Raw genomic sequence first — 55,857 nt, forward strand, 5'->3', positions numbered from 1 at the left:
TCCCGCTGCCGCCGGCACCGCCGCCCGTGGTGGCCGCAGCGCCCCCGGCCCGACCCGTGACACCGCCCGGGCCGCCGCCGCGCGCCACGGCCAGCCGCACCGACCGCATCATCATCGTGGCGCTCGACCCCGGCCACGGCGGCGAAGACCCCGGCGCCATCGGCCCGAACGGCACGCGCGAGAAAGACATCGTGCTGCAGGTGGCGCACCGCCTGCGCGACCGCATCAACGCAGCCAGCGTCAACGGCAGCCCGATGCGCGCCTTTCTCACGCGCGACGCCGACTTCTTCGTGCCGCTGGGCGTGCGCGTGCAGAAGGCGCGACGCGTGCAGGCCGACCTGTTCGTGAGCATCCACGCCGACGCCTTCACCACGCCCGCCGCGCGCGGCGCCAGCGTGTTCGCGCTGAGCCAGAGCGGCGCCTCCAGCAGCGCCGCGCGCTGGCTGGCCAACAAGGAAAACGACGCCGACAAGGTCGGCGGCGTGAACGTGGGCAACCACGAGGCGCAGGTGCAGCGCGCACTGCTCGACATGAGCACCACCGCGCAGATCAACGACAGCCTGAAGCTCGGCGGCGCGATGCTGGGCGAAATCAAGGGCATCGGCGCGCGGTTGCACAAGGCGCAGGTCGAGCAGGCCGGCTTCGCGGTGCTGAAGGCGCCCGACATTCCGAGCGTGCTGGTCGAGACCGCCTTCATCAGCAACCCCGAGGAAGAAGCCAACCTGCGCCGCGCCGACTACCAGGAGAACCTGGCCGACGCGCTGATGCGCGGCATCCAGCGCTACTTCGCGCAGAACCCGCCGCTCGCGCGCAGCCGGCAGCTCTAGGCTAGAAGCCCGCCACGCGGGCGCCCCACGCGGCCAGATAAAGGCCGACGCCGAAGATGCCGTGCGTGACCAAGCTCTGGAACCGCGCCATCGCAGGGCGCGGCGTGCGGCGCGCCGCAAAGCCCGCGCCCATCGCAGGCTGCATCACGCAGAACGGCACGAGCACCGTGCCGACGCCGACGATCAACGCAGGCACCAGCGTCGGCTGGCGCGCCCATTCCAATCCCCAGCCCGCGAGCAGCACCGCCGCGAACGCGATGCCGAGCAGGTAGTGCGCGGTCCAGCCGATGACGCCCTCGCCCGCCACGCGCGGCGACTTGCCGATGGGGTCGTGAAAGAAGCGCCCACGCGTCAGGTGCACGAGCCAGCGGCCCACGAGCGCGTAGTCCAGCGAGGGAATGCCGAACAGGCGCTGGCGCAGCACGGCCCACAGGTCCATCACCACGGTCGCGCCGGCGCCGATCCACAGCGTGCGCAGCGCGCATTCGACCGCCTCAGACATGGCCACGCTCCCGCACCGGCGCGCGCGCCGCAATCATCCAGCAGGCCGCGACAAAGCGCACGTCGTCGCCCTGCACATAGGGCGCGAAGGCGGCATGCAGCGTCTCGACGACCTGCGCGCGCGTTGCGGCATCCACTTCCTGCAGGACCAGGCCGACCGGCCCGAGCCGCGTGAAGTAGTCGGCCAGCGCCGTCGCGGGGAACGCGCATTCGACCTCGAAGGGCTGGATGTCGACCTCGCCCCATCCGCTCGCCTCGAGGATGCCCGCGACCCGCGCGCGGTCGGCGAACGCGAACTGGCCCGGTGCGTTCGGCTGGCGCGGCGGCAGGCCGGGCAGCAGCGGCGCGGCGGCACGTTCGGCCGTGGTCATGAACGGGTTGTCGGCCCCGCCGCGCCAGGCGATGCAGCGCAGGGCCGCGCCGTCGGCCGCCGCGTGCCGCAGGTTCGCGAAGGCCCGCACCGGGTCGTCGAAGAACATCACGCCCAGGCGCGAGATCACCGTGTCGAACGCGGCCGGCTCGAAGGCGTGGCCCTGCACATCGGCGCAGACGAAGCGGGCCGATGGGAGCGCCTCGCGCGCGGCGCGGGCCTTCGCCGCCTCGATCATCGGCGCAGAGATGTCGACGCCGAGGCACTGGCCGGTCGGGCCGAGCTGCCGCGCCACGGCGAGCGTCGTGCGGCCGGTGCCGCAGCCCACGTCGAGCACGCGGCGGGCGCCCGCGGCGCGCACCGCGTCGCTCAGCCGCGCTTCGAGCGGCTGGAACATCGCGTCGAGCACGGCCTGCGTCCGGACCCAGGCGCTGCCGGCGTGGCCGTTCCACAAGGCGGCCTGTTCGGCATTGGCGGGAGATGTGTCGTCCATGATCGTTTTCCTTCAGGTGCCTTCAAGCGGCGAGAGCTAGACTGTGCCAATTCAAGTCGACTTGAAGTCAAGAGGGGGCCGGCACATGGACATTTCGGAAGTCGCGCAACGCGCCGGCGTTCCCGCCTCGACGCTGCGCTTCTATGAAGAAAAAGGACTGATCGCCTCGACCGGCCGGCACGGCCTGCGCCGCGTGTTCGCGCCCGAGGTGCTGGAGCGGCTCGCGCTCATCGCGCTGGGGCGCGCCGCCGGTTTCTCGCTGGAGGAAATCGGCCACATGTTCTCGCCCGAAGGCAAGCCGCGCATCGACCGGCAACTGCTCGCGGACAAGGCGCAGGACCTGGACCGCACGATCCGCCAGCTCACGGCGATGCGCGACGGCCTGCGGCATGCGGCGGTCTGCCCCGCGCCCAGCCACATGGAATGCCCTACCTTCCGCCGCATCCTGCGGGCCGCGTCGTCGGGTGCGCTGGAAGCCCCGAAGAAGAAGGCGCCGAAGCCGCGAACTCCCTAGCCACACGTGCTTTCAGGCGTTGCGTTCCGCAACACGCGCCCCTGCGCACAGGCAAGCGCGGCAGGCTCCTACACCGCGAAATGCATACTTTTGACCATGATGGGCCATCACTCTCGAAAGGTGGACCTCATGTTGAAGACACGTCTCTGGATCGCCGCTGCAGCTGCCACTTCGGTCATGACGCTGGCAGGTTGTGCGAGCGGTCCGAACCAGAACCTCGGCACCGGCATTGGCGCACTCGGCGGCGCGGCGGTGGGCCATGCGATCGGCGGCAACACGGGCAGCACGCTCGGCGGCGCAGCCATCGGCGGCATCATCGGCAACCAGGTGGGCCGCAACGTCGACGAGCGCAACTACTACAACCAGCAACGCTACCCGCGCGGCAGTGGCTACTACCCGGACAACGGGCCGCGCTACTGATTGATCCTTCCAACCCTCAACGAAAAAACGCGCCCTCGGGCGCGTTTTTTCTTGGGGCGAGCCGGGAGCCGCTCAGGCCTGCGATGCCGCCGCCCGCGCCTTCTCGGCCTTCGAGGCGCGCCACGCGCCGAAGATGGCCAGCAGGCCCGGCACGAAGATCAGCGCCCAGATGATCTTGTCCAGGTGCTGACGCACGAACGGCAGGTTGCCGAAGAAGTAGCCCGCGGTGGCAATGCCCAGCACCCAGATGAGCGCACCGCCCACGTTGTAGGCCGTGAACTTCGCGCGGTTCATCTCGGCCACGCCGGCCACGAAGGGCGCGAAGGTGCGAATGAACGGCATGAAGCGCGCCAGCACGATGGTGATGCCGCCGTAGCGTTCGTAGAAGCTGTGGGCCTGGTCGAAGGCCTTGCGGTTGAAGAAGCGCGAGTTCTCCCACTGGAACACCTTGGGCCCGAAGTAGCGCCCGATCGAGTAGTTGCACTGGTCGCCCAGGATGGCCGCCGCGATCAGGATGCCGCAGGCCAGTGGAAAACTCATGAGCCCCACGCCGCACAGCGCGCCGACGATGAACAGCAGCGAGTCGCCCGGCAGGAACGGCATGACCACCGCGCCGGTCTCGACGAACACGATCAGGAACAGCAGCGCATAGACCCAGGGGCCGTAGGCGACCACGAAGGCCTCGAGGTGTTTGTCGACGTGAAGGATGAAGTCGACGAGAAAGCTGATGATTTCCATGGGCGCGGATTATCCTTGTTGGCATGCCGCACCCTTTCCGAATCACCCCATGATCCAGATCCGCGAAGCCCTCGATGCCGACTGGCCTGCCCTCTGGGCCGTTCTCGAACCGACGTTCCGCCGCGGCGACACCTACACCTACCCGCCCGATGTGACGGAGGAACAGGCCCGCCATTCGTGGATGAAGGTGCCCACCCTGACCTTCGTGGCCTGCAACGACGAAGGCGCCGTGCTGGGCACCTATGTGATCCGGCCCAACCAGCCGGGCCAGGGCGCGCACGTGAGCAACTGCGGGTATGTGGTGTCCGAGGCGGCGCGCGGCCTGGGCGTGGCCTCGGCGCTGTGCGAACACTCGCAGCAGCAAGCCCTGCGCATGGGCTTCCTGGCGATGCAGTTCAACTTCGTCGTCTCCACCAACGAGCGCGCGGTGCGGCTGTGGCAGCACATGGGCTTCGCCATCGTCGGCACCTTGCCGGGCGCATTCAGGCATCCGCAGCAGGGCTTCGTGGACGCCTTCGTCATGTACAAGCAGCTGCAGCCTTTCCCCGGCGCGGCATGAAGAAGATCGAGCCCCGGCTCCTGCAGGCCTTCGTGTCCGTGGCCCGCGAAGGCTCGGTGTCGCGCGGCGCGCAGCGCCTGTTCCTCACGCAGCCGGCCGTGAGCCTGCAGCTCAAGGAACTGGGCGCGCTGGTCGAGCTGGAGCTGTTCCAGCGCACGCCCACCGGCCTGCTGCTCACGCGCGACGGCGCGGCGCTGCTCAACCATGCCGAACATGCACTCGAGAGCCTGAACGATTTCGCGGTGGCCGCCGAGCGGCTCAAGGGCGGCGTGCGCGGCTCGCTGCGCATCGGCACCATCCTCGACCCCGACTTCACGCGGCTCAGCCCCTTCCTCACCGAACTGGTGGCACTGGCGCCCGAGCTCGAGACCGAGTTGCACCAGGGCACGAGCGGCGACGTGCTCGCCCAACTGCTCAACAAGGAACTCGACATCGGCTTCTACCTCGGCGACCCCGAGGCGACCGACCTGCCGCAGGCCAGCGCCGCCTCACGGCGCCACGACGGCGAGCTGTTCCATTCGCAGGTGCTGGCGCGCTTCAACTACCAGGTGATCGGCCCGAGCGGCTGGGCGCCGCAGGTGCTGGGCCGCGACTGGCCCGAGCTGGCCTACCTGCCGTGGGTGCTGGCACCGCCGACCTCGTCGCATTCGCGGTTGCTGGCGCCGGTGCTGCAGGCCCACAAGCTGGTGCTGAAGAAGGCCGCGCAGGCCGACCAGGAGATGTCGATGCTGGCGCTGGTGCGCGCCGGCGTGGGCATTTCGCTGGCGCGCGATGCGCTGGCGCTGCAGGCCAGCCAGCGCGACGGCCTGGTCATTGCCGACCGCGTGAGCATCGGCTGCGACCTGCGCTTTGTCTGCCTGGCCGGCGCGCTCAAGCGGCCGGAGGTGGACTGCGCATGGCAGGCCCTGTCGCGCGTCTGGCGACAGGCCTTCTGAACGACTAGGCGCGTGCCCGGCCGTCGCGCACGGCCGCCGGCGCTGCCGCAGCCCCGCTCTTCTTCGCCACGCGCCAGCCCTTGGGCATGAGCGCCAGCATCAGTGCGGCCAGCAGCGCCGCGCTGCCCAGCGTGTACAGCCCCGCGGCCGAGCCGCCGTGGTTCTGCTCCACATAGGTCCGCAGGTTGGGCGCCACAAAGCCGCCGAGGTTGCCGATGGAATTGACCAGCGCGATGCCCGTGGCAATGCCCAGGCCCGACAGCCGCTCCGACAGGAAGGCATAGAAGATCGGCGTGCCCGACAGGTAGGTCGACGCGCCGATGGACAGCGCCGCGATCGCAAAGATCGGCGAGCCATGCGCCGACAGGCACACGCACACGCCGAAGATCGTGTACAGCGTGGCCACGGTGACGCGGCGGCGGTCGTGGTGCCGGTCGGACCAGCGCGTGACGAAGTACACGACGAACAGCGCCAGCAGCCACGGAATGCTGGTGACGAAGCCGACCAGGAGGCCGATCTTCTGGCCCAGGATCTGCCCCACCTGGGTCGGGAGATAGAAGATGAGGCCGTAGGCGGCGATCTGCACGATGAAGAAGTTCAGCGCAAAGAACATGACCCGCGGATTGCACAGCGTCTGCCACACGGTCTGCGGGCTGTCGGCCGACTTCTCCGCCGCTTCCTGGTCGAGCACGGCCTGCAGTGCGTTCTGCTGCGCGGTCGTGAGCCAGGGCGCGTTGTGCGGCCGGTCGACGATGACGAAGAAGGCCACGATGCCCACCACCACGGCCATCAGGCCCTCGATGAGGAACATCCACTCCCAGCCCTTGAGGCCGCCGATGCCGTTCATGTCGAGCAGCGCACCGGAGATCGGCCCGCCGATGACGAGCGCGCCCGCAAAGCCGAACAGCAAAATGCCGTTGGCCTGTGCGCGGACCTTGGCCGGGAACCAGTAGGTCAGCGTGAGCAGCACGCCGGGGTAGAAGCCCGCTTCCGCGATGCCGAGCAGGAAGCGCAGCACGTAGAAGGAGGTCTCGGTGGTGGCAAACATCATGGCCGAGGCCACGAGCCCCCAGGTGACCATGATCCGGCACAGCCAGATGCGCGGGCCGACGCGCGACAGGATCACGTTGCTCGGCACTTCGAAGATCGCGTAGCTCACGAAGAAGATGCCGGCGCCGAGCGCGAAGGCGCTGTTGCTCAGGCCGGTGTCGATCTGCAGCGCCTGCTTGGCGAAGCCGACGTTCACGCGGTCGAGGATCGACATGATGTACATGACGATCAGCATGGGCAGCAGGCGCCAGCGCGCCTTGTGGATGGCGCCTGTGACCAGCTCGCCGTAGGGACTCGTGGTTGTCATTGTTGTTGTCTCCTGAATAGGTATGTCTGTCTGAAAGGCGCCGAGGCTAGCCCCTTGCGACCGCGCCGTGGACGGGGTTCGTCACCGAACCCAATCCGTCGATCTCGACCGAGACCACGTCGCCGCGCTTCAAGAAGCGTGGCGGCTTGAGGCCCAGGCCGACACCGGCGGGCGTGCCGGTGAGGATCAGGTCGCCGGGTTCGAGCGTGATGGCGCGCGAGAGGTAGGCGATAAGGAAGGCGACCGAGAAGATCATTTCGCTGGTGTTGGACGACTGCACGGCCTCGCCGTTGACGAGGCAGCGGATGCCCAGCGATTGCACGTCGGCCACTTCGTCGCGCGTGACGACGGTGGGCGCGAGCGGGCAGAAGCCGTCGAGCGACTTGCCGCGCACCCATTGGGCCTCGCCCAGTTGCACGTCGCGCGCGCTCACGTCGTTGGCGGCGACGTAGCCGAACACATGCGACAGCGCATCCGCTTCGCTCACGCCCTGTGCGCGCTTGCCGATGACGACGCCGAGCTCGGCTTCCCAGTCGACCTTCTCGGTGAAGCCTTCGGGCCAGGTGATCGCGTCGCCATCAGCGGCCAGCGTGTTGCTGAACTTGGCGAACACGACGGGCTTTTCGGGGATCGCCAGGCCGGTCTCGATGCAATGGTCGCGGTAGTTGGCGCCGATGCAGATGATGTTTCTCGGTGCGAACGGCAGCGTGGGCTTGACGTCGGCGAGGGGGATCGGCTGACCGTCATCTCGCCAGGCCTTGCCTTCGACGATGTCCTGCATGCGGGCCGCATCGACGGGCTGCAGTGCGCCGTCCTTGATGTAGCCCACGCGGGGGCCTTGGGGCGTTTGAACGCTCATCCACTTCATGTCTGACTCCTTCTTTTGAATTGAAAAATTCTGGTTTGCGGGTGTTTGTTCAGGGCGTGTGCACAGGACATCGGGTACTCCCCTCCGCGAATGTCCCCCGCCTTCGGCTCCTCCTTGATTTCGCTGCGGGGAGCACCCAATGCCCTGCGCACGAGGGCACGCTGCTGGTTCGCGGCTGATCAACTGCCACCCCTCGCAACGATCACGCTGATGGGGTGCCTTGCGCAGCGAAATCAAGGGGGAGGCCGCAGGCCGGAGGACATTCGCGGAGCAAGGCACCCGTCGGCGGGATCGCGCCCTGAACAGCAACCGTCCTCAGTGATTCCGGCGCGGAATCCCAGCCGTCTGCGCCACGCGCTGGTACTTGGTCGCCGGCTTCAGCACCATGCCTTCAGAGAGCGTGTCCACCATCGCGCGCTGGATCTCCTGCCATGGCGTCTGGCTCGCGGGAATCGGGTAGCCGCCCTTCGCTTCGAGGTCACGGGCGCGCGCTTGCAGCACCTCGTCGTCGACGAGCATGTTGACGGTGCGTTCCTTCAGATCCACGCGCACCTTGTCGCCGGTCTGCAGCAGTGCCAGGCCGGCACCCGCTGCGGCTTCGGGCGAGGCGTTGAGGATCGACGGCGAGCCCGAGGTGCCCGACTGCCGACCGTCGCCGATGCAGGGCAAGGCCGACACACCGCTCTTGAGCAGGTGCGACGGCGCGCGCATGTTGACCACTTCCGACGAGCCCGGGTGTCCGATCGGGCCGACGCCGCGCATGAACAGGATGCAGCTCGCGTCGATGTCCAGCGACGGGTCTTCGATGCGGGCTTCGAAATCTTCCGGGCCGTCGAACACGATGGCGCGGCCCACGAAGGCGTCGAGGTCGCCGGCCTGGCTCAGGTAGCGCGCGCGGAACTCGTCGGAGATCACGCTGGTCTTCATGATCGCGCTGTCGAACAGGTTGCCCGACATCACGAGGAAGCCGGCGTTCTCGCGCAGCGGCTGGTCGAAGGGGCGGATCACGTCGGCGTCTTTCACCGGCGCGTCAGCGCAGTTGACGGCCAGGGTGTGGCCGTTGACGGTGCGCGCGTCGGTGCGGATCAGGCCATGGCGATGCAGCTCGGCCACCACCGCGGGCACGCCACCCGCGCGGTAGAACTCCTCGCCGAGGTACTTGCCGGCGGGCTGCATGTCGAGCAGCAGCGGCACGTCGAGGCCGACCGTTTCCCAGTCCTGGATGTTCAGCTCCACGCCCGCGTGCTTGGCAATGGCGATGAGGTGGATGGGCGCGTTGGTCGAGCCGCCGATGGCCGAGTTGACGACGATCGCGTTCTCGAAGGCCGAGCGCGTGAGGATGTCCGAAGGCTTGAGGTCTTCGCGCACCATGTCGACGATGCGCCGGCCGGTTTCGTAGGCCATCTGGCCGCGCTCGCGGTACGGCGCGGGAATGGCCGCGCAGCCGGGCAGGCTCATGCCCAGGGCTTCGGCCAGCGCGTTCATGGTCGAGGCGGTGCCCATCACGTTGCAGTGGCCGGCCGAGGGCACGGTGGAGCCCACGAGGTCGATGTAGCCGGGGAAGTCGATGCTGCCCTTGGCGAACAGCTCGCGCGCCTTGAACAGCGTGGTGCCGGTGCCGGTGCGCTGGCCTTCGTGCCAGCCGTTGAGCATGGGGCCACCCGACAGCACGATGGCGGGGATGTTGGCGGTGGCCGCGGCCATCAGCGCGGCGGGCGTGGTCTTGTCGCAGCCGGTGGTCAGCACCACGCCGTCGATCGGGTAGCCGGTGAGGATCTCGACGAGCCCCAGGTAGGCCAGGTTGCGGTCGAGCGCGGCCGTGGGGCGGCGGCCGTTCTCTTGGATCGGGTGCATCGGGAATTCCATCGCGATGCCGCCCATCTCGCGGATGCCTTCGCGCACCCGCAGCGACAGCTCGCGGTGGTGGCGGTTGCAGGGCGTGAGGTCGGAGCCGCTTTGCGCGATGCCGATGATCGGCTTGCCCGATTGCAGCTCTTCGCGGGTGAGGCCGTAGTTCAGGAACCAGGCCAGGTGCAGGACCGAGAGCTCGCTGTGTTCGGGGTTGTTGAACCAGGCGGCGGAGCGCAGGGGGCGGGGTGTCGTCATGGCGTCGGCTTTCAGGAGGGTCGGCGAACGCGCGCGGCGGCCCCCTGCGCGGCATGGCGTTGGGCCATGGCGGTGTATTGGGTGTCTCCGGTGCGTTCTTGTTGTGCGAATACGTTGGCGAGAGGGAGCTTAGGTTTTCGCCCTCGCCAAAGCCAATGAGATCGGTTGAGGATCGGTATAAGCGCGCCAAATACACCGCCAACCGCCCTGCTCGGGCGCCGCTTTTAGAATGTTTCCGGTGAGTGCCCTACCCTCCTCCCTCCCCCCCGCCGAACGCCGCCCGATCCGTGAACTCCCCGACGAGCTGATCAGCCAGATCGCCGCCGGTGAAATGGTCGAGCGCCCCGCCTCGGTGGTGCGCGAACTGCTCGACAACGCGCTGGACGCCGGCGCGCGCCAGATCACCGTGCGGCTGGCCTCGGGCGGCGTGCGGCTGATTTCGGTCGAAGACGACGGCCTGGGTATTCCGCGCGAGGAACTCACGGTGGCGCTGCGCCGCCACGCCACCAGCAAGATCGCGAGCCTGAGCGACCTGGAAACGGTCGGCACCATGGGCTTTCGCGGCGAGGCGCTGGCGGCCATCAACGCGATCGCCGAGCTCAGCATCCTCTCGCGCTTCACCGGCGCCGACAGCGCCTTCGTGCTCGACGGCGGCACCGGCGAGTTGCGGCCGGTGGCGCGCTCGGTGGGCACCACGGTCGAGGTGCGTGAGCTGTTCTTTGCCACGCCCGCGCGGCGCAAGTTCCTCAAGACCGACGCCACCGAGCTGGCCCATTGCATCGAGGCCGTGCGCCGCCATGCGCTGGCGCGGCCCGAGGTGGGCTTCTCGGTCTGGCACGACGGCAAGTTGATCGAACAATGGCGCGCCGCCGCCACGCCCGAGCAGCGGCTGGCCGATGCGCTGAGCGACGACTTCGTGTCGCAGAGCGTCTCCGTGCTGCGCGAAGGCGGCCCGGTGCGCGTGATCGGCCGTGCCGGCATTCCCGACGCGGCGCGCTCGCGCAACGACCAGCAGTTCTTCTACGTCAACGGCCGCTTCGTGCGCGACAAGGTGCTGTCGCACGCGGTGCGCAGCGCCTACGAAGACGTGCTGCACGGCCAGCGCCAGCCGGTGTACGTGCTGTACCTGGAGATCGACCCCGCGCGCGTCGACGTCAACGTGCACCCGACCAAGATCGAGGTGCGCTTCCGCGACGGGCGCGAGGTGCACCAGGCGGTGCGCCACGCCATCGAGGACGCACTGGCCGCGCCGCGCGCCGGCGATGCGCTGGCACCGGCCGACGCGCCGCCGCAGCCCTTCTTCAAGCAGACCCCGCTGCCGCCGAGCGCCAGCTGGTCGCAGCCCGCGATCCCGTTCCAGGCGCGCGAGCGCGGTGCCGGCGACTTCGAGGCGATGTGGCCGCGGCGCACCGAGGAACAGGGGCATGCGCCGGTCACGGCCCCGTCGCAGTGGCAGACCGAAGCGCCGGCGATGTCGTTCCGCGCGCCGGTCGGGCTGCCGGACGGCGAAGCGCCCGCCCCTGCCCCTGTCATGAACCAGGACGCCTGGCCGCTGGGCCGCGCGCTGGCCCAGCTGCAGGGCATCTACATCCTGGCCGAGAACAGCCAGGGCCTCGTGATCGTCGACATGCACGCGGCGCACGAGCGCATCGTCTACGAGCGGCTCAAGACCCAGCTCGACGGCGCGGCCATCACGAGCCAGCCGCTGCTGATCCCGGCCACCTTCGCGGCCACACCGCAGGAAGTGGCCACGGCCGAGGCCTGCGCCGAGGTGCTGCCCACGCTGGGGCTGGAGATCACGCCCTTCTCGGCCCGCACGCTGGCCGTGCGCGCCGTGCCCGGCACGCTGGCCGACGGCGACCCGGTGGAGCTGGCGCGCAGCGTGCTCGCCGAGCTGGGCCAGCACGACGCGAGCACCGTGGTGCAGCGCGCGCAGAACGAACTGCTGTCGACCATGGCCTGCCACGGCGCGGTGCGCGCCAACCGCAAGCTCACCATCGACGAGATGAACGGCCTGCTGCGCCAGATGGAAGCCACCGAGCGCTCCGACCAGTGCAACCACGGCCGGCCGACCTGGCGCCAGCTGTCGATCCGCGAGCTCGATTCGCTGTTCATGCGCGGGCGCTGAGCCCGTCATCGGCGGCCACGCCGACGTGCCGCAGCGTGACGGCGGCCAGCACCGCCAGGACCGCGATGCTGACGGCGCTGGTGGCTGCGGCTGCATTCAGTCCTGCGAGGAAGGCGGCCTGCGCCTGTGCCAGCACGCCGGCAGGCAACTCATGCGCAACCGCTGTAGCGCCTGCCAGGCTGTCCGATACCGCGCGTTGAAGGTCCACGGCCATGCCGTCGATCGGGTCGCCCATCCGCGTGCGATACACCGCCGTCGTCAGGCTGCCCAGCGTGGCGATGCCCACGGCGAGGCCCAGCTCCTGCACCGTTTCGGACAAGGCCGAGGCCGACCCCGCCTTCTCGGGTGGCGCGGCGCCCACGACCAGGTCGGTGCCCAGCGCGGCAATCGTGCCCAAGCCGAGGTACACGAGCGAGAACGCGGCCGTCACCAGTGCGATGCCATGCGGCGTGCGATCGAGCTGGCTCAGCACCAGGTAGCCCACGACCGACAACCCCAGCGCCCCCGCCATCACATGGCCCGGCCGGATGCGCCGCGCGAGCAGCGGCGCCGTGATGCCGGCCACCAGCATCGCGAGCGCCGGCGGCCCCATCCACAGCCCGGCGGCGAGCGGTGACAGGCCCGCCACCAGCTGCAGGTACTGGGTCACCAGCAGCATCGTCCCGCCGACACCGACCAGCCCCACCAGCAACACCACCAGCGCGACGCTGAAGGCCCGGCTGGCGAACAGGCCGAGGTCGATCAGCGGATGGCGCAGCCGCCGTTGCCGCCGGACGAACCCCAGCGCGAACGCCAGCCCACCGAAGAGCGCCAGCACGGCACCGACGCCGATCCCGTCCTTCGCGACCTGCTTGATGCCGTAGACCACCGGCAGCAATGCCAGCAGCGACAGCGCGACGCTGGGCAGGTCGAGCCGCCCCTGCTGCGGCGCGCGGTACTCCGGCAACAGGAACGGCGCCGCCACCAGCAGCAGCCCGACCACCGGCAGCGCGACCAGAAAGGCCGCGCCCCAGCCGTGGTGCGCGAGCAGCAGGCCGCCCACCACCGGCCCGGCCGCCATGCCGAGCGCGAACATGGTCGCCCACAGCCCGATGGCCAGCGCGCGCTGGTGCGGGTGCAGGAACATGTTGCTGATCAGCGCCAGCGTCGACGGCATCAGCGTCGCGCCCGCCACGCCGAGCACGGCACGCGCGGCGATCAGTTGGTTGGCGCTGGTCGAACAGGCCGCCATGACCGACGCCACGCCGAACGCCGCCGCGCCCACCATGAGCAGCTTGCGCCGTCCGATGCGGTCGCCCAGCGTGCCCATCGTGACGAGAAAGCCGGCAATCATGAAACCGTAGGCATCGACGATCCACAGCGCCTGCGCGCTCGTGGGGCGCAGGTCCAGGGCCAGCGCGGGCAGTGCCAGGTGCAGCAGCGTGAGGTCGAGCCCGAGCAGCAGGGTCGGCAGCGCCAGCAGCGCGAGCCCGGTCCATTCGCGGGCGCCGGCGCGGCCTTCGCGCCGCGCGGCCGGAAAGCTGTCGGAAAGGGAAAGTGAATCGCAAGGTGCGGTCAAAAGGGGCCTCCGGGTGCGCGTTCGGGTTGCGGAAGCCCCATCTTCAGGACAAGATCATCACATTACAATTTAAGCGTTTATCCTATTACTGGAGACAACAGCCTTGATCGAGCGCAGCCTCAGCCGCACCAGGAACGAGCTGTCGGAGTTCCTCACCCGGCACCGCCGCAAGCTCACGCCCGCCGATGTGGGCCTGCCCTCGCAGGGGCGGCGCCGCACGCCCGGCCTGCGGCGCGAAGAGGTCGCGGTGATGGCCGGCGTGGGGCTCACCTGGTACACGTGGTTCGAGCAGGGGCGCGAGATCCAGGTGTCGCAGAAATTCCTGCTCGGCGTGGCGCATGCCCTGAAGCTGGACGACGCCGAGTGCAGCCACCTGTTCCTGCTGGCCCACAAGCGCCCGCCGCCGCCGGAGGCCCATCAGCAGGCGTCGGTCACGCCCCGCATCCAGCAGCTGATGGACGAGCTGCCCACCCGCCCCGCCTACGTGTTCAACCTGCGCTGGGACGTCGTGGCCTGGAACGCCGCGGCCGACGCGCTCTTCGGCCTCAGCGCGCGGGAGCGCGAGGCGCGCAACCTCCTTCGCATGGTGTTCGCCGACCCCGAACTGCGCCGGTGCCTGCCCGCCTGGCGCGACGACGCGCCCGGGCTGCTGGCGCAATTCCGATACGACTTCGCCATTGCGCCCGACGATCCGGCCATGCGGGGCCTGGTCGCGGACCTGAAAGCGCTCTCGCCCGACTTCCGCCGCTGGTGGGACACCCCCGACAGCGCGCCCGCCCGGCGCGGCCTCGGATGCGTACAGACGGCCGACAGCGGACCGTTGGAGTTTCACCACGAAACCTTGGTGGTCGACACGCACCGGCACCTGCGGATGGTGGTGTATTTCGTGCAGCCGGCGCCGGGCTGAACACCGGGGCCTGTGCGGCAGATAAGCGCTGTCAGCGCCCATTTCGAGGGTTTTCGAGGGTTTTGTGGCGTCATCCACGGTGCGGGCACGCACGTTGCATGGTCTCGTGCCAGGCGCCGGCGAGCGCTGCACGGGGGGAGCTGACACGCGATGCCGACGCGTTTCAGAAAGCAAGCAGATGAACTTTCGGCCGACTTTCGCTGTCCCTCCACCCCATGATCAAACGCTGGCCCCTCCTCGCGTCCATCTTTTCGCTCTGTGCCCTCCTGGCAGCCGGCTGTTCGACCCTCGACGAACGCCAGCGCGAATGGATCTTCCAGCCCAGCGACCGCAGCTGGGGCAATTCGGCCCAGATGACCGAAGGCATGCAGGATGTCTGGATCGACTTCCAGTCGTCCATCACCGGTGAACCGGCGCGCCTGCACGGCCTGTGGCTCGGCGGCGCCCCCGAAACCACCGAGACCCCCGTGCTGCTGTACCTGCATGGTGCGCGCTACAACGTGGCCGGTTCGGCGCCGCGCATCCAGCGCATGCACGAGCTGGGCTTCTCGGTGCTGGCCATCGACTACCGCGGCTTCGGCAAGAGCTCCAAGGGCCTGCCCTCGGAAGCCTCGGCCCGCGAAGACGCCCGCGCCGCCTGGACCTGGCTGGCCGCGCGCCACCCGCGCCAGCACCGTTACATCTTCGGCCACTCGCTGGGCGGCGCCATCGGCATCGACCTGGCGGCCACGGTGAACGACGAGAGCGGCACCATCGTCGAGAGCACCTTCACCTCCATCGCCGACGTGGCCAGCAGCTTCAAGTGGGGCTGGCTGCCCTTCGGCCCGTTCATCACGCAGCGCTTCGAGGCGATTCGCACCGTCAAGGACATCGGCGCGCCGCTGCTCGTGGTGCACGGCACCGCCGACAGCCTGATCAACCCGACGCTCGGGCGCAAGCTGTACGACGCGGCCACGGTGCCCAAGATGTTCGTGCTGGTCGAGGGCGGTTCGCACCACAACACCAACTCGGTGGGCGCGACGCAGTACCGCGCGGCGCTGTCGCAGCTGTTTCGCATGAAGCCCGAGGACAGCAGCACCGTGGCTGACAGCCGGCCGCAGCCGCGGCTGGTGTCGCCGCGGCCTGCACCGCCTTCATTGCCTTCCGCGGCGCTGTCGCCGCAAGAGGTGCGGGGCGAGGCGCACACGCCCGCGCCCGCCGCCATCTAAACCGGCTTCTTCAACCGGTTCCGTTCCCGCGTCAGGCCGAGGCCAGGTCGAACGGCAGCTGGCGCAAGGGCTTGCCCGTCAGCCGCGCCACAGCGTTGGCGAAGGCAGGCGCCAGCGGCGGCAGACCCGGTTCACCCATCCCCTTGGGCGCATCGGCGCTGGGCACGATGTGCACGTCGAACTCGGGCACCTGCGTGATGCGCGCCACGGTGAAGTCGCCGTAGTTGCCCTGCTGCACGACACCGTCCTTCAGCGTGATGGCGCTGCCTTGCAGGCAGGTCGACAGCCCCATCACCGCCGCGCCCTGCACCTGCGCTTCCACGCTGCGCGGGTTCACCGCCAGGTTGCAGTGCACGCCCGAGGTCACGCGGTGCAGCACCGGCTGGCCGTCCTTCACCGACGCTTCGACCACGTAGGCCACCACCGACTCGAAGGACTCGTGCACGGCCACGCCCCAGGCGCGGCCTTCGGCCAGCTTCTTCTTGCCGTAGCCGCTCTTGTCGACCGCCAATTGCAGCGCGGCGCGGTGGCGCGGGTGCTTGTCGCCGAAGAGGCTCATGCGGTAGGCCACCGGGTCTTGCTTGGTCGTGCGGGCGATCTCGTCGATCAGCGTCTCCATCACGAAGGCGGTGTGCGTGGAACCCACGCTGCGCCACCACAGCACCGGCACGTTGACCTGCGGGTGATGCACCGTGAGGCGCATCGGCACGGGGTACGGATCGCGCATGCCCTCCACCGCGGTGGCGTCGATGCCGTCCTTCACCATGGAACCCGCGAACACCGTGCCCGCGGTGATCGACTGGCCCACGATCACGTGGTCCCACGCGAGGATCTTGCCGCGTTCGTCGAAGCCGATGCGTGCGCGGTGCAGGTGCATGGGGCGGTAGTAGCCGCCCTTGATGTCGTCCTCGCGGCTCCACAGCAGGCGCACGGGGGCGTCTTTCAGGCCGGCGGCGCGCGCGGCCTTGGCGATCTCGCAGGCCTCGACGACGAAGTCGCTCGAGCCCACGAAGCGCCGGCCGAAGCCGCCACCCGCCATCTGCACGTTCACCTTCACCTGCGCGGGATCGAGCTTCAGCGTGCGCGCCGCGGCCTGGCCGTCGAGGTCGGCGGACTGCGTGCCGACCCACAGCTCGGCGCGGCCGTCCGACAGCTTCACGGTGCAGTTCTCCGGCTCCATGGGCGCGTGGGCCAGGTAGGGAAACACGAACTCGGCCTCGAGCTTGTGCGGCGCGCCGGCCAGCGGCGCCATGTCGGCGTCGAACTTGCGGTTGCCGGGTCGGCCCGCGAGTTCGCGGTACTGGGCCAGCTGCTTGTCGCTGTCGACCTTCTCCACTGCGTCGGTGTTCCACTGCAGCTTGAGCGCATCGCGGCCCAGCTTGGCGGGCCAGTAGCCGTCGGCCACCACGGCCACGCCCTCGGCGCCGCGGTCCAGCGGAATGCGCAGCACGGCCTTCACGCCCTTGACGGCGCGCGCGGCGCTGTCGTCCACCGAGGCCAGGCGGGCGCCGAACACGGGCGGATGCGCGACCACGGCCGTGAGCTGGCCGGGCTGCTTCACGTCGATGCCGAAGTCCTGTCGCCCGCTGCTCTTGGCGCGCGCGTCCAGGCGCGTGGTCGGGCGGCCGATGATCCGGAAGTCCTTCGGGCTCTTCAGCGTCACCGTCTCGGGCACCGGCAGCGCCATGGCCGCTTCGGCCAGCTCGCCGTAGCCCGCCTTGCGCCCGCCCGGGCCGATGACCGTGCCGGCCTGCGTGCGCAGCGTGGCCACATCGACCTTCCAGCGCTGCGCCGCGGCCGACAGCAGCATGGCCCGCGCACGCGCGCCCAGTTCGCGGTACTGCGTGTAGCTGTTCTTGATCGAGTTGGAACCGCCGGTCAGGTGCATGCCGAACAGCGGGTCGGCGTAGGCCGCGTCGTTGGTGCCGTTGCGGCTGCGCACCAGGGCCCAGTCGGCGTCGAGCTCCTCGGCCAGGATCATCGGCAGGCCGGTCTGCACGCCCTGGCCGAACTCGAGGCGGTTGATGGTGACCGTGACCTCGCCGTTGGGCGCGATCTGCACGAAGGCCGAGGGCTGTTGCGTGGGCTTGAGCGCGCCGCCGGCCTTGGCCGGGCCGTCGGCCTGCGCCATGGCCATGTGCGGGAAGGCGCCGAGCACGAGGCCGCCGGCGCCGGCCATCTTCAGGAAGCTGCGGCGCGGCAGCGTGGCGGCCGCGTCGGCGTCATCGGTCGCAGGCTGGGCCATCAGGCGCTGCAGTGCGCGCGGCAGGTCGTTGTAGTCGATGTTTGGCAGCATGTCGTCGGCTCCTTCAGGCGAGGGTCTTGGCCGCATCGGCCACGGCGGCGCGGATGCGGGCGTAGGTGCCGCAGCGGCAGATGTTGCCGGCCATGGCCGAGTCGATCTCGTCGGTGCTGGGCTGCTTGCCCTTGGGCAGCGACTGCAGGAAGGCGGTCGCGCTCATGATCTGGCCGCTCTGGCAGTAGCCGCACTGCGCGACGTCGTGCTTGACCCACGCGGCATGCACGGCCGCGCCCACGCGGTCGTTGCCGCCGGTCACGGCTTCGATGGTGGTGATCTTCTTGCCCTCGGCCGCCGCGATGGGCGTGATGCACGAGCGGATGGCCTGGCCGTCCATGTGCACGGTGCAGGCGCCGCACAGCGCCGCGCCGCAGCCGAACTTGGTGCCGGTCATGCCCAGCGTGTCGCGCAGGGCCCAGAGGATGGGGGTGCCGGGGTCGGCGTCGACCGTGTGGTCACGGCCGTTGACGTGGAGCGCGCTCATGTGGGTTTTCTCCGTGGGTGGGTTGAAACGATCTTGTTCACTTGGCGCCGTCGAGCACCCATTGCGCGAGCGCCTGCAGGTCTGCATCGGGAACCTGGGCTTGCGCGGGCATGGGCATCGCGCCCCACTTGCCCGAGCTGCCGGCCTTCATGCTGGCGGCCAGCTGCGCGGCCGTGCCCTTGCCGTCGCCGTAGCGCGCGCCGATCTCTTTCCAGGAGGGGCCCACCACCTTCACGGCGGCTTGGTGGCAGGCCACGCACGCGTACTTCTGCGCCAGCGCGGTGCTGGCGAAGGCGGGCGCGGACCCGGCCATGCTCGCGCCGATGGCCAGTGCGGCCACGAGCGAGGCGGTGATGCGATGCGGATGTCGTTCGTCGTGGGTCATTTCTTTTTTCATCATCGTGGAGGGGAAGCACGGTCCTCGCGCCGCGCGCGGCAGGACTTCACGGCGGCCAGTGTCCGATGAAGCGCCCGCCGCCACTTGCCCAATCCGCGCGCGTTCTTGCCTGAAACAACGAGACTGCGCCAAAAACGCCAAGCGCATGAGATGCGCCCGCTAGACTTTGCGCAAGCACCCGAAAGGATTCAGATGGAAGTGCTACAGCCGACGCAGCCAGACGATTCGGCCGTCCTCGGTGCCCTGGCCACGGCCGTCGGGCGCATTGCCCGAAACGACGGCGACCACGCCACCGCCATTCCCGAACTCTCGCTGCACCGGCGCAGCGCCGCGACCGAGCCCGTGCATTGCATCTACGGCTTCGGCCTGGGCATCACGGTCGGCGGACAGAAGCGCGCGGCGCTCGGCGACGAGATCTATGAATACGGCGCCGGCCAGTCGCTGCTGATCACGGCCGACCTGCCCGTGGTGGCGCACGTCACCCGTGCCAGCGCGGCGCAGCCCTTCCTGGGCCTCATGATCCGGCTCGATCCGCGCACCATCGTGCAGGTCGCGACCGAGATGGCACTGCCGCCGCCGTCCAGGGAGCCCCACAACCAGCGCGCCCTGTCGCTGGGCGCGCTCGACCCGACGCTGCTGGGCACCGTCACGCGGCTCGTCGAGCTGCTGGCCGAGCCCCAGCTCGTTCCGCAGCTCTCGCCGCTGCTGCAGAAGGAAATCGTCGTGCGCCTGCTCGCCGGGCGCCACGGCCCGCAGCTGCAGCGCCTCATGACCGTCGGCTCGCCCAGCCAGCAGGTGGCGCAGAGCCTGGCGTGGCTCAAGATGAACTTCAGGAAGCCCGTGCAGGCGGACGAGCTGGCCGCGTCGGCGCACATGAGCCCGTCGACCTACCGCCAGCACTTCCGCGCCGTGACCGGCATGAGCCCGATGCAGTACCTGAAGCAGCTGCGCCTGCAGGAAGCGCGGCAGCTGATGCTGAACCAGAACATCGATGCAGGCACGGCCGGCGTGCGCGTGGGCTACGAAAGCGCCTCGCAGTTCAGCCGCGAGTACGCGCGCCTGTTCGGCGCGCCGCCGCTGCGGGACATCCGGCGGATGCGGGACGCGACCGCCGTCGCCTGACGCACGGCGTCGCGGGCAAGCCCCCGGGCAACCGCCCGGTGCGTGCCATTTGCTACCCTCGACGCATGCCCCCCGCTTCCCCTGTTCCCCCGCGCTACATCGCGCTCGCCGGCCCCACCGCGTCCGGCAAGACCGCCGTGGCCCTGGCCGTGGCCCGGCTGCAGCCGGTCGAGATCGTCAGCGTCGACTCGGCGCTGGTCTACCGCGGCATGGACATCGGCACCGCCAAGCCCACCGCCGCCGAGCAGGCCGCGGTACCGCACCACCTGATCGACATCCTCGACGCGCGCGACAGCTACAGCGCCGCCGCCTTCGTGGCCGACGCCACGCGGCTCATCGACGCCATCCGCGCACGCGGCGCGTTGCCGTTGCTGGTGGGCGGCACCATGCTGTACTTCAAGGCGCTGTTCGATGGCATCGACGCCATGCCCGCCGCCGACCCCGCCGTGCGCGCGCGCCTCGACGCCGAAGCCGCCGCGCTCGGCTGGCCCGCCATGCATGCGCGGCTGGCGCAGGTCGACCCCGTCACCGCCGCGCGGCTCGCGCCGCAGGACAGCCAGCGCATCCAGCGCGCGCTCGAGGTGTGGGAAAGCAGCGGCCAGCCGCTGTCGAGCTTCCATGCGAGCGACACCAAGGCCGCCAAGGCCGTCGACGGCGGCGTGCTCGTGTCGCTTGAACCGGAAGACCGTGCCTGGCTGCACGGCCGCATCGCCGAGCGCTTCGACGCGATGCTCGCGGCCGGTTTTTTCGACGAGGTGAAGGCGCTGCGCGCGCGCGGCGACCTGTCGCCCGACCTGCCCTCGATGCGCTGCGTCGGTTACCGCCAGGCCTGGGAGATGCTCGACGCCTGCGGCGACGCACCGCCCGATGCCAAGGCGCTGGGCGAGCTGCGCGAGCGCGGCATTGCCGCCACGCGCCAGCTCGCCAAGCGGCAGATCACCTGGCTGCGCAGCATGCCGCAGCGCACCGTGATCGCCTGCGACTCGCCCGATGCGGTGCAGGCCGCCGTGCGGCACATCGTCCACATCGCACGCGGGGCGACGCCCGCATGACCTTGCACCTCTCCAACCTCGGCAAGCACTACGGCGACGCGCCCGTCTTCGAACACGTGAGCCTGCAGGTCGCGCCCGGCGAGTTCGTCGCCATCGTGGGCGAATCGGGCGTGGGCAAGTCGACGCTGCTCAACTGCATGGCCGGCCTCGACAGTTGGGACGAAGGCAGCGTGTCGCACGACGGCACCGACATCGGCGCGCTCGACGGCGAGGCCCGCGCGCTCTGGCGCCGCCAGCACGTGGGCTTCGTGTTCCAGGCCTTCCACGTGCTGCCGCACCTCGACGTGGCGCAGAACGTGTCGCTGCCGCTGATGCTCTTGGGTCGCCCGCGCGAAGACGCGCGCGTGGCCCACATGCTGGAGGCCGTCGGCCTGCCCGGCATGGGCGCGCGACTGCCGCAGACGCTCTCAGGCGGCCAGCTGCAACGCGTGGCCATCGCCCGCGCGCTGGTGCACCGGCCCGCGCTGCTGCTGGCCGACGAACCCACCGGCAACCTCGACCCGTCCACCGCCGCGAAGGTGATGGACCTGCTGATCGGCCAGACGCGCGAGCACGGCGCCTCGCTGGTGCTGGTCACGCACTCGGAGAGCGCCGCGGCGCGCGCGGACCGGTTGCTGCACCTGACGGCGAGCGGTATCCGGGCCTGAAAAGAATCAGCCGATCAGCGACGCGTAGCGCGACAGGTCGACGTTCCCGCCGCTGATCACGATGCCCACGCGCTGGCCTTCGATGGCCTTCGCAGCCGCGATGGCGCCCGCGAACGCGAGGCACCCCGTCGGCTCCACCACCATCTTCATGCGCTCGGCGAAGAAGCGCATCGCCTCGACGAGTTGGTCATCGGTGACGGTGAAGATGTCATCGACATCCCTTTTGATGATGCCGAAGGTGTATTCACCCAGGTGCTGCGTCTGCGCACCGTCGGCGATGGTCTTGGGCGTTTCGATGTGCACGATCTTCCCGGCGCGCAGCGACTGCTGACCGTCGTTGCCTGCCTCGGGCTCCACGCCGTAGACCTTGCAGGCGGGCGACAGCGCACGCGCCGACAGCGCCGAACCCGAGAGCAACCCGCCGCCGCCGAGGCACACGAACAGGTGATCGAGCGGGCCCGTCTCTTCGATGAGTTCCTTCACCGCCGTGCCCTGCCCCGTGAGCACGTCGGGATGGTCGTAGGGCGGAATCATCGTCATGCCGCGTTCCTGCGCGAGCCGCTTGGTCAGCGCCTCGCGGTCTTCGGTGAAGCGGTCGTACATCACCACTTCGGCGCCGTAGCCCTTGGTGGCCGCGACCTTGGCGGCGGGTGCGTCCTTGGGCATGACGATCACGGCCGGCATCGACAGCAGCCGCGCCGACAGCGCGATGGCCTGCGCGTGGTTGCCCGACGAGAAGGCGATCACGCCGCCTTTGCGCTGCGCCGCGTCGAACTTCGACAGCGCATTGAACGCACCGCGGAACTTGAACGCGCCCATGCGCTGGAAGTTCTCGCACTTGAAGAAGAACTGCGCGCCCCAGCGCTCGTTGGCGGTGGTCGATTGCAGCACCGGCGTGCGGTGGGCATGGCCTTCGAGCCGCGCGGCCGCGGCGATGACGTCGTCGTAGGTAGGGAGTTGCATGGGTCGAGCTTAGCGGCGGCGCGCCGTTCCTTGCAGCCCCGATGGGTAAAAACCCGGGGATGCGCCCCGTCGCCGAACTCCGTACTCTGTATACAGAGTTCAGAAAAGGCCCACCATGCCCGCCCAGTTGCTCAGCATCGAAGTCGCCCCCGACCTCGTCGACCAGGTCTACCGCGCCCTGCTCGGCGCCATCAGCAGCGGCGCGCTCGCGCCGGGCGAGCGGCTCACGCAGGAGGACATCGCGGCGCGGCTCGCGGTGTCGCGCCAGCCGGTGCTGCAGGCGCTGCGGCTGCTCAAGAAGGACGGCTTCGTGCAGGACGCGCCCGGGCGCGGCGTGCTGGTGGCGCCGCTGGAGGCCGAGGCGATGCGCAAGGTCTACCAGGTGCGCGGCGCGCTCGACGTGCTGGCCGCGCGGCTGGCGGCGCAGCAGCGCTTTCGCATCGACCCGAAGCTCATCGAACGCGGCCGGCGCACGGCGCGCGGGCGCAACGTCGAAGCCATGATCGATGCCGACGTGGCCTTTCACCAGGCCATCTACGCCGCCTCGGGCAACCCGCTGATCGGCCAGAGCGCCGACCCGCACTGGCGCCACCTGCGCCGCGCGATGGGCGCGGTGCTGCAGGCCGAGCCGCAGCGCGAGTCGCTGTGGGACGAGCACGAAGCCATTGCCGACGCGATTGCCGCCGGCGACGTCGAACGCGCCGCACGCCTGAGCGACGAGCACGTCTCGCGCGCCAGCGACGCGCTGGCCGAGCGGCTCGCGCAGCAGCTGGCGCGCAGGGCATCCGCATCCCCCACCCGAAAAGGAGACAAGGCATGAAGCTGACCCCCGAGCAACGCGCGCAGTTCGAGCGCGAGGGCTACCTGTTCTTCCCTGGCCACTTCTCGCCCGAAGAGACGAAGGTGCTGACCGATGCGGTGCCCGACCTGTACAGCAAGCGCGCGGCCTTCAACGTGCGCGAGAAAGGCTCCGACGCCGTGCGCACGAACTTCGCGGCGCACCTCATCAGCGAGCCCTTCGCGCGGCTGGCGCGGCATCCGCGCATGGTCGAGCCGGTGATGGACCTGTTCGACGAAGCGGTCTACATGCACCAGTTCAAGATCAACGGCAAGATGGCCTTCGAAGGCGACGTGTGGCAGTGGCACCAGGACTACGGCACCTGGCTCAACGACGACCTGATGCCCACCGAGCGCGCGATGAACGTGGCCATCTTTCTCGATGAGGTAACCGAGCACAACGGCCCGCTGATGTTCATTCCGGGCAGCCACCGCAAGGGCGTGGTCGATGCGAAGCATGACCTCACGACCACCAGCTACCCGCTGTGGACGGTCGACAACGACCTGATCCGCCAGCTGGTCGATCGCGCCGGCGGCACGCAGGGCGGCATCGTCTCGCCCAAGGGGCCGGCCGGTTCGATGATCCTGTTCCACAGCTGCCTCGTGCATGCCTCGGGCAGCAACCTCTCGCCCTTCAACCGCGTGGCGGTGTACCTGAGCCTGTGCGCGGTCAGCAACCACATCCGCCGCCACCAGCGGCCCGAGTACATCGCGCACAGAAACTTCGCGCCCATCGAGGTGCTGCCCGACGACTGCCTGCTGACGCCCTACCCCGTCGAGGTGCCGTGGAAAGACGGCCTGCCCGAGAGCGCGCTGCGCACCTCGCCCGACGTCATCGAAACCGTGGAAGCCTGACCGCCATGAGCCTGCACACCCGCCTGCAACAACGCGCCGCCGAAGGCCGCCCCATCCGCATCGGCCTGATCGGCGCCGGCAAGTTCGGCGCCATGTACCTGGCGCAGATCCCGCGCACGCCCGGCGTGCAACTGGTCGCCATTGCCGACCTCTCGCCCGCCGCCGCGCGCGTCAACCTGGAGCGCGTGGGCTGGCAGGCCGAGCGCAGCAATGCCGCCTCGGTACAAGAGGCGCTGAAGACCGGCGCCACCTGGATCACCGACGACTGGCAGGCCGTGACGCGCGAACCGTCCATCGACATCGTGGTGGAGTGCACCGGCAACCCGGTCGCCGCGGTCGACCACTGCCTGGACGCCTTTGCACACGGCAAGCACGTGGTCAACGTGACGGTCGAGGCCGACGCCTTCTGCGGCCCGCTGCTCGCGCACAAGGCGCAGCAGGCCGGCGTGGTGTATTCGCTGGCCTTCGGCGACCAGCCCGCGCTGATCTGCGACCTGGTCGACTGGGCCCGCACCTGCGGCTTTCCGGTGGTGGCGGCCGGGCGCGGCCACAAGTGGCTGCCGCACTTCACCGAATCGACGCCCGAGACGGTGTGGGGCAACTACGGCCTCACGCCCGAGCAGGCGAAACGCGGCGGGCTGAACCCGAAGATGTTCAACAGTTTTCTCGACGGCTCCAAGCCGTCGATCGAAAGCTCGGCCGTGGCGAACGCCACCGGCCTGGGCGTGCCTTCCGACGGCCTGCTCTACCCGCCCGCGAGCGTGGAAGACATTCCCTTCGTCACGCGTCCGAAGAGCGAAGGCGGCGTGCTGGAGCGCAAGGGCATGGTCGAGGTGATCTCGTCGCTCGAGGCCGACGGCCGCAAGATCCCCTACGACATCCGCATGGGCGTGTGGGTCACGGTCGAGGCCGAGACCGACTACATCAAGAACTGCTTCGAGGAATACAACGCCCACACCGACCCGAGCGGGCGCTACTTCACGCTGTACAAGCGCTGGCACCTGATCGGGCTCGAGGTGGGCATGTCGGTCGCCAGCGTGGCGCTGCGCGGCGAGCCCACCGGCGTGGCCACCGGCTGGAACGCCGACGTGGTCGCCACCGCCAAGCGCGACCTCGCCGCGGGCGAGATGCTCGACGGCGAAGGCGGCTACACCGTCTGGGGCAAGCTGCTGCCGGCGGAGCGCTCGCTGCGCCTGGGCGGCCTGCCTTTGGGGCTGGCGCACAACGTCAGGCTCGTGCGCCCCGTGAAGAAGGGCCAGAGCCTGAGCTGGGCCGACGTGGCGATGGACACCAGCACCGCCGCCTACCGCCTGCGCCAGGAAATGGAAACGCTGTTCACGCCCGCGGTACGCGCCCACGCGGCCTGAGCGCGGGGCCTGGCGCCCACGTTGCGCCAAAGAGCGAACAGATCAAGAATCTTCTGCTCGGCACCGGTCCGGTGTCGAAATGACCGGTTGCGGGCCGTCATTGTGGTGAGCGATCTTGCTCGTCAAGCTTTTCCTCACGGAGAAACACCATGCAGTACATGTTGATGTTCTACCAACCCGCGGCCGAATTCGAACAACGCAACGACGCCTCGTCGCAGGCCTACCGCGCCAGCTGGGTCGCGTACGCCGACGCGGTGCGCCAGTCGGGCATTTCGCTCGGCGGCCACGGCCTGCTGCCGCCCATGACCGGCACCACGCTGCGCGTGCGCGGCGACAAGCGCCAGGTGCAGGACGGCCCCTTCGCCGACACCAAGGAGCAGCTCGGCGGCTACTTCGTGGTCGACGTGCCCGACCTCGACGCCGCGCTCGAATGGGCCGCGCGTGCGCCCTGCGCCGCCAGCGGCGGCGTCGAAGTGCGGCCGGTCTTCACCGCCACCGCAGCGGCGGGCGCGAGCCAGACGTGACCACTCCGGCGGCACACCACGCCGCCGAACGCGCGGCACGCGAGTCGTACGGGCGGCTGCTGGCCATCCTGTCCGCCCGCACGCACGACATCGCGGCCTCCGAAGACGCCCTGGCCGACGCCTTCGCCCGCGCGCTCGAGCGCTGGCCCGCCGACGGCGTGCCGGTGCAGCCCGACGCCTGGCTGCTGAGCGTCGCGCGGCACCGCAAGCTCGACGCCTGGCGCCACAGCCGCGTGCAGGACGACGCCACGCAGACCCTGCTGCTGCTCGCCGGCGAGATGGACGAAGCCGACCCCGATGCCGCCACCGTGCCCGACGAGCGCCTGCGCCTGCTGTTCGTCTGCGCGCACCCCGCCATCGACGCCGCCGCGCGCGCGCCGCTCATGCTGCAGACCGTGCTCGGCCTCGACGCCGCGCGCATGGCCGGCGCCTTCCTCACCTCGCCTTCCGCGCTGGGCCAGCGGCTGGTGCGCGCCAAGGCCCGCATCCGCGCGGCCGGCATTCCTTTCGAGTACCCGCAGGCGCGCGACCTGCCGCACCGGCTGCGCGACGTGCTCGACGGCATCTACGCCGCCTACGGCACCGGCTGGGACGACGTCGACGGCGCCGATGCGCTGCCGCGCGGCCTGACGACCGAGGCCATCGACCTGGGCCGCATCCTGTGCCGCCTGATGCCTGCCGAGCCCGAGCCGCTGGGCCTGCTGGCGCTGATGCTGTTCTGCGAGGCGCGCACCGCCGCGCGCCGCACCGAGGCCGGCGCCTACGTACCGCTCGACCAGCAGGACATCACGCGCTGGGACCACGCACTGCTGGCCGAGGCCGAGCACCACCTGCGCATCGCGTCGGCCATGCAATCGCTCGGGCCCTACCAGCTCGAGGCCGCGATCCAGTCGGCCCACTGCGAGCGCCGCGCGGGCGCACCGGTGCCGCCCGAGGTGCTGGTGTCGCTGTACGAAGGCCTGCTCGCGCTGCGGCCCAGCATCGGCGCGCAGGTCAGCCTGGCGTGCGCGCTGGCGAATGCGCGCGGGCCCGAGACCGGGCTGCGCGCGCTCGATGCGATTCCATCGGACGAGGTGGCGAGCTACCAGCCGTTCTGGGCGGCGCGTGCGCACCTGCTTGCGGCCGGTGGCGCGCGGGTTGCGGCGCGTCAGGCATACGACCGGGCGATCGGGTTGAGCAGCAACGGGGCGGTGCGGGCGTACCTGCACGCGATGTCGGAACGGGCCTGAGGCGCTCAGTCCTGCGGCACAGCAACGCCGGCCCGCCGCCCTTCGAGCCGACTGCCACCCTGCGTCAGCGTGACGCCGATCACCTCGCCACCCTCCCCACGCCGGAACACGAACTGCGCGCCAATGGCCGTCACCGCAAAACGATCCGGCCCCGTGGGCGTGAGCCCGTTGTAGCCCTTGCCCGATTCACGCGCCAGCAAACGCCCGTCGCGCACGGTGAAGCCCAGCACCTGCGCCTTGCCGACGCGGAACTCGCCGGCGTAGTCGGCCAGGCGCTTCGGATCGATGGGCACCTCGGTCGTCGGCACCGGGTAGCGGCTCTTGCCGATGGCGAGCATCACGGGCTGCAGCGGTGCGCGCTGGTTGCTGGCCAGCACGATGAGCGCTTCGCCGGTGTCGGGCGCCAGCAGCCAGAGCGTGCGGTAGCCCTCGGTGACGCCCGCGTGGTAGTAGGTGCGCCGGCCGGTCTCGGGGCCGCGCACCATCACGGCATAGCCGATCTCGGCGCCCTCGTAGCGCGCGAGCGGCGTGAGCAGCCGCGCGGCGGCCGGGCCCAGCGGGCCGTGCGCGCCGGCGAGGATGGCGCGGCTGAAGGCCAGCATGTCGGCGGCAGTCGAGCGCAGCGCGCTGGCGGGCGCGTAGGCATGCATGTCGAAGCGGCGCTGGCGCTGGTCGCCCGCGAACGGCGGCGCCATGCGCGAGGCCTTGTCGCCGAGCGGGATCACGGTGTCGTTCATGCCCAGCGGCTCGGTGATGCGCGCGCGCACCAGCTCGCCCCACGAAGTGCCGTAGCGCAGCGCCAGCAGCTGCCCGAGCAGCGCCATGCCGAAGTTGCTGTAGCGCGCCTCGCACGGCGCCGCGACGCCCGTGAGGTGGATGCGCGCGAGCGCGGCCCAGAACATCGGCAGGTCGAAGCTGCGGAACTGCTCGGCCAGCGCGGCGCCACCGGTGACGCCGTCGGCCATCACGGGCAGGCAGCCGGTGTGGGTGACGAGCTGCCGCAGCGTGATCGACGCCACGGCGGGCGGCACGCCCTCGGCATGGCCGGCCAGCAGCTTGCCGACGCTGTCGTCGAGCGCCACGTCGCCACGCTCCACGGCCTGCGCCAGCAGCAGGCCGGTGAAGACCTTGGTGACGGAGCCGATCTCGAACATCGGCTGCTCCGCGCTGGCCGGCGCAATGGCGCGCGCCACCAGCGGCTCAGGGTTGTGGGCGATGCCGTAGGCGGCCTTGTCACCGCGCAGCACGCCGACCACCAGCGTGCCGCGCTCGGCGCCGAGCGCGGTGCGGGCCAGCACGGCGGGGTCGCTGGCGAGCGAGAGCGGTGCGGAGGGTGCGGCCAGCGGTGCGAGTTGCGCACTCGCCGCGCCCGCCAGCCAGGGCACGAGAAGCCAGGGCGCCAGCCAGCGGCGGCACCAGGCGGAGGGCAGAAGCCGCATCGTCGGAATCCTCGGGCGTGAAGTCGTCATCGTCGAAAGAGCCGCCATCCTGCCACGGCGGCCACAATGACCCCATGCGTGCATTGCTTTCGACTTTCTCCTGGCAGGAACTGCGCCACCACCCCTGGCGCAACGCGGCGGCCGTGCTGGCCGTGATGCTGGGCGTGGCGCTGGCGTTTTCGGTGCAGCTCATCAACGCCTCGGCGCTCGACGAGTTCTCCAGCGCGGTGCGCTCGGTGAACGGCCAGCCCGACCTCGAGGTGCGCGCCGCGCAGGGCAGCTTCGATGAGGCCGTGTTCGGCCGGCTCGCGCGCCGGCCCGAGGTGGCGCTGGCAAGCCCGGTGCTCGAGTTCCAGGGCCTGGCCCTGGCCCACGACGGGCGCCAGGTGCCGCTGCGCGTGATCGGTGTCGATGCGCTCGCGCTGCCCACCATCGCGCCCGCGCTGATGCCGCAGTCGGCGGCGGGTGCCGACCGCTTCGCACTGTTCGCGCCCGGCCATGTGTTCCTCAACGCGGCGGCGCGCCAGGCATTGCAGTTGCCGCCGCAACCCGCGACCGATGAGAGTTTGCAGCTGCGCAGCGGCGCCGCGTGGCAGCGCCTTGCGGTGTCGGGCCACGTGACGGCCGGCGGCGCGGCGCTGGCGGTGATGGACATCGCGGTCGCGCAGGAGCTCTTCGGCCCGCTCGGCCAGCTGAGCCGCATCGACCTGCGGCTCGCGCCGGGCACCGACCGCGCGGCCTTCGTGGCCGCACTCGAGAAGTCGCCCGATTGGCCGGCGGGCCTGAAGTTCGCCGAGCCGGGCGATGCGGCCGAGCGCGTCAGCAACCTGTCGCGCGCCTACCGCGTCAACCTCACGGTGCTGGCGCTGGTGGCGCTGTTCACGGGCGCGTTCCTGGTGTTCTCGGTGCTCGCGCTCAGCGTGGCCAAGCGCGCGCAGCAGTTCGCGCTGCTCGGCGTGCTGGGCCTCACGCCGCGCGGACGGCTGCGGCTGGTGCTGGCCGAATCGCTGGTGCTCGGGCTGATCGGCAGCGCCGCCGGCCTGGCGCTCGGCACCGCGCTCGCGGCCTTCGCGCTGCGCGTGCTGGGCGGCGACCTGGGCGGCGGCTACTTCGAAGGCGTGGCGCCGCGGTTGCACTGGAGCAGTGGCGCCGCGCTGCTGTACGGCGGGCTCGGCGTGGTGGCCGCACTGGTGGGCGGCTGGTGGCCCGCGCGCGCCGCGCAGGCGCTGCCCGAGGCACAAACGCTCAAGGGCCTGGGCGCGGCGCCCGCGCAGGGCCGCCACCACTGGCTCGCGCTCGGGCTCATCGGCGCGGGTGCGGCGCTGGCCAACCTGCCGGCCATCGGCGGCATTCCGGTGGCGGCGTATTTGTCGGTGGCCTGCCTGCTGGTGGGCGGCATCACCGCCCTGCCCTGGCTCATCGCGCTGCTGTACGACCGCGTGGCGCCCGCGTTTGCGCGGCGCGTGCTGCCGATGCTCGCCGTCGAGCGCGCGCGGCGCATGCGCGGCACGGCGGCCGTTGCGGTGAGCGGCGTGGTCGCGAGCCTGAGCCTGGCGGTGGCGCTCACGGTGATGGTCGCGAGCTTTCGCGAGTCGGTCACGCACTGGCTCGACGTGGTGCTGCCGGCCGACCTGTACGTGCGCGCCACCTCGGGCGGGCGCGGCAGCGGCAACAGCGGCGGCACCAGCAGCACCGACACCGCGACCTTCGCGCCGGCCTTCGTGCAGGCGCTGGCGCAACTGCCCGGCGTGGCGCGCACCGGCACGCTGCGCACGCAGTCGCTGCAGCTCGACCCCGCGCAGCCCGCCGTGACGCTGATCGCGCGCAGCCTCGAAGGCGGCGTGGTGCGCGGCCTGCCGCTGGTGGGCGAGGCGCTGCCGGTGCCGCCCGGCCAGACCGGCATCTACGTGAGCGAGCCGATGGTCGAGCTGTACGGCGCGAAGCCGGGCACGGCGTTTTCGCCGCTGGCCGATGCGATGCGCACGGCGACGCCGCAGGTGTTCTTCGTGGCCGGCGTGTGGCGCGACTACGCGCGGCAGTTCGGTGCCATCGCGATGGACGCGCGCGACTTCGAGCGCATCACCGGCGAGCACGACGTGAGCGACGTCGCGCTGTGGCTCGCGCCCGGCGCGTCCGAAACGGAAGTGCAGGCGGCCGTTCGCGCACTCGCCTCGCGCGCATCACGCGACGGCGCCGTGGAGCTCGCCTCGGTCGGCCAGATCCGTGCGACCTCGCTGCGCATCTTCGACCGCAGCTTTGCCGTCACCTACTGGCTGCAGGCCGTGGCCATCGCCATCGGCCTGTTCGGCATCGCGGCCAGCTTCAGCGCGCAGGTGCTGGCGCGGCGCAAGGAGTTCGGGCTGCTTGCGCACCTGGGCTTCACGCGGCGGCAGGTGCTGGCCGTGGTGGCCGGCGAAGGCGCGGCCTGGACCGCCATCGGCGCGGTGGCCGGCCTGCTGCTCGGGCTGGCCGTGTCGGTGGTGCTGGTGAAGGTGGTGAACCCGCAGAGCTTCCACTGGAGCATGGACCTGCTGGTGCCCTGGGTGCGGCTGCTGGCGCTGTGCGCGGCCGTGGTGGCGGCCGGCACGTTCACGGCGTGGATGGCGGGGCGTGCCGCGGCGGGGCGCGATGTGGTGCTGGCGGTGAAAGAGGACTGGTAGCGCCCGACATCCGCTGGACCCGTTCCACGGCCTCCTTCTCGCCAGCCGGGCGGCAGGTCTTCGGTGGCCAGGTGATCGGTGTCGCCAAAGGCCTGCCACTGGCCGTTGGCTACCTTGCGGGCCGGTCCGTCGGTCGCAACGCGCCCGGCCACGGCCCTTGATCGCGCGAACACGCCCTAGCCATCGCGGCTAGTGCGTCCGGCCCTGCGTCGCACGACGATCACCAAGGGAACGGATTGCGCCGTGACGCCTTCGGCGGATCGCTCCGTTCCGTCACCCAAGGAGATCGCGACATGCAGGTCGAACGCAGCGTCTATCGTGAGGACCACGAGACATTCCGCACCACGGTGCGCCGCTTTCTCGAACGCGAGTGCGTGCCGCACCAGGCCGATTGGGACCGCGACGGCCAGGTCAGCCGCGAGGTCTGGCTAAAGGCCGGCCGCGAAGGCCTGCTGTGCACCACGCTGCCCACCGAATACGGCGGCGGTGGCGGCGACTTCGGCCACGCGGCCATCATTGCCGAGGAGATCGCGCACGCAGGTGTCGGCGGCCTGTCGATCGGGCTGCATTCGGACATCGTGGCGCCTTACATCCACCGCCTGGGCACCGAGGCGCAAAAACGGAAATGGCTGCCGGGCATCTGCCGCGGCGAGCAGATCCTGGCGGTGGCCATCACCGAACCGGGCGGCGGCTCGGACGTGAAATCGCTGCGCACCACCGCCGTGCGCGACGGCGACGACTACCTCATCAACGGCAGCAAGACCTTCATCAGCAACGGCTTCCTCAGCGACCTCGTGGTCGTGGTGTGCAAGACCGACCCGGCCGCCGGCGCTAAAGGAGTGAGCCTGGTCGTGGTCGAGACGGACCGCGCGGGCTTTCGCCGCGGCCGCAAGCTCGACAAGGTCGGCATGCGCGCCCAGGACACGGCCGAGCTGTTCTTCGACGACGTCCGCGTGCCGGTGGCCAACCGGCTGGGTGAAGAAGGCAAGGGCTTCGCCTACCTGATGCAGGAGCTGCCGCAGGAACGTTTCATGATCGCCGTCAGCGCCGCGACCAAGCTCGAGCGCCTGCTCCAGCAGACCCTCGAGTACGTGAAGGACCGCCGCGCCTTCGACCAGACCGTGTGGGACTTCCAGAACACGAAGTTCAAGCTGGCCGACATCAAGGCCCAGTCGGTGGCGCTGCGCACGATGGTCGATTACTACCTCGCGGCGCACATGAGCCGGCGGCTGACGGTGGAAGAAGCCGCGATCGCCAAACTGTTCGCCACCGAGACGCTGTGGAAGTGCATCGACGACATGGTGCAGCTGCACGGCGGCTACGGCTACATGCTGGAGTACCCCATCGCACGCGCCTTCGTCGACATGCGCGTGAGCCGCATCTACGGCGGCACCAGCGAAGTGATGCGCGACCTGATCTCGCGCAAGCTGTAGGCCGGGCAAGCCGGCACCTCAAACAAGGAGCATCTTCATGATCGACAGGAACATCATCGGCATGGCTTTCCCGCCCTTTGCCATCACCGCCGAAGCCGGGCAGCTGCGCTTCTTCGCCAAGGCCATCGGCGAGACCGATCCCGTCTACTTCGACGAGTCCGCCGCGCGCGATGCCGGCCACCCCACCTTGCCGCTGCCGCCCACCTTCCTGTTCTCGCTGGAACTCGCGCGTCCGCCGAGCAACTGGCGCGAGGACGCCGGCATCGAGCTGGCGCGCGTGCTGCACGGCGAGCAGTCTTTCACCTACCGGCGCATGGCCCATGCGGGCGACACGCTGCACTTCGACAGCCGGGTCACTGACGTCTACGAGAAGAAAGGTGGCGCGCTCGAGTTCGTCGTCATGGAAACCCGCGTCACCAACCAGCGCTCGGAGCACGTGGCCGACATCCGCAAGGTGCTGGTGCACCGCAATGGCTGAACAACACAAGGAACACCCGATGAAGACCCTGAATTTCGACGCCCTCGAACCTGGCGATACCTTGCCCCCACTGGCACTCGCCCCGATCAACCGCACGACCCTGGCGCTGTTTGCCGGCGCATCGAACGACCACAACCCGATGCATATCGACCTGGACTTCGCGCAGCGCGGCGGCATGCCCGACGTGTTCGCGCACGGCATGCTGTCGATGGCCTACCTGGGCCGCCTGCTGACGCAGTGGGTCGACCAGCGCAAGGTGCGCCAGTTCAACGCGCGCTTCGCCGGCATCACGCACCTGGGCCATGCCATCACCTGCACGGGCGAGGTCATCGAGAAGTTCGAGGCCGGCGGCGAGGAGCGGGTGAAGCTGGAAATCCGCACCACCAACCAGGACGGCGAGGTGAAGATCCTGGGCGACGCAGTCATCGCGCGCTGACCCGGCCCGAACGTGGTCCCCGGTGCCACGGCGCTGGGGACCGCGCGATCCATCACTGCATGAAATTCGGCCCGGCCAGCTTGACCAGTTCGCGCGTGCGCACCGATTCGCTGGCGATCATGGCGCTGAACGGCTCCCGGCCCGTGCCGGCAAACTCCCCACCGCTGATGCGCACCACCTGCTCGCGGAACGCCGGGTCGGCGGCCGCGCGCACCATCAGCGCCTCGAACTTGCCGGCAATCGGCGCCGGCGTCTTGGCGCGGATCGCAAAGCCGATGAAGGTAAAGAGCGTGTAGTCGGCCACGCCGCCTTCCTGCACGGTGGGCACTCCCGGCATCAACGCGTGGCGCTTGCCCGAGGACACGCCCAGCCCGCGCACCTTGCCCGAGGCGATCAGCGGCGCCGCGCCGCCGACATCGGTCAGCGCCGCGTCGGCCACGCCGCCGATCACATCGGCGATGGCCTGCGAGGCGCCCTTGTAGGGAATGGCATTGAACTTCACGCCCGCCCGGCGCGCGAGGTCCAGCGCGCCCAGCCGGTACGAATTGCCGTAGACACCGATGCTGACCGACCCCGGCGCCTTGCGGGCCGCATCGAGCAGGTCGCCCAGCGTCTTGAACCGCGAGTCAGGCGATGTCACCAGCACGGCCGGAATGCGCACCAGGTCGAGCATCGGCGTCAGGTCTTCCACCTTGTAGGGCAGGTCCTTGATGACGAGCGGATTGATCACCATGGTGCTGTTGCTCACGAGCACCACCGAATGGCCGTCCGCCGGCGCGCCCAGCAGGTTCTGCGTGCCCACGACAAGATCGGCGCCGGGCCGGTTCTCGACGAAGGTCGCCTGCCCCGAGACGGCCCTGAACTGCTCCGCCATCAGCCGCGTGAGCGTGTCCCCGCTGCTGCCGGGCCCGATGGGCACGATGAAGCGCACCGCGCGGGAGGGATAGGCCTCGTCGGCCTGGGCCTGCGAGAGCGCGGGGACGGCCAGGGCCAGGGCCAGCCACGCGGCACCGATCTTCTTCATGTCTTGTCTCCTTAGATGGTCTTCACGTGAGCGCGAGTGCGGCAGCGCGCGCGGCCTCGTCGTGCGCGTCCTGCTGCGCCTGCATCTCGCGCCACAGGATCTTTCCGGTCGCGGTCTTGGGCAGGGCCTCGACGAACTCGACCAGGCGCGGCACCTTGTAGGCCGACAGGCGGGTGCGCGCCCATTCCGTGACCGCCTCCGGCGCCAGCGTGCCGCGCGCCGCCGGGCGCAGCACGACGAAGGCCTTGACGGTCTCGCCGCGGCGCGCATCGAAGGCCGAGATCACGCAGGCTTCCTGCACCGCCGGGTGGCCGTACAGCGAGGTCTCGATCTCGGCGGGCCAGATCTTCAGGCCCGCCGCGTTGATCATTCGCTTGAGCCGGTCGGTGACATAGAAATAGCCGTCCTCGTCGTGATGGCCGATGTCGCCGCTGCGCAGGAAGCGCTTGCCGTCGATCTCGATGGTCGCCGCCGCCGTGGCCTCCGGCTGGTTCCAGTAGCCCTCGAACAGGGTCGGCGCGTGGATCACGATTTCCCCGGGGTGCGCGGGCCCCAGCTCCGCGCCCGAATCCGGATCGATCACGCGCGCATCGCAGTTGATGTGCGGCACGCCCGCGCACTGGCGCCGCGCGGCCTGCGGCGGGTTGATGTGCGAGGCGCCGCAGGCTTCGGTGAGGCCGTAGCTTTCGATGAAGGACAGCCCCAGCCGTTCCTCGATCTTGCGGATCAGCGCCTCGGGCATGGCCGTGGCGCCGCCATAGAGCCGCCGCAGCGACGACAGGTCGCGCTGCGCAATGTCGGGCCGCGAGAACACCTCGGCCAGCATCGGCGTGACGGCGCACCAGGCGTACAGGCGCAGCCGCTCGATCAGCTCGACCACCGCGTCGCCATCCCAGCGCGACAGCAGCACGACGGTGCGCCCGACGTAGATCGCCAGGTTCATCACGTTCATGCCGGCCAGGTGGCTGGCCGGCAGCACCAGCAGCTCGGACTGGTCGGCCTGCTCCGACAGCCACTGCACGCGCTGCAGCGATGCATGGGCAAAGTTGCGGTGCGTCAGCATGGCGCCCTTGGGCTTGCCGGTGGTGCCCGAGGTGTAGGCCACCACGGCAAGGTCGCCGCCCCCGCCCTGCATCGGGGTCGGCGCGATGCCTGCCGCGAGCGCGCCGGAGAACGTGTGCAGCCCGGGGCCGCCCAACGGCCGCCGCGCTTCGCGCACGAACTCGGGAATCTCGAGGAAGGGCACATCCTGCGGCCGGCCGGCCAGCTCGGAGACCGCGCCGACCACGCAGCCGTCCAGGCGGTTGTCGTCGAGCAGGGACTGCGCCCTGTCCATCATGTCCTGCGTGGCGATCAGCACCCGCGCGCCGGAATCGCTGGCGTAGTAGGCGACCTCCTCGGCGGTGCTCATGGCGTTCATCGCCACCACCACGGCATCGCACCGCAGCACCGCGTAGTAGGCGATGACGAACTGCGGGCAGTTCTGCATCAGCAGCATCACGCGGTCGCCGCGCCGCACGCCCAGCCGCTGCTGCAGGTAGCCGGCCAGCGCCAGTGCATCCGCATGCAGGCTGCGGTAGCTGGTCGAGCGTCCGTAGTAGGAGATCGCGACCTTGTCCGGCGCGGCCTCGGCGCTTCTGGCGAGGTGGCTGAACAGGTTGCGATCGGCCACTTCCAGCGTCTGCGGAACGCCGGCGGGCCAGTGTGCGTAGTGGCGGGTCAACCGTGCCATGAAAGCTGCCTTGAGGCGTGCCTGGCTAGAAGCCGCCGCGCCCGCCGCCGCAGATCAGCGTCTGGCCGGTGACGTAGTTCGACTCCGGAATGCAGAACATGTAGACCGAGCCCGCCGCTTCCTCGGGCGTGCCGGGGCGGCCCAGCGGAATCTCGCTGCTGGCGCGCTCGATGGTCTCGGGCCGCACGCCGATGCGGATCTCCTTGCCCTCGATCTGGATCGTCTTGGCTTCCTTCACGGGCTGCGTGAGCCGGGTAGCGATGAAGCCGAAGGCCACGCAGTTCACGTTGACCTTCATGCGGCCCCATTCCTTGGCCAGCGTCTTGGTCATGCCGACCAGGCCCGCCTTGGCCGCCGAGTAGTTGACCTGGCCCGTGCTGCCCTGCGTGCCCGAGATCGAGGAGATGTTCACCACCTTGCGAAACACCTCCTTGCCGTTCTCGGCCTCGGCCTTGCTCACTTCGCGAAAGTACGGCTGCGCGGCGCGCAGCACCTGGAACGGCGCCTTCAGGTGGCAGTCCAGGATCGCGTCCCACTGCTCATCGCTCATCTTCTGGATCACGTTGTCCCAGGTGTAGCCGGCGTTGTTGACGATGATGTCGATGGCGCCGAAGGCGTCGAGCGTCGCCTTGACGAAGTTGGTGCCGAAGTCCGGCGCGGTCACACTGCTGGCGAACGCGACGGCCTGTCCGCCGGCGCCGCGGATCTCCGCCACCACCTCTTCGGCCGGTGCGGCGTCGAGGTCGTTGACCACCACCTTGGCGCCTTCATGGGCGAGCTTCAGCGCGATGCACCGGCCGATGCCGCGTCCTGCGCCGGTGACCATGGCCACTTTGCCTTCGAGATTTCTGTTCATGCTTGCTTTCTCCTGTGGATGAATTTCAAAGGGCGGCCACCACGGCTTCGCCGAGGATCTTCACGTCGCCGTTCTGGTTGGCGCACTGCACTTCGACACGCAGGCGCGGCTCGCCTTCGTGCGCGAAGCGCTCGGTCACGCGGCCGGTGCACAGCGGCACGTCGTGCACCTGCGTGATGCCGGTGAAGCGCACATGCAGGCGCCGCAGGCGCTCCTGCCCTGCCCAGTCCGTGACCAGCCGTCCCACGTAGGCGGCCGACAACATGCCGTGCGCGAACACGTCGTCCAGGCCGGCGTTGCGGGCGAAGTCGATGTCGATGTGAATCGGGTTGTGGTCGCCCGAGGCGCCGGCATACAGCGCCAGCGTGGTGCGGGAGATCGCGGGCAGCTGCAGCGCGGGAATGCTGTCACCCACCTGCAGGTCTTTCAGTGCCGGGGTCGTCATGTGGTCATGCCTGTGCGAGCTGGCGTTGCACGAGGGCCGTGCGCAGGTCGGCGATGTGCACGCCGTCCTGGTTGGTCACGCGGGTCTGCTTCACCAAAAACTCCAGCGCGCCGCCCTTCTTTTCGTAGACGTCGACGATCTTCGGCTCGTAGCTGAGGACGTCGCCGGCATAGGCCTGCGCGTGGTACTCGTAGCTTTGCTCCGCATGCAGCAGGCGCTTGAGGTCGATGCGGGCCAACTCCAGCAGCACGCGCGTCTGGAACAGCCGGCCTTCCAGGCACGACAGGAAAGTGGGCGGCACGCGCAGCGCGCGGTGGCCGGCGTCGCGTGCCACGGACGCGTCGAGGTAGGTCGCATCGGTCTCGCCGATGGCTTGCGCATACGAGCGCACGGCGCCCTCTTCGACGGTGAGGCTGCGCCTGCCGAGGGTGTGGCCGATCAGGTTGCGGTCGAGCATGTCGCGTCCCTGCTCAGTTGCGGCCGTACAGCGTCACCACGCAGGCGCCGCCGAGACCCAGGTTGTGCTGCAGCGCGAGCGTCACGCCGTCCACCTGCCGCTGGTCGGCCGTGCCGCGCAGCTGGTGCGTCAGCTCGTAGCACTGCGCCAGGCCCGTTGCGCCCAGCGGATGGCCCTTGGACAACAGGCCGCCCGACGGATTGGTCACCACCCGCCCGCCGTAGGTGTTGTCGCCGTCCTCGACGAACTTCTCGCCCTCACCCACCGGGCACAGGCCCAGTGCTTCGTAGGTCAGCAGTTCGTTCTGGGCAAAGCAGTCGTGCAGCTCGCAGACGCGGATGTCCGCGGGATCGACGCCAGCCTTCTCGTAGACCTTGTTCGCCGCCGCCTGCGCCATGTGGAAACCGGCGTAGCTGATCATCGAGGGCGGATCGAAGGACGCGACCGGGTCGGTGGTCATCGCCTGCGCCAGGATCTGCACGTCGCTGCGCAGGCCGTGCTTTTTCGCGAACTTCTCGGACACGATCAGCGCGGCGGCCGCGCCGCAGGTCGGCGGGCAGGCCATCAGGCGCGTCATCACGCCGGGCCACATCACCTTGTCGTTCATCACGTCCTCGGTGCTGAGCACGTTCCTGAAGATCGCCAGCGGGTTGGCGGCGGCATGCCGGCTGGCCTTGGCGCGGATGGCGGCGAAGGTCTGCATCTTCGTGCCGTACTTCTGCATGTGCTCGCGGCCCGCGCCGCCGAAGGTGCGCAGGGCCTGTGGCAGCTCGGGCACATCGGCCGTGAGGTCGCTCACGATGTGCGAGACGCGGGCCCGCGTGCGGGGCCGGTCGTCCCAGTGCGATTTGAGCGCGCCGGCCTGCATCTGCTCGAAGCCCAGTGCCAGCACGCAGTCGGCGTCGCCCAGCGCGACGGCCTGGCGCGCCAGGTACAGCGCGGTCGAGCCGGTCGAGCAGTTGTTGTTGACGTTGACGACCGGAATGCCGGTGAGACCGACTTCATACAGCGCGGTCTGCCCGCAGGTCGAGTCGCCGTACACGTAGCCCACGTACGCCTGCTGCACCAGCTCGTAGCCGATGCCTGCATCGGCCAGCGCGCGGCGCACCGCGTCGGCGCCCATGTCGGTGTAGCTCGGGCTCGCGCCGGGCTTGGAAAACGGGATCATGCCGACACCGCCGACCAGGACTTTTTCACTCATGGTTTCTCCAGTTCAGTAAAGGGGAAGAAGGAAGGAAAGTTGCAGGCAGCGCGGCGCCTACAGCTTGCGTGCGATGAGGTCGCGCATGACCTCGTTGGCGCCGCCCACCACGCGCGAGACGCGGTAGTCGGTGAAGGCGCGTGCGATGGGGTACTCCAGCATGTAGCCGTAGCCGCCGTGCAGCTGCACCATGTCGTCCAGGCACTTCCACAGCGCCTCGGTGGCGTACATCTTGGCGATGGCCGCCTCCTGCACGCTGAGCTTGCGGCGCAGGTGTTCGCCCAGGTAGTAGTCGACCAGCGTGCGCACGGCCACCGACTGCGCCTTGACGTCGGCCAGCTTGAACTTCGTGTTCTGGAAGTCCCACACGGTCTGGTTGAAGGCGCGGCGGTCCTTCACGTACTCGAGCGTGAGGCCGAGCAGGCGCTCCAGCGCAACAGCGGCATACAGGGCGATGATCAGGCGCTCCTGCGCCAGCTCCTGCATGAGGTAGGCGAAGCCCTGGTTCTCTTCGCCCAGGCGATTGGCCACGGGAACGCGCACGTTGTCGAAGAACAGTTCGGCGGTGTCGGCCGCGGGCTGGCCCACCTTGTCGAGCTTGCGGCCGCGGCGAAAGCCCGCGCGGTCGGACTCAACCATGATCAGGCTCACGCCCTTGGCGCCGGCGGCCGGATCGGTCTTGCACACCAGCAGCACCATGTCGCAGCTCAGGCCGTTGCTGATGAAGATCTTGCTGCCGTTGATGACGTAGTCGTCGCCGTCGCGCACGGCGGTGGTGCGGATCGCCTTCACGTCGGAGCCGCCGCCCGGCTCGGTGATGCCCACCGCCAGGATCTGCTCGCCGCGGCAGATGCCCGGCAGCCATTGCTGTTTCTGCGCTTCGGTGCCCAGGCGCACGATGTACGGCGCAATGATGTCGGAGTGCAGCGAGAACCCCGCGCCCGACACACCTGCGCGATGCACCTCTTCGAGCACGACCGCCGCATGGCCGAAGTCGCCGCCACCGCCGCCGTATTCGGCCGGCACCGTCACGCACAGCAGGCCTTCGCGGCCGGCCTTGAGCCAGGTCTCGCGGTCGATCCGGCCGGCCTGGTCCCACGCCGCCTGGCGCGGCACGCACTCGCGTTCAAAGAAGCGCTGTGCGCTGGGCCTGAGCATTTCGTGGTCTTCGCGAAAGACCGTGCGATTCACATCCACTGGGAGCTCCTCTCGATGCGTCTGTTGATGGAACTTCGGCGTTGGGGAAACCGGTCGCCTTGGGGTTCATGATCGCCACTCGCCGCGCAAGATTCACTAGCCGTAATGGCGAGTCGGCGCACGCATTCAGTCCATCTTTGCGCCCGAGATCCGAACGAGCTTCTCGATGACCGGCCCGCTGGCTTCGAAGCCCTCGCGCGCCTCCTTGGCGCTGTTGCCAACGCCGATCAGGCCGAAGACCTGGAACCGCGCCTTGAGCTGCACGGTTTGAATGGCCGCCTCGCCTCCTTCTCCAGACGGGCGAGCACGGGCGCCGGGGTGCCCGCGGCCACCATCATGGTCAGCCCGCCGATGATCTTGAACTCCGGGTCGCGAAAGCCGGCCTCGATCAGCGTCGGCACGCCCGGCAGGTCGTCGAGCCGCTGCTCGCCCACCACGGCCAGCGGCCGCAACTGGCCGCTCGCGAAGTGCGGCGACAGGGAGCCGGCCGTGGCGAAGGCCCAGGGGATGTGGCCTCCGATGAGGTCCTGGATCATGGGCGCCTCGCCCTTGTAGGGCACATGCGACATGCCGAGTTGCCGTGATTCGCCGAGGTAGGAACTCATCAGGTGCCCGGACGAGCCCACGCCATAGGAGCCGTAGCTGACCTTGCCTTTGTTGGACCTGGCCCATGCAATGAACTCCGTCATGTTCCTGGCAGGCACATCCTTGTGCACTGCCAGCACCAGGCTCGCATCGCAGATGTGCGTCACGAAGGCGAGGTCCCTGCGCACGTCGTAGGGCACCTTCGAGAAGGTGTGGTGCGCGTAGTAGATGGGCGTGGTGTGCGTCACCAGCAGCGTGTAGCCATCGGCAGGTGCGCGCGCGACGAGCTGCGTGGCCAGCATGCCCGACGCGCCGGGCTTGTTGTCGACGACGATGACCTGCCCCAGCGCCTTGCCCATCGCGTCGGCCAGCGAGCGTGCAATGGCATCCGACGCGCCGCCGGCCGGCGCGGGCACGACCATGGTGATGGAACGGGTCGGAAAGCCCTGGGCGAAGCCCGGAGCGCTGCACGCCAGGGCGGCGGCGAGCACGAAGGTCTGGATGCGGTGCATGGCGGGTTCCTCGCCGGACGCACGGTCCGGACAGATGGCAGGACGGACAGGTCGAACGCGAAAGGGCCGCCGCCGCGCTACTCCGGCTGAAGGCCCGTGGTCGTGATGTAGTGCTTCCAGCGCGCCTGGTCTTCGCGGATGGCCTTCGTGAACTCAGCCGAGGCCGCCGGGTAGGCCGCCGTGCCGCGCCGCGCGAAATGCGCCTGGGCTTCAGGCGACGCGACGAACTCCACGGCCAGCAGCGAGAGCTTGTCCACGATGGGCCGCGGCGTGCCGGCCGGCGCGAACAGGCCCAGCCAGCTCGTCAGGGTGGCATCGCCCAGGCCCAGCTCGCCCAGCGTGGGCACATCGGGCAGCGCCGCAACGCGCACCGGGCTCGACACCGCCAGTGCCCGGAGCTTGCCGCCTTCCACCTGCGGCACGGCCTGCGACACCTCCAGCATCGCGTAGTCGATGGTGCCGGCGAGCAGGTCGGGCAGCATGCCCGACGAGCTCTTGTAGGGCACGTCCAGCGCCTGGACCTTCGCCAGGCCGTTGATCGCCGCGGTCATGACCTTGTAGCCCGATGTGCTGGTGCCATAGCTGAGCTTTCCGGGATGGGCGCGCGCGGCCGCCAGCAAGGCGTCCAGGCTGCGGTACGGCGACGTGGCCGGCACCGTCACCACGATGGGGACCACGGACATGCGCGCGATCGGCAGCAGGTCCTTGTTCGCGTCGTAGGGCAGGCTCTTGAACATGTAGGGGTTGGCGGCCACGGCGCTGGCCACCGCCAGCAGCAGCGTGTAGCCGTCGGGCGCAGCCTTGGCCACGTGGTCCGACGCCAGGATGCTGTTGGCGCCAGGCCGGTTCTCCACATAGAACGACTTGCCGGTCTTGTCGCTGAGGTACTTGGCGGCCAGCCGGGTGAAGTCATCGACCCCAGTGCCCGCGCCGCTGACCGACACGATGCGCACCGGCCGGTCGGGGTAGGCCGCGGGCTGCGCCGTCGCCGATCCGGCAAGGCCCAGCAAGGCCCCCCACAGGCTGAGCCGCAGGACCCGCCGGTGCAGGGTGGTGGCATCTTGCGAGTGCGTGAACATGGTCTTGTCTCCTGGTGAAAGTCGGAAAGCCGCGACGACGGGAACCGTCTGAAAAACTCAATGCCTGCCGTACAGCGTGACCACGCAGGCGCCGCCCAGGCCCAGGTTGTGCTGCAGCGCCAGCCGCGCGCCCTCGACCTGGCGCTGGTCCGCAGTGCCGCGCAGCTGGTGCGTCAGCTCGTAGCACTGCGCCAGGCCGGTGGCGCCCAGCGGATGGCCCTTGCACAGCAGGCCGCCGGAAGGATTGGTGACGACGCGGCCACCGTAGGTGTTGTCGCCGTCCAGCACGAACTGCTCGGCGCCGCCTTCGGGGCACAGGCCCAGCGATTCGTAGCTCAACAGTTCGTTGTGCGCGAAGCAGTCGTGCAGTTCGACCACCGGGATGTCCCGCGGATCGACGCCGGCCTGTTCGTAGACCGCGCGCGAAGCGCGCTGCGCCATGTAGCTGCCGACGAAGCCTTTCATGGTCGGCGGCTCGAAGGACTCCTGCGGGTCCGTGACCATGGCCTGTGCCAGGATCGCGACGTCGGTGCGCAGGCCGTGCCGCCGCGCGAACGCGGGCGAGCAGACGACCGCGGCGGCCGCGCCGCAGGTGGGCGGGCAGGCCATCATGCGGGTCATCACGCCCTCCCACATGACCTGGTCGTTCATGACGTCTTCGGTCGTCACGACCTTCCTGAACAGCGCCAGCGGGTTGTTCGCGGCATGGCGACTGGCCTTGGCGCGGATCGCGGCGAAGGTGGACATCCGGGTGCCGTACTGGCGCATGTGCTCGCGGCCGGCGCCGCCGAAGGTCACCAGGTTGCGCGGGATCTCGCCGGCATCGCCGCACAGCGCGTCCTGGATCGGCAGCACGTCGCCGCGCGGGATCGGGCGATCCGGAAAGTTGGAACGCGTGGCCCCCGGCTGCATCTGCTCGAAGCCCAGCGCCAATGCGCACTCGACCTGCCCGCTCTGTACCGCGGCGCGCGCCAGGTAGAGCGCGCTGGAGCCGGTGGCACAGGCGTTGTTGACGTTGAACACCGGAAGGGCCGTGCGGCCCACGCGGTACAGCACGCCTTGCCCGCAGCTCGTGTCGCCATAGACATAACCGGCGAACGCCATCTGCAACTGGCCGTAGCCGATGCCGGCGTCGGCCAGTGCCAGGCGCACGGCATCGCCGCCCATCTCCAGGTAGCTGGGGCCCGCGCCGGGCTTGGTGAAAGGCACCATGCCGACGCCGGCGACCAAAACGTTGTCAGTCATGCGGTTGTTCCTTCGCGATTCAGGAGGTGGACCGCCCGGCCGCCATGCGGTCCCAGTCGTAGCGGAAGGCGCCGTCGCGCGCGAAGTCGGCCACGGCCTGGGCGTGATAAGGCGTCTGCATGGCCACGGCCTGCGCGCTGGCCTCGGCCGTGAACATCGCGGCGCAGTCGGTCTCGAAACTTCGGTTGACCAGGTTCTTGGTCATGCCGGCCGCCTCGCGCGGGCCTGCGCACAGGCGCTGCGCAAACGCCCTCGCCTCGGCCTGCAGCGCATCGTCCGCATGGACCGCATGCACGAGGCCCCAGGCCTGCGCCTCCTCGGCCCCCAGGCGGCGCGCCGTCAGCATGAGCTCCTTCGCGCGGGACAGGCCCACGATGCGCGGTAGCGTGTGCAGCAGGCCGAAGTCGGGCACGGCGCCCAGGCGCGCGAACGAGGCGCAGAACACCGCACGCGTCGATGCGAGCACGAAGTCGGCCTGCAGGGCCAGGCCGAAGCCCGCGCCGTAGGCCGGCCCGTCGACAGCGGCGACCACCGGCACCTCCAGCTCACGCAGGCGGGTCAGCCACTGGTGCGCCTTGCGCAGCCGGCCACGCATGTAGTCCGCCGTCGCCACGCTCGGGTCGGTCAGCCGCTCGCGCATGAACTTGACGTCGCCGCCGGCCGAGAAGCTGCCGCCCGAGCCGGTGATCAGCAGCACGCGGATCTCGCGGTCGCTCTCGACGCGCGCGATCACGTCGACGTAGTCCATCTGCAGTTCGGTCGACAGCGCATTGCGCAGCGCCGGGCGCTGGTGGCTGAGTTCGGCGATGCCGCCTTCGATGCGCAACTGCGACGCACGCAGGGTTTCGGTGGTGTCGTTCATGTCTGTGGTTCCTGGTTCAGTTCAGGCCTGGCATAGCGCTCGCGCAGCGCGCGCTTGTAGAGCTTTCCGGTAGGAAGGCGCGGCATCTCGTCGATGAAGTCCACCGAGCGCGGCAGCATGTAGCTCGCGACCTTGCCGCGCAGGAAGGCGATGAGCGCTTCGGCCAATGCCGGCGTGGGCGCCACGCCGGGCGCGGGCTCGATGACGGCCTTCACGGCCTCGCCCATCTCGGGGTCGGGCACGCCGATCACGGCGGCGTCCTGCACGCTGGGGTGCAGGGCCAGCGCATCCTCGATGGCCTGCGGGTAGATGTTCACCCCGCCCGAAATGATCATGTAGAAGAGCCGGTCGGTCAGGTACAGGTAGCCGTCCGTGTCGAGGTGGCCGATGTCGCCGATCGCGGTCCAGTTCGGGTGCCGTGGATGCTGGGCCGCGCGGGTCTTGCCAGGGTCGCGGTGATAGTGAAAGGGCAGCTTGTCGCGCTCGAAATAGATCAGCCCGTCCTTGCCCGCCGGAAGCTCGTTGCCGTCGTCGTCGCAGATGCGCAGCACGCCCAGCACGGCACGGCCCACCGAGCCGGGGTGCGCGAGCGCTTCACGGCTGTCGATGGAGGTCAGGCCGTTGCCTTCGCTGCCGCCGTAGTACTCCACCACGATCGGGCCCCACCAATCGATCATGCGCCGCTTGACCTCGGCGGGACACGGCGCCGCGGCATGGATGGCCACGCGGTGGCTGGACAGGTCGAAGGCGTCGCGGGAGGCGTCCGGCAGCTTCAGCAACCGGATGAACATGGTCGGCACCCACTGGCTGTGGGTGATGCGGTAACGCTCGATCAGCGCCAGCGACTCGACCGCATCGAACTTGGGCATGAACACCACGGTGCCGCCGAAGAAGTGCGTGTTGGTCGCATAGGACAGCGGGGCCGCGTGGTACAGCGGCGCCGTCGACAGGTAGACCGAACCGGCGTCGAACTTGTACCGGTGCATCATCATCAGGCGCGGGTCGGCCACGTCGTCGTCGAAGCGCGCACGGGCCGCCGCGCGCACGATGCCCTTGGGCCGGCCGGTCGTGCCGGAGCTGTACAGCAGCGTGCCGCCCACCCACTCCTCGGCCAGCCGCTGCGCCGGCGCGCCGGCCACGGCCTGCTCGTAGGACTCCCACCCGGGAATGACGCCGTCGATCATCAGCCGCCGCGTGCAGTGCGGCGTGGTGCCGGCGAGTTCGGCCGCGACACCGGCCATCGCGACCGAGGAGATCAGCACCTTCGCACCGCTGTCCTCCACGATGTAGGCCACCTCCCCCGCCGTGAGGAACCGGTTGACCGCCGTCAGCAGCAGCCCCGAACGGAAGGCGGCCCAGGCCACCTCGAAGCAGCGCATGTGGTTCTCCAGCAGCATCGCAATGCAATCGCCGCGGCGCAGGCCCTGGGCGTACAGCACCTGTGCGAGCCGGTTGGAGCGTTCGTCCAGTTCGCGGTAGCTGAGGCGCTCGCCGCTGCTGCCGTTGATGACGGCGGGCTTGTCCGGCGTCAGGGCGGCAAAGTCTCCGAGGTAGTTCGCCGTTTTCATGCGGTGCCTCCTGGGGCGGACCGGTGTCCGCAGTCCTTGTTCATGTCAGGCGTTCGACGCATTCAGCTGGCCGCTCAGGTCGGCGTTCGGCGCCGCGCGCGCGATGAGGCCGGGCAGCACCTCGCCCAGCTCGGCGGCGGTCCAGCGGCTGTCCTTCTGCACGTGAGGGCCGGCACGCCACCCTTCGGCCACCGTGATGCGCCCGCCCTTGGCGCCGAACACCCGGCCGGTGACGGCGCCGGAATGCACGCTGCCCAGCCAGACGACCAGCGGCGCCACGTTCGCCGCGTCCAGCGGGTCGAACCCGGCGGCGCCGGCCGGTGCCTTGGGGTTGAGCTGGCCGCTCTTGAACAGGTCTTCGGTCAGGCGGCTCATCGCGGTCGGGTAGATCGCATTGACCGTCGCGCCGTAGCGCTCCAGCTCGCGCGACGCGACGATGGTCATGTTGGCGATGCCGGCCTTGGCCGCGCCATAGTTGGTCTGCCCGACGATGCCGTACAGGCCGGACGACGAACTGGTGTTGACGACGCGCGCCACGCGCGGGCGGCCGGCCTTGGCTTCTTCGCGCCAGTACGCGGCGGCATGGCGCATCGGTGCGAAGGTGCCGCGCAGGTGGACGCGGATCACGGCGTCGAAATCGTCGATGTCCATGTTCACGAGCGTCTTGTCGCGCAGGATGCCGGCGTTGTTGACCAGCACGTCGAGCCCGCCGAACGCGGTGATCGCGGCCTCGATCAGCCGCTTGGCACCCTCCCAGTCGGACACGTCGTCGGTGTTGGCCACGGCCTCGCCGCCCATCGCGCGGATCTCGGCCACCACTTCCTGCGCGGGGCCGTTCATGGCGCCCGTGCCGTCGGGCCTGGCGCCCAGGTCGTTGACGACCACCTTCGCGCCCTGGCGCGCGAACTCCAGTGCGTATTCGCGGCCGAGGCCGCGGCCGGCGCCGGTGATGACGACCACGCGGTCCTTGCAGAGCTGTTGCATCTCCATTCCTTTCGTTTCGCTGGGATCGATGTGCCGGACCGGGCGGTCCGCAGCGGCAGTCGCCTGACAGGCGCTGTCGCATGCATCGATGATGCGAAGCCGAAGGCCGCGAGCCACTAGCCGCGATGGCTAGCCGGTGTTCAGTGCAGCCTGGGGGTTTCCCGGACCAGCGAGAGATCGCGCATGCGCGCAACCGCTTCGTCGCGCTCGGCGACGCCCAGCTTGCTGTAGATCTTGCGCAGATGCCACTTCACGGTGTGGGGCGTGACGCCCAGCACGCGGGCAATCTTCTTGTTGGGCATGGCCTGCGCCACGAGGTCGAGCACCTCGCGCTCGCGCTCGTTGAGCAGGTCGACGGCCACGCCTTCGGCTGCGGCGCTCTTGGCCATGCGGACGGCCGCACGTGCGCGTCGCGTGGCCGCGGCCGCCTCCAGCAGCCGCCGTGCATAGAACGCAAGGACCGGGTCGAGCGCCGCATCCGCCAGCAGCGCATCGAGGAGCGACGGCACGTTCGCCGATACGTCCAGCAGGCTGCGCACGAGACCGAGCCGATGGCCCAGCCGCAAGGCTTCGATCGCCTGCTCACGCGCGGGCCGCTGGTTGCCGCGCCCCGACTCCGCGATGGCCAGTTGCAGCCGAAGGGCCGCCAGGATGCGCAACCGGCCAGCCGATTCGGTGCACGCCACGAGGGGCTTCAGGCAATCGACGGCGCCGTCGAAGTCATTCCAGTGCAGGCACATGTCGGCACGCGCACGCTCGGTGATGCGCCAGGTTTCGGCGGCCGTGCCCTTGCCCGCCTCGGCATGGCGCACATTCAGCACCTTGATCCGCTCGAACACCTGGTCGGCCTGCGCGGTCTCGCCTTGCTTGAGGTACAGGCGCAGGCGCAGGACCAGCGCATGCGCGAGCAGGCGATCCAGGCTGTGGCGCACGGCGTAGTCCTCCAGGTGATCGAGATGGTCGAGCGCTTCGAGGCGGCGGCCCGCGAGCCAGTGCGCGCACGCCAGGACGACGAAGGCGCGCAGCACCGCATCGGGAATCGAGGCGCGCTCCAGCACCTCGATGCGAGGCTCGAGCAGGCTGCAGGCGGCCTCGAGTTCGTTCCACTCGTAGAGCACGTCGCTTTGCAGGCCCGCGGCCATGCTGGCCACGCCGATGCGGGCGGCGCCGTGCCCTTGCGCCTCCTGCAGCACCGCGCGGAACAGGTGTTCGGCTTCGGTCATGCGGCCTTCGAGCGCGAAGCTCATGCCGGCGAGGCAGCGCGCGATCAGGCCGCGCCCGGTCGAGGTGCCGTGCTGCTGCGCGGCCTCTTCCAGCAGCGCGCGGGCCTCGGCGTAGGCATCGCGGTACATGTGCATCCAGGCCAGCAGGTGGTTGCGCCCCGCGAAGATGGCCTGCGCGTCGTCAGGAATGGCTTCGAGCTGCGGCGCGATCGCCAGCAGGGTCTCGGTGTCGTCGCGCTGAAGGGCCAGGCCGCCGCGCAGCAGCGTGAGCCCCCGGCGCTGCAGTGCGTCCAGCGTGTCGAATTCCGCCTCCAGCTGCGAGATGCTGCCCTCCAGCGCTTCGATGTCGCGCGCATACAGGCGCAGGTAGGCCGCCACGAGCCGAAGCCCGAAGCGCGCCTGCACCTGGGTCGTCGGCAGCCGCCGCATGAGGCCACCCAGCGAGGTCAGTTCGCCCCGGGCCAGCAGGTCGGACGCGCAGGCCTCCACGATGTCGGCCGCCGCGTGCGCATCGCCCGCCAGCACCGCATGGCGCACGGCTTCGTCGAAGTGCCCGTGCGCCTCGAACCAGCGCCAGGCCGCGCCGTGCAGCACACCGCGTTCCTCGCCCGGCAGCCTTTCCAGGCGCGCCAGCAGGATCTCGCGCAGCAGCGGATGCACGCGATACCAGGTCTCGCGGTCGTGGCTGCTGACCTGGCTGATGAACAGGTTCTCGCTGTCCAGGCGTGCCAGCCGCAACGCCATGTCCGCACCGGCGTGCGGCAGCACCAGCAACGCGGCGCACAGGGAGGCGCAGAAACGGTTGCACAGGGCCAGCCGCGTGAGCAGCGCCAGCTCATCGGGCGGCAGGTGCGCCAGCACCTCGCCTTCGAAGTAGCTGGCGAAGGCCTGTGCGTCGCGCACCTGCACCCGGGCATACGGGGCGCCCCGCTTGGCCTGCATGTCGACCACGAACAGCTGCAGGCCGGCCACCCAGCCATCGGTGAGCTCGTGCAGCACCTGCACGTCGCGCTTGTCGATGCTGGCCAGCTGCTCGCGCAGGAAGCGCTCGGTTTCCTCGGCAGTGAAGCGCAGGTCGCGCAGGTCGAACTCGCTCACGAGGCCCTGGGAGCGCAGCCGCGCGAACGACAACGGCAAGGCGGTGCGCGAGGCGAAGGCCAGGTGCAGCCGCGGCGGTGCGTAGTCGAGCAGCCACTGCAGCACCTGGAAGATGCGGGCGTCCTCCAGGTGCTGAAGGTCGTCGAGCATCAGCACCAGCTCCCGCGAGCGCGACGAGATGGCCTGCACGACGGTGATCACGGCATGCTCGAGCGCCGACTCATCGCTGTCCCGCCCCATCAGCAGCGCCGCCTCGCGCACCGCGTCGGGATCGACTTCGCCGATGCTGGCCAGCAGGCAGTCGAAGAAGCGTGTCGGCTCGCAGTCTTCGGCGGACAGTGAGAGCCAGGCGACATCGAAGTCCAGCGCCAGCAGGGCCTGCCGCCAGGCCACCAGCGTGCTGGTCTTGCCGCTGCCCGCGGGCCCCTGCACGACCACGCAGCGCTGGCGCCGGGCCTCCAGCAGCCGCGCCTGCAAGGCGTCGCGCGGCACCAGCCGGCGCGACGGACGTGGCGGAAGCAGCTTGGTGCTGGCGACCGGTTCGATCCTGCGCTCCGGCACCGTCGCAAGGCTGGGGTTCAAGGATTCATCCATGGACACGAAGGAAGAAACTCCCCGCAGTATGGAGCGCCGATGCGCAAGTCAGCGTCGCGCGGTGCGCCATTCGGCGGCGATGGCGGCGAGGTCGGCGTCCGGCCGTTCCTGGGGCGCCCTGGGCATGGCGGGCACGGTGCGGCTGAAGCGCGGCGCCGGGGCCGGCTGCACCACGCCCTCGACCTCGACGAAGGTGCCGCGCGCCTTCATGTGCGCATGCTGCGGCGCCTCGGCAAAGGACAGCACCGGCGCAAAGCAGACATCGCTGCCTTCGAGCAGGTCGCACCACTGTTGCCGCGTGCGCGACTTGAAGCGCTGCGCGATCTGCACCTTGGCCTGTGCCCATGCGCCGCGATCGTGCTGGTCGCCGAGCGCTGCAGCATCGAGGTCCAGCTTCTGCAGCAGCTGCGCATAGAAGCGCGCCTCGATCGGGCCGACCGAGATCCATCCGCCGTCCTGGCATTCGTAGACCTCGTAGAACGGCGCGCCGGTGTCCAGGATGTTGGTGCCGCGCCGCTCGTCCCACAAGCCCGCGGCATGCAGGCCGTAGAAGGAGGTGGCCAGCGAGGCCGCGCCGTCGACGATGGCGGCATCGACCACCTGGCCCTGGCCGGAGCTGCGCGCTTCCAGCAGCGCCGCCAGCACGCCCATCACCAGGTAGAGCGCGCCGCCGCCCATGTCGCCGGCCAGGGCCAGGGGAATCGAAGGCGCCTGGTCCTTGCGGCCGATGGCGTTCAGCGCACCGGTGAGCGCGAGGTAGTTCACGTCATGGCCCGCCGCATGCGCGAGCGGGCCGGTCTGGCCCCAGCCCGTCATGCGGCCGTACACGAGGCGTGCATTGCGCGCGAGACAGATTTCAGGCCCGAGCCCGAGGCGCTCCGCCACGCCGGGCCTGAATCCCTCGATCAGCACGTCGGCGTTCTCCACGAGTTCCAGCACCTGCGCGACGGCCGCGGGCTGCTTGAGGTCGAGCGTCGCGCATTGGCGGTTGCGCAGCAGCAGGTTGTATTTGGCCGGGCGCTTGACGCCCAGGTCGGCCGCCTCGGTGCGATCGACGCGCAGCACCGTGGCGCCCAGGTCGGCCAGCAGCATGCAGGCCATGGGGCCCGGGCCGATGCCGGCGAGCTCCACGATCCTGATTCCTTGCAAGGGTCCCATTCGCTTGTCTCCTTCGATGCGTGGCGACTGCGTGCCACGCGGATTGGTCAAAACTCAGGCCAGGGCCGGCGCGGACAAGCGCAGCCGGACGAAATCGAACAGCCCGTCGGGTTGCGCGAGCAGGGCCTCGCCCAACAGGCGCGCGCACTGCGTCTCCGTGCCCGGCACGGCCCGCCACTCATGCAGGCGGCGCGTGTACAGCCCGAGCACATGTTCCTCGGTGATGCCGATGGCACCGAACACGGCGTGCGCGATGGCGCAGACGCTGCGCGCCGCCTCGCAGGCCCGCAGCTTCGCGGTGGCCGCCAGCAACGGATCGGGTTGCACGCCCGCAGCGCTGCATCCCAGTCGTGCGGCCAGCGTGGCCGAATGCGCCTGCTCGCCCAGCACGCTGAGTTCCTGCTGCACGGCCTGGAACTGCGCGATCGGCCGGCCGAACTGCTTGCGGTCGCGCGCGTAGTCGGTCACCAGTTCGAGCACGCGCGCCATGGCGCCCGCCATGCCTGCGGCGTGAAGTGCGTTGCAAAGCGCCACGGCATCGGCTGCGCCCGCATCGAAGCGCACCACGGCGTCGGCTGCGCCCGCATCGAAGCGCACCACGGCGAGATCAGGTGTGTGCCACTGCAGGGTGGCCGAAGCCTGCGGGCGCCATGCACCCGGCGTGGCCGTTGCACGATCGCGCGGCAACAGCAGCCATTCGCCTTGCCAGCTCACGAGCACCTGCTGCGCCAGCGCGCCACCGGGCACGTCGCGGCAAACGATGGAACCCGCGTCGCCGGGAACACCCGGTGCGATCGCGATGGGGCCAGCGCCGCGCCGCTCGCCATGCCCCGCCGCAGCCAGCAGTGCGCGCGCGACGGCGGTCTCGCCGAAGGGAAGCCCGAGCCCGGCCTTGCCGGCGGCGAACACGAGCGCGAACAGCTCGCGCAGCGACAGGCCCGCGCCGCCCTGCGCTTCCGCCACGAGTGCATCGGTGTAGCCGAGCGCATCGATGGCCTGCCACAGCGCGTCGGTGGGCGCGCCGGCTTCGACGGCGCGCAAGGTGTCGTCCGTGCACAGCGCGCGCAGCGGGCGTTCGAAATCGTCAAGGAGTGTGTCGTCCATCATGTGTCCTTGTGTGCTGCGCTGCTAGCGAACGCCCAGCCCGCGGGCGATGATGCCCCGCATGATCTGGCGTGTGCCGCCGCGCAGGGAAAAGCTCGGCGCCAGTTGCGTCACGTAGGCCAGGGTCTGCAGCAGGCCGACCGACGGCACCGGATGGCCGGGCGCGTCGAAGGCTTCCTCAATCCATCCGGGTATCGCCTGTTCGAACTCGGTGCCCAGGTCTTTCACCAGCGAGGCCTCGAACGCGGGATCGAGCCCGCGGCCCAACTGCTCCGCCACGGCCAGCGACATCGCGCGCAGCACCGCCATGCGCGCGGCGATGCGCCCCGCGATGACCTGCACGCCGGCAGCCGGCGCTGCGCCCTGGCGCAGTTCGGCGAGCCAGGCTTCGGCGAGCACCAGGCTGGAGTAGATGCGCTCGGGTCCGCTGCGCTCGAAGGCCAGTTCGGCCGTCACCTGTTGCCAGCCCGCGCCCTCTTCGCCGACCAGCGCATCGGCCGGCAGCTCGACGTCCTCGAAGAGCACTTCGCAGAAATGCCCGTCGCCGCTGAGATCGCGGATCGGCCGCACGGTGATGCCCGGCAGCGTCAGGTCGACCAGCAACTGCGACAGGCCCTTGTGCCGGTCTTCCGACGTGCCCGAGGTGCGGACCAGCGTGCACATGTAGTGCGCGCGGTGCGCATTGGTCGTCCAGATCTTGCGGCCGTTCAGGCGCCAGCCGGTGGCGGTGGGCACGGCCCGCGAGCGGACACTGGCCAGGTCGGAGCCGGTATCGGGTTCGCTCATGCCGATGCTGATGAAGAGTTCGCCGCGCGCGATGCGCGGCACGAAGAACGCGCGCTGCGCCTCGCTGCCGTAGCGCAGGATCAGCGGCGCGGTCTGCCGGTCCGCGATCCAATGGGCCGAGACGGGTGCGCCCGCGGCGAGCAGTTCTTCGAGCAGCACGAAGCGCGCGAAGCTGCTGCGCCCGGCGCCGCCATAGGCCTTGGGCAGCGTCAGCCCGATCCAGCCCTGGCGCCCGAGCGCGCGGCTGAAGTCGGCGTCGAACCCCATCCAGGAGCGCGCCCGCACGGCCGGCGCAACGCCGTGCAGCGCCGATTGCAGGAAGGCGCGCACCGGCGCGCGCAGGGCTTCGTCCTCCGGTGGAATCGCGACCAGCGAAAACGATTGCAGGGTGTTCAATGGTGTGTCCTCACAGATGCTTCATCGGGTTTTGCCCGCTTCGGTCGGGCGGATGCAAGCGCCATAATCCGCGTGGCTCCTGCACCGTTTGGCAGCCGCAGCGGGCCACCCGTTACTGCCGCAATCACCGAGACATTCGCCCCCATGGAGCTTCGCCAACTGCGGCAGGTCGTCGTCCTGTCGGAGACGCTCAACTTTCACCGCGCCGCAGAGCGGCTGCACATGGCGCAGCCGCCGCTGTCCACCTCGATCAAGAAGCTCGAGGAAGAACTCGGCGTGCTCCTGTTCGACCGGCTCTCCACCGGCCTGCGGCTCACGGCCGCCGGCGAAGCCGTGCTGCAGAACGCCAAGCGCGCACTGTTCTTCGTCGACGAGGTCCGCCGCGCGGCCCGCGACGGCGTGGCGGGCGAAGAGGGCCTGCTGCGCATCGGCTTCGTCGGCTCGGCCACCTATTCGCTGATGCCGCAGATCGTGCGCAGCTTTCACCGCCAGTACCCGCGCGTGGACCTGGAGATCGAGGAATCGACCACCACCGATCTGCTGCGGCGCATCGAGGACCATTCGCTCGACCTCGCGCTGGTGCGCTACCCGGTGCTGACGCCGACCGCAGCGGAACTCACGGTGCTGCAGCTGGACCACCTGGTGCTGGCCGTGAGCGCCGATTCGGCCTTCGCGCAGCGCAGCGAGATCGCCATCGCCGAGCTGGAGGGCGAGCCCTTCATCGCGTACTCGCGCACGCTGGTGCCCACCATGCATGTGCTGACCATGCAGGTGTTCCAGGATGCCGGCGTGCAGCCGCGCATCACGCAGGAGGCGGTGCAGGTCCAGACGATCCTCGGCCTGGTGGAAAGCGGCCTGGGCATGGCGCTGGTGCCGGCGGTGGTGCAGCGCTACGCCAGCAACGGCGTTCGCCTGATCCCGCTGACCGACATGCCGTCCAAATACACCGTGGGCATCGCGATGGCCACGCTGCCCGACGCCTTGACGCCGGCCGCACGCAATTTCATCGCGGTGGCGCATGCTGCTGTCCAGCCTTCTGCAACGCAGCCACCGGCTCAGTCTTCGTAGCCGATGTTGGCGGTCTTCACGATGCGCCGGGTCTTCTCGATCTCGGCCCGCTGGAACTCGCCGAAGGCCTGCGGCGCGCCGTAGAACACCGCCCCGCCCTGCAAGGTGATGAAGGTCCTGGCCTCGTCGCTGTCCATCAGCTCCTTGATGGCCTGCGACGCCCGGGTGAGCACGGGCTCGGGCACGCCCGCGGGAAAGAACACGCCGGTCCAGGCATAGGACTCGTAGCCGGGCGTTCCGCTTTCGCTCACGGTCGGCACCTGCGGCAGTTCCTTGATGCGTTCGCTCGCGGCGACGGCCAGCGCGCGCACCTTGCCGCCGCGCAGCAGCGGCATCACCGCGCTGACCTCCGCCATCGTGTAGTCGATGTTGCCGCCGGCCAGGTCGGTCATGGCCGCCGAGGTGCCCTTGTAGGGCACGGCCGTGGCCTTGATCTGGTTGCGCTCGTGCAGCAGTTCGAGCGCGACGCGGTAGGTGGCGGTGCCGCTGCCGAAGTTGAGCTTGCCCGGCGCCTGGCGCGCGGCCACCACCAGGTCCTGGAGGGTCTTGAAGGGCGAGCTGGCGGGCACGACCAGCACCATCGGGAAACGGGCGATGCGCGCCAGCGGCTGGAAGTCTTTCACCGCGTCGTAGGGCAACTGCCGGAACACGGCCACGTTGGTCACCATCGGCGAGTTGCTGGCGACGAACATCGTGTAGCCGTCGGCCGGTGCAGTGGCCACGGCGCGCGCGGCAATGAAGCTGTCGGCGCCGGGCCGGTTGTCGACGAGGAAAGGCTGGCCGAGTTTTTCGCTCAGGTGCCTGGCCAGGAAGCGCGCGGTGGTGTCGGCGCCGCTGCCGGGCGGCAGCGACACGATGATCTTGACGGGCTTGTCCGGATACCCGGCCGCGGTCGCCAGCGCGGCGGCGCAACCCAATGAAAGCGCCAGCAGCCAGCGCGCGAGGAAAGGGGTCTTCATGTCTCTGGTTCCT

52 protein-coding genes are annotated in these 55,857 nt (G+C 69.9%); 21 read left to right on the top strand and 31 right to left on the bottom strand.

The window, feature by feature from the left end; all coding sequences use genetic code 11:
• The coding region (locus AC07O4_RS27290) for an N-acetylmuramoyl-L-alanine amidase (protein WP_495306154.1) at positions 1-827 on the top strand (827 nt) is incomplete at its 5' end.
• Between the two features lies 1 nt (position 828).
• Here the strand turns inward: AC07O4_RS27290 and AC07O4_RS27295 are convergent.
• Entirely contained in the window at positions 829-1,329 is a 501-nt protein-coding gene (locus AC07O4_RS27295) for a DUF2938 domain-containing protein (protein ID WP_495306155.1), read from the bottom strand.
• Positions 1,322-2,191 carry a class I SAM-dependent methyltransferase gene (locus tag AC07O4_RS27300; RefSeq protein ID WP_495306156.1) on the bottom strand — a complete coding sequence of 290 codons (870 nt, stop codon included), beginning with the start codon at positions 2,189-2,191 and terminating at the stop codon, positions 1,322-1,324. Before AC07O4_RS27300 ends, AC07O4_RS27295 begins: the two co-directional genes overlap by 8 nt.
• Positions 2,192-2,276: 85 nt before the next feature.
• On the opposite strand from AC07O4_RS27300, the gene AC07O4_RS27305 reads away from it, so the two are divergent.
• Both AC07O4_RS27305 and AC07O4_RS27310 read left to right on the top strand, forming a co-directional pair.
• Positions 2,277-2,705 (top strand): helix-turn-helix domain-containing protein, encoded by a 429-nt coding sequence (locus AC07O4_RS27305; protein ID WP_139699904.1) that lies wholly within the window; start codon positions 2,277-2,279, stop codon positions 2,703-2,705.
• Positions 2,706-2,834: 129 nt separating this feature from the next.
• Positions 2,835-3,125, top strand: a complete 291-nt coding sequence (locus AC07O4_RS27310; protein WP_223301444.1) for a YMGG-like glycine zipper-containing protein — start codon at positions 2,835-2,837, stop codon at positions 3,123-3,125.
• Between the two features lie 72 nt (positions 3,126-3,197).
• On the opposite strand, the gene AC07O4_RS27315 is transcribed toward AC07O4_RS27310, so the two are convergent.
• Positions 3,198-3,863: a DedA family protein gene (locus tag AC07O4_RS27315; protein WP_062478522.1), complete on the bottom strand. Its 666-nt coding sequence runs from the start codon at positions 3,861-3,863 to the stop codon at positions 3,198-3,200.
• Between the two features lie 49 nt (positions 3,864-3,912).
• On the opposite strand from AC07O4_RS27315, the gene AC07O4_RS27320 reads away from it, so the two are divergent.
• The gene (locus tag AC07O4_RS27320) at positions 3,913-4,422 is read left to right on the top strand and encodes a GNAT family N-acetyltransferase (RefSeq protein WP_495306157.1); all 510 of its coding nucleotides are present in this window, start codon (positions 3,913-3,915) and stop codon (positions 4,420-4,422) included.
• Positions 4,419-5,357: a LysR family transcriptional regulator gene (locus tag AC07O4_RS27325; protein WP_495306158.1), complete on the top strand. Its 939-nt coding sequence runs from the start codon at positions 4,419-4,421 to the stop codon at positions 5,355-5,357. Before AC07O4_RS27320 ends, AC07O4_RS27325 begins: the two co-directional genes overlap by 4 nt.
• A 4-nt stretch (positions 5,358-5,361) precedes the next feature.
• Here the strand turns inward: AC07O4_RS27325 and AC07O4_RS27330 are convergent, their stop codons facing one another.
• The 3 genes from AC07O4_RS27330 to AC07O4_RS27340 form a co-directional block, all read right to left on the bottom strand.
• Positions 5,362-6,714, bottom strand: coding sequence for an MFS transporter (locus tag AC07O4_RS27330; RefSeq protein WP_492736243.1), 1,353 nt, complete (start codon positions 6,712-6,714; stop codon positions 5,362-5,364).
• A gap of 46 nt (positions 6,715-6,760) precedes the next feature.
• A complete protein-coding gene (locus AC07O4_RS27335; RefSeq protein WP_495306159.1) occupies positions 6,761-7,582 on the bottom strand; it encodes a fumarylacetoacetate hydrolase family protein in 822 nt (273 codons plus the stop codon).
• Between the two features lie 315 nt (positions 7,583-7,897).
• Positions 7,898-9,688 carry an IlvD/Edd family dehydratase gene (locus AC07O4_RS27340; protein WP_495306160.1) on the bottom strand — a complete coding sequence of 597 codons (1,791 nt, stop codon included), beginning with the start codon at positions 9,686-9,688 and terminating at the stop codon, positions 7,898-7,900.
• 238 nt (positions 9,689-9,926) lie between these two features.
• On the opposite strand from AC07O4_RS27340, the gene mutL reads away from it, so the two are divergent.
• Positions 9,927-11,816, top strand: coding sequence for a DNA mismatch repair endonuclease MutL (gene mutL, locus AC07O4_RS27345; protein WP_495306161.1), 1,890 nt, complete (start codon positions 9,927-9,929; stop codon positions 11,814-11,816).
• Here mutL and AC07O4_RS27350 read toward each other — a convergent pair.
• Positions 11,800-13,374 (bottom strand): MFS transporter, encoded by a 1,575-nt coding sequence (locus tag AC07O4_RS27350; RefSeq protein ID WP_495264555.1) that lies wholly within the window; start codon positions 13,372-13,374, stop codon positions 11,800-11,802. The genes mutL and AC07O4_RS27350 overlap by 17 nt on opposite strands.
• A gap of 103 nt (positions 13,375-13,477) precedes the next feature.
• On the opposite strand from AC07O4_RS27350, the gene AC07O4_RS27355 reads away from it, so the two are divergent.
• Complete coding sequence (locus tag AC07O4_RS27355; protein WP_495306162.1) at positions 13,478-14,281, top strand: helix-turn-helix transcriptional regulator; 804 nt, start codon at positions 13,478-13,480, stop codon at positions 14,279-14,281.
• Positions 14,282-14,496: 215 nt separating this feature from the next.
• The gene (locus AC07O4_RS27360) at positions 14,497-15,489 is read left to right on the top strand and encodes an alpha/beta hydrolase (protein ID WP_447745695.1); all 993 of its coding nucleotides are present in this window, start codon (positions 14,497-14,499) and stop codon (positions 15,487-15,489) included.
• Between the two features lie 31 nt (positions 15,490-15,520).
• Here the strand turns inward: AC07O4_RS27360 and AC07O4_RS27365 are convergent, their stop codons facing one another.
• From AC07O4_RS27365 to AC07O4_RS27375, 3 genes are read right to left on the bottom strand one after another with little or no spacing between them, the layout of a single operon-like run.
• Positions 15,521-17,785 carry a xanthine dehydrogenase family protein molybdopterin-binding subunit gene (locus AC07O4_RS27365; RefSeq protein ID WP_495306163.1) on the bottom strand — a complete coding sequence of 755 codons (2,265 nt, stop codon included), beginning with the start codon at positions 17,783-17,785 and terminating at the stop codon, positions 15,521-15,523.
• Between the two features lie 13 nt (positions 17,786-17,798).
• The gene (locus AC07O4_RS27370; RefSeq protein WP_070063074.1) at positions 17,799-18,272 is read right to left on the bottom strand and encodes a (2Fe-2S)-binding protein; all 474 of its coding nucleotides are present in this window, start codon (positions 18,270-18,272) and stop codon (positions 17,799-17,801) included.
• Positions 18,273-18,309: 37 nt separating this feature from the next.
• Positions 18,310-18,657: a c-type cytochrome gene (locus AC07O4_RS27375; protein WP_492682667.1), complete on the bottom strand. Its 348-nt coding sequence runs from the start codon at positions 18,655-18,657 to the stop codon at positions 18,310-18,312.
• A gap of 204 nt (positions 18,658-18,861) precedes the next feature.
• Here AC07O4_RS27375 and AC07O4_RS27380 point away from each other — a divergent pair, with 204 nt between their 5' ends.
• The 3 genes from AC07O4_RS27380 to AC07O4_RS27390 all read left to right on the top strand — a co-directional run bounded on the left by AC07O4_RS27380 (position 18,862) and on the right by AC07O4_RS27390 (position 21,490).
• Positions 18,862-19,791 (top strand): AraC family transcriptional regulator, encoded by a 930-nt coding sequence (locus AC07O4_RS27380; protein ID WP_495306164.1) that lies wholly within the window; start codon positions 18,862-18,864, stop codon positions 19,789-19,791.
• 65 nt (positions 19,792-19,856) lie between these two features.
• The gene (miaA, locus tag AC07O4_RS27385) at positions 19,857-20,843 is read left to right on the top strand and encodes a tRNA (adenosine(37)-N6)-dimethylallyltransferase MiaA (RefSeq protein WP_495306165.1); all 987 of its coding nucleotides are present in this window, start codon (positions 19,857-19,859) and stop codon (positions 20,841-20,843) included.
• The gene (locus AC07O4_RS27390) at positions 20,840-21,490 is read left to right on the top strand and encodes an ABC transporter ATP-binding protein (protein WP_062478488.1); all 651 of its coding nucleotides are present in this window, start codon (positions 20,840-20,842) and stop codon (positions 21,488-21,490) included. The genes miaA and AC07O4_RS27390 overlap by 4 nt, the downstream gene beginning before the upstream one ends.
• 6 nt (positions 21,491-21,496) lie before the next feature.
• Here the strand turns inward: AC07O4_RS27390 and AC07O4_RS27395 are convergent, their stop codons facing one another.
• Positions 21,497-22,453, bottom strand: a complete 957-nt coding sequence (locus AC07O4_RS27395) for a threo-3-hydroxy-L-aspartate ammonia-lyase (protein WP_495306166.1) — start codon at positions 22,451-22,453, stop codon at positions 21,497-21,499.
• Positions 22,454-22,568: 115 nt separating this feature from the next.
• Here AC07O4_RS27395 and AC07O4_RS27400 point away from each other — a divergent pair, with 115 nt between their 5' ends.
• The 5 genes from AC07O4_RS27400 to AC07O4_RS27420 all read left to right on the top strand — a co-directional run bounded on the left by AC07O4_RS27400 (position 22,569) and on the right by AC07O4_RS27420 (position 27,265).
• Positions 22,569-23,273 carry a GntR family transcriptional regulator gene (locus AC07O4_RS27400; RefSeq protein ID WP_495306167.1) on the top strand — a complete coding sequence of 235 codons (705 nt, stop codon included), beginning with the start codon at positions 22,569-22,571 and terminating at the stop codon, positions 23,271-23,273.
• A complete protein-coding gene (locus tag AC07O4_RS27405) occupies positions 23,270-24,145 on the top strand; it encodes a phytanoyl-CoA dioxygenase family protein (protein WP_495306168.1) in 876 nt (291 codons plus the stop codon). Before AC07O4_RS27400 ends, AC07O4_RS27405 begins: the two co-directional genes overlap by 4 nt.
• A 5-nt stretch (positions 24,146-24,150) precedes the next feature.
• Complete coding sequence (locus AC07O4_RS27410) at positions 24,151-25,512, top strand: NAD(P)H-dependent oxidoreductase (RefSeq protein WP_495306169.1); 1,362 nt, start codon at positions 24,151-24,153, stop codon at positions 25,510-25,512.
• 149 nt (positions 25,513-25,661) lie between these two features.
• On the top strand, positions 25,662-26,036 hold the full coding sequence (locus AC07O4_RS27415; protein ID WP_062478473.1) for a YciI family protein: 375 nt from the start codon (positions 25,662-25,664) through the stop codon (positions 26,034-26,036).
• Complete coding sequence (locus AC07O4_RS27420) at positions 26,033-27,265, top strand: RNA polymerase sigma factor (protein ID WP_495306170.1); 1,233 nt, start codon at positions 26,033-26,035, stop codon at positions 27,263-27,265. Before AC07O4_RS27415 ends, AC07O4_RS27420 begins: the two co-directional genes overlap by 4 nt.
• 5 nt (positions 27,266-27,270) lie before the next feature.
• On the opposite strand, the gene AC07O4_RS27425 is transcribed toward AC07O4_RS27420, so the two are convergent.
• Positions 27,271-28,704: a serine hydrolase domain-containing protein gene (locus AC07O4_RS27425; protein ID WP_495306171.1), complete on the bottom strand. Its 1,434-nt coding sequence runs from the start codon at positions 28,702-28,704 to the stop codon at positions 27,271-27,273.
• 74 nt (positions 28,705-28,778) lie between these two features.
• On the opposite strand from AC07O4_RS27425, the gene AC07O4_RS27430 reads away from it, so the two are divergent.
• From AC07O4_RS27430 to AC07O4_RS27445, 4 genes are all read left to right on the top strand, one after another.
• Positions 28,779-31,364 carry an FtsX-like permease family protein gene (locus AC07O4_RS27430; protein WP_495306172.1) on the top strand — a complete coding sequence of 862 codons (2,586 nt, stop codon included), beginning with the start codon at positions 28,779-28,781 and terminating at the stop codon, positions 31,362-31,364.
• 293 nt (positions 31,365-31,657) lie between these two features.
• Positions 31,658-32,797 carry an acyl-CoA dehydrogenase family protein gene (locus tag AC07O4_RS27435; RefSeq protein WP_495306173.1) on the top strand — a complete coding sequence of 380 codons (1,140 nt, stop codon included), beginning with the start codon at positions 31,658-31,660 and terminating at the stop codon, positions 32,795-32,797.
• Positions 32,798-32,834: 37 nt separating this feature from the next.
• Positions 32,835-33,275 carry a MaoC family dehydratase N-terminal domain-containing protein gene (locus AC07O4_RS27440; RefSeq protein ID WP_062482837.1) on the top strand — a complete coding sequence of 147 codons (441 nt, stop codon included), beginning with the start codon at positions 32,835-32,837 and terminating at the stop codon, positions 33,273-33,275.
• Positions 33,276-33,294: 19 nt separating this feature from the next.
• Entirely contained in the window at positions 33,295-33,711 is a 417-nt protein-coding gene (locus tag AC07O4_RS27445; RefSeq protein WP_495306174.1) for a MaoC family dehydratase, read from the top strand.
• A 52-nt stretch (positions 33,712-33,763) separates the two neighbouring features.
• On the opposite strand, the gene AC07O4_RS27450 is transcribed toward AC07O4_RS27445, so the two are convergent.
• The 18 genes from AC07O4_RS27450 to AC07O4_RS27535 all read right to left on the bottom strand — a co-directional run bounded on the left by AC07O4_RS27450 (position 33,764) and on the right by AC07O4_RS27535 (position 53,817).
• The gene (locus AC07O4_RS27450; protein ID WP_495306175.1) at positions 33,764-34,735 is read right to left on the bottom strand and encodes a tripartite tricarboxylate transporter substrate binding protein; all 972 of its coding nucleotides are present in this window, start codon (positions 34,733-34,735) and stop codon (positions 33,764-33,766) included.
• A gap of 22 nt (positions 34,736-34,757) precedes the next feature.
• Positions 34,758-36,467: an AMP-binding protein gene (locus AC07O4_RS27455; protein WP_495306176.1), complete on the bottom strand. Its 1,710-nt coding sequence runs from the start codon at positions 36,465-36,467 to the stop codon at positions 34,758-34,760.
• Between the two features lie 25 nt (positions 36,468-36,492).
• A complete protein-coding gene (locus tag AC07O4_RS27460; protein ID WP_495306177.1) occupies positions 36,493-37,323 on the bottom strand; it encodes an SDR family NAD(P)-dependent oxidoreductase in 831 nt (276 codons plus the stop codon).
• A gap of 25 nt (positions 37,324-37,348) precedes the next feature.
• Positions 37,349-37,768 carry a MaoC family dehydratase gene (locus tag AC07O4_RS27465; RefSeq protein ID WP_495306178.1) on the bottom strand — a complete coding sequence of 140 codons (420 nt, stop codon included), beginning with the start codon at positions 37,766-37,768 and terminating at the stop codon, positions 37,349-37,351.
• A 4-nt stretch (positions 37,769-37,772) separates the two neighbouring features.
• A complete protein-coding gene (locus AC07O4_RS27470; protein WP_495306179.1) occupies positions 37,773-38,225 on the bottom strand; it encodes a MaoC family dehydratase N-terminal domain-containing protein in 453 nt (150 codons plus the stop codon).
• Between the two features lie 13 nt (positions 38,226-38,238).
• On the bottom strand, positions 38,239-39,426 hold the full coding sequence (locus tag AC07O4_RS27475) for a lipid-transfer protein (RefSeq protein WP_495306180.1): 1,188 nt from the start codon (positions 39,424-39,426) through the stop codon (positions 38,239-38,241).
• 57 nt (positions 39,427-39,483) lie between these two features.
• Positions 39,484-40,623 (bottom strand): acyl-CoA dehydrogenase family protein, encoded by a 1,140-nt coding sequence (locus tag AC07O4_RS27480; protein WP_495306181.1) that lies wholly within the window; start codon positions 40,621-40,623, stop codon positions 39,484-39,486.
• A gap of 126 nt (positions 40,624-40,749) precedes the next feature.
• Complete coding sequence (locus AC07O4_RS27485) at positions 40,750-40,887, bottom strand: hypothetical protein (RefSeq protein WP_495306182.1); 138 nt, start codon at positions 40,885-40,887, stop codon at positions 40,750-40,752.
• On the bottom strand, positions 40,851-41,720 hold the full coding sequence (locus AC07O4_RS27490) for a Bug family tripartite tricarboxylate transporter substrate binding protein (RefSeq protein ID WP_495306183.1): 870 nt from the start codon (positions 41,718-41,720) through the stop codon (positions 40,851-40,853). The genes AC07O4_RS27485 and AC07O4_RS27490 overlap by 37 nt, the downstream gene beginning before the upstream one ends.
• A gap of 77 nt (positions 41,721-41,797) precedes the next feature.
• Positions 41,798-42,799: a Bug family tripartite tricarboxylate transporter substrate binding protein gene (locus tag AC07O4_RS27495; RefSeq protein ID WP_495306184.1), complete on the bottom strand. Its 1,002-nt coding sequence runs from the start codon at positions 42,797-42,799 to the stop codon at positions 41,798-41,800.
• A 57-nt stretch (positions 42,800-42,856) separates the two neighbouring features.
• On the bottom strand, positions 42,857-44,044 hold the full coding sequence (locus AC07O4_RS27500; RefSeq protein ID WP_495306185.1) for a lipid-transfer protein: 1,188 nt from the start codon (positions 44,042-44,044) through the stop codon (positions 42,857-42,859).
• Positions 44,045-44,063: 19 nt separating this feature from the next.
• Complete coding sequence (locus AC07O4_RS27505) at positions 44,064-44,906, bottom strand: enoyl-CoA hydratase/isomerase family protein (RefSeq protein ID WP_062474030.1); 843 nt, start codon at positions 44,904-44,906, stop codon at positions 44,064-44,066.
• Entirely contained in the window at positions 44,903-46,474 is a 1,572-nt protein-coding gene (locus AC07O4_RS27510; protein ID WP_495306186.1) for an acyl-CoA synthetase, read from the bottom strand. The genes AC07O4_RS27505 and AC07O4_RS27510 overlap by 4 nt, the downstream gene beginning before the upstream one ends.
• Positions 46,475-46,519: 45 nt before the next feature.
• On the bottom strand, positions 46,520-47,458 hold the full coding sequence (locus tag AC07O4_RS27515) for an SDR family oxidoreductase (protein ID WP_495306187.1): 939 nt from the start codon (positions 47,456-47,458) through the stop codon (positions 46,520-46,522).
• Positions 47,459-47,598: 140 nt separating this feature from the next.
• The gene (locus AC07O4_RS27520) at positions 47,599-50,361 is read right to left on the bottom strand and encodes a winged helix-turn-helix domain-containing protein (protein ID WP_495306188.1); all 2,763 of its coding nucleotides are present in this window, start codon (positions 50,359-50,361) and stop codon (positions 47,599-47,601) included.
• 60 nt (positions 50,362-50,421) lie between these two features.
• Positions 50,422-51,531 (bottom strand): CaiB/BaiF CoA transferase family protein, encoded by a 1,110-nt coding sequence (locus AC07O4_RS27525; RefSeq protein ID WP_495306189.1) that lies wholly within the window; start codon positions 51,529-51,531, stop codon positions 50,422-50,424.
• A 54-nt stretch (positions 51,532-51,585) separates the two neighbouring features.
• Positions 51,586-52,635, bottom strand: a complete 1,050-nt coding sequence (locus AC07O4_RS27530; RefSeq protein WP_495306190.1) for an acyl-CoA dehydrogenase family protein — start codon at positions 52,633-52,635, stop codon at positions 51,586-51,588.
• A 24-nt stretch (positions 52,636-52,659) separates the two neighbouring features.
• Positions 52,660-53,817 (bottom strand): acyl-CoA dehydrogenase family protein, encoded by a 1,158-nt coding sequence (locus AC07O4_RS27535; protein ID WP_495306191.1) that lies wholly within the window; start codon positions 53,815-53,817, stop codon positions 52,660-52,662.
• 144 nt (positions 53,818-53,961) lie between these two features.
• Between AC07O4_RS27535 and AC07O4_RS27540 the strand changes: the two genes are divergently transcribed.
• Positions 53,962-54,885, top strand: coding sequence for a LysR family transcriptional regulator (locus AC07O4_RS27540; protein ID WP_062474040.1), 924 nt, complete (start codon positions 53,962-53,964; stop codon positions 54,883-54,885).
• Here the strand turns inward: AC07O4_RS27540 and AC07O4_RS27545 are convergent.
• The gene (locus AC07O4_RS27545; protein WP_354345015.1) at positions 54,873-55,844 is read right to left on the bottom strand and encodes a Bug family tripartite tricarboxylate transporter substrate binding protein; all 972 of its coding nucleotides are present in this window, start codon (positions 55,842-55,844) and stop codon (positions 54,873-54,875) included. The genes AC07O4_RS27540 and AC07O4_RS27545 overlap by 13 nt on opposite strands.
• Positions 55,845-55,857 lie beyond the last annotated feature (13 nt).

The organism is Variovorax sp. GW821-FHT09D04 (assembly GCF_059416405.1).

Coding starts and splice junctions, on each gene's coding strand:
- AC07O4_RS27365 (WP_495306163.1), bottom strand. CDS start 17,785: ATGCTGCCAAACATCGACTACAACGACCTGCCGCGCGCACTGCAGCGC.
- AC07O4_RS27495 (WP_495306184.1), bottom strand. CDS start 42,799: ATGTTCACGCACTCGCAAGATGCCACCACCCTGCACCGGCGGGTCCTG.
- AC07O4_RS27440 (WP_062482837.1), top strand. CDS start 32,835: ATGATCGACAGGAACATCATCGGCATGGCTTTCCCGCCCTTTGCCATC.
- AC07O4_RS27380 (WP_495306164.1), top strand. CDS start 18,862: ATGGAAGTGCTACAGCCGACGCAGCCAGACGATTCGGCCGTCCTCGGT.
- AC07O4_RS27460 (WP_495306177.1), bottom strand. CDS start 37,323: ATGAACAGAAATCTCGAAGGCAAAGTGGCCATGGTCACCGGCGCAGGA.
- AC07O4_RS27295 (WP_495306155.1), bottom strand. CDS start 1,329: ATGTCTGAGGCGGTCGAATGCGCGCTGCGCACGCTGTGGATCGGCGCC.
- AC07O4_RS27395 (WP_495306166.1), bottom strand. CDS start 22,453: ATGCAACTCCCTACCTACGACGACGTCATCGCCGCGGCCGCGCGGCTC.
- AC07O4_RS27545 (WP_354345015.1), bottom strand. CDS start 55,844: ATGAAGACCCCTTTCCTCGCGCGCTGGCTGCTGGCGCTTTCATTGGGT.
- AC07O4_RS27505 (WP_062474030.1), bottom strand. CDS start 44,906: ATGAACGACACCACCGAAACCCTGCGTGCGTCGCAGTTGCGCATCGAA.
- AC07O4_RS27425 (WP_495306171.1), bottom strand. CDS start 28,704: ATGCGGCTTCTGCCCTCCGCCTGGTGCCGCCGCTGGCTGGCGCCCTGG.
- AC07O4_RS27335 (WP_495306159.1), bottom strand. CDS start 7,582: ATGAAGTGGATGAGCGTTCAAACGCCCCAAGGCCCCCGCGTGGGCTAC.
- AC07O4_RS27340 (WP_495306160.1), bottom strand. CDS start 9,688: ATGACGACACCCCGCCCCCTGCGCTCCGCCGCCTGGTTCAACAACCCC.
- AC07O4_RS27435 (WP_495306173.1), top strand. CDS start 31,658: ATGCAGGTCGAACGCAGCGTCTATCGTGAGGACCACGAGACATTCCGC.
- AC07O4_RS27330 (WP_492736243.1), bottom strand. CDS start 6,714: ATGACAACCACGAGTCCCTACGGCGAGCTGGTCACAGGCGCCATCCAC.
- AC07O4_RS27315 (WP_062478522.1), bottom strand. CDS start 3,863: ATGGAAATCATCAGCTTTCTCGTCGACTTCATCCTTCACGTCGACAAA.
- AC07O4_RS27400 (WP_495306167.1), top strand. CDS start 22,569: ATGCCCGCCCAGTTGCTCAGCATCGAAGTCGCCCCCGACCTCGTCGAC.
- AC07O4_RS27515 (WP_495306187.1), bottom strand. CDS start 47,458: ATGCAACAGCTCTGCAAGGACCGCGTGGTCGTCATCACCGGCGCCGGC.
- AC07O4_RS27325 (WP_495306158.1), top strand. CDS start 4,419: ATGAAGAAGATCGAGCCCCGGCTCCTGCAGGCCTTCGTGTCCGTGGCC.
- AC07O4_RS27445 (WP_495306174.1), top strand. CDS start 33,295: ATGAAGACCCTGAATTTCGACGCCCTCGAACCTGGCGATACCTTGCCC.
- AC07O4_RS27415 (WP_062478473.1), top strand. CDS start 25,662: ATGCAGTACATGTTGATGTTCTACCAACCCGCGGCCGAATTCGAACAA.
- AC07O4_RS27465 (WP_495306178.1), bottom strand. CDS start 37,768: ATGACGACCCCGGCACTGAAAGACCTGCAGGTGGGTGACAGCATTCCC.
- AC07O4_RS27500 (WP_495306185.1), bottom strand. CDS start 44,044: ATGACTGACAACGTTTTGGTCGCCGGCGTCGGCATGGTGCCTTTCACC.
- AC07O4_RS27310 (WP_223301444.1), top strand. CDS start 2,835: ATGTTGAAGACACGTCTCTGGATCGCCGCTGCAGCTGCCACTTCGGTC.
- AC07O4_RS27320 (WP_495306157.1), top strand. CDS start 3,913: ATGATCCAGATCCGCGAAGCCCTCGATGCCGACTGGCCTGCCCTCTGG.
- AC07O4_RS27430 (WP_495306172.1), top strand. CDS start 28,779: ATGCGTGCATTGCTTTCGACTTTCTCCTGGCAGGAACTGCGCCACCAC.
- AC07O4_RS27455 (WP_495306176.1), bottom strand. CDS start 36,467: ATGGCACGGTTGACCCGCCACTACGCACACTGGCCCGCCGGCGTTCCG.
- AC07O4_RS27375 (WP_492682667.1), bottom strand. CDS start 18,657: ATGACCCACGACGAACGACATCCGCATCGCATCACCGCCTCGCTCGTG.
- AC07O4_RS27305 (WP_139699904.1), top strand. CDS start 2,277: ATGGACATTTCGGAAGTCGCGCAACGCGCCGGCGTTCCCGCCTCGACG.
- AC07O4_RS27300 (WP_495306156.1), bottom strand. CDS start 2,191: ATGGACGACACATCTCCCGCCAATGCCGAACAGGCCGCCTTGTGGAAC.
- AC07O4_RS27530 (WP_495306190.1), bottom strand. CDS start 52,635: ATGGACGACACACTCCTTGACGATTTCGAACGCCCGCTGCGCGCGCTG.
- AC07O4_RS27360 (WP_447745695.1), top strand. CDS start 14,497: ATGATCAAACGCTGGCCCCTCCTCGCGTCCATCTTTTCGCTCTGTGCC.
- AC07O4_RS27475 (WP_495306180.1), bottom strand. CDS start 39,426: ATGAGTGAAAAAGTCCTGGTCGGCGGTGTCGGCATGATCCCGTTTTCC.
- AC07O4_RS27410 (WP_495306169.1), top strand. CDS start 24,151: ATGAGCCTGCACACCCGCCTGCAACAACGCGCCGCCGAAGGCCGCCCC.
- AC07O4_RS27525 (WP_495306189.1), bottom strand. CDS start 51,531: ATGGGACCCTTGCAAGGAATCAGGATCGTGGAGCTCGCCGGCATCGGC.
- AC07O4_RS27370 (WP_070063074.1), bottom strand. CDS start 18,272: ATGAGCGCGCTCCACGTCAACGGCCGTGACCACACGGTCGACGCCGAC.
- AC07O4_RS27390 (WP_062478488.1), top strand. CDS start 20,840: ATGACCTTGCACCTCTCCAACCTCGGCAAGCACTACGGCGACGCGCCC.
- miaA (WP_495306165.1), top strand. CDS start 19,857: ATGCCCCCCGCTTCCCCTGTTCCCCCGCGCTACATCGCGCTCGCCGGC.
- AC07O4_RS27540 (WP_062474040.1), top strand. CDS start 53,962: ATGGAGCTTCGCCAACTGCGGCAGGTCGTCGTCCTGTCGGAGACGCTC.
- AC07O4_RS27405 (WP_495306168.1), top strand. CDS start 23,270: ATGAAGCTGACCCCCGAGCAACGCGCGCAGTTCGAGCGCGAGGGCTAC.
- AC07O4_RS27490 (WP_495306183.1), bottom strand. CDS start 41,720: ATGCACCGCATCCAGACCTTCGTGCTCGCCGCCGCCCTGGCGTGCAGC.
- AC07O4_RS27470 (WP_495306179.1), bottom strand. CDS start 38,225: ATGCTCGACCGCAACCTGATCGGCCACACCCTCGGCAGGCGCAGCCTC.
- AC07O4_RS27450 (WP_495306175.1), bottom strand. CDS start 34,735: ATGAAGAAGATCGGTGCCGCGTGGCTGGCCCTGGCCCTGGCCGTCCCC.
- AC07O4_RS27510 (WP_495306186.1), bottom strand. CDS start 46,474: ATGAAAACGGCGAACTACCTCGGAGACTTTGCCGCCCTGACGCCGGAC.